The organism is Serratia sp. DFXYC6 (assembly GCF_057196085.1).
Window position 1 is genome coordinate 340235 of the sequence record NZ_JBXUNV010000003.1, and the last position, 57671, is coordinate 397905.

The following is a 57671-nucleotide window of genomic DNA, read 5'->3' on the forward strand; positions in this document are numbered from 1 at the left end:
GCATCCAGCGCTTTATTGAGAAACCGCCGGGCAAGCTGCGCATCTTCGAGATCTTCCCGCCGAAGCCGCTGGCCAGCAATGCGCTCGGCAGCCGACTGGGGGCGCTCAATCAGGATTATCACCTGGGGCGCCGCTGCGGCCGCTACTTCCTGGCCACCGTCGGCCAGTGGATGGCGCAGCAGGAACCGGACGGTATCAAGGTGCAAAAATCGTTGTCGCGCCGCCTTATCCAGCCGGAGAACGTCAGAATGCCTTCGCCGATCGTGACCGACATCGCCATGTCGCCCGATCTCACGGCGCAGCCGGAGGCTGCGGTGGCGGCGCCGAAAATCATCCTGCCGGGCGATCTGCCGCCGGGTGAAGGGGGCGCGCTGTGAGCTACGCCTTTACCGACACCCACTGCCATTTCGATTTCCCGCCCTTTACCGGACATGAGGCCGAGAGCCTGACGCGGGCGGCAAGCGCCGGCGTGCAGCGCATCATCGTCCCGACGGTCACCGCCGATCGCTTCGCGCGGGTGCTGCGGCTGGCGCAGGATCACGCGCCGCTGTTTGCCGCGCTGGGGCTGCACCCGCTGTATATCGCGCAGCATCATGAGCCGCAGCTGGAACAGCTGGCGGCGCTGTTGGCCGAACGGCCGCGCAAGCTGGTGGCGGTGGGGGAGATCGGGCTCGATCTGTATATGGACAACCCGCAGTTCGAGCGGCAGCAAAGCGTGCTGCTGGCCCAACTGAAGCTGGCGAAACAGCATGAGCTGCCGGTGATCCTGCATTCGCGCCGCACCCACGACCAGCTGGCCGCCGCGCTGCGGCGCATGCAGCTGCCGCGCCGCGGCGTGGTGCACGGCTTTGCCGGCAGCCTGTCGCAGGCGCAGGCGTTTATCCGCCTCGGCTATTACATCGGCGTGGGCGGCACCATCACCTATGAGCGGGCGCAGAAAACGCGCGGCGTGATGGCGCAGCTGCCGCTTGAAGCGCTGCTGCTGGAGACGGATGCGCCGGACATGCCGCTGGCCGGCTATCAGGGGCAGCCGAATCGCCCCGAGCGTGCCGCCGAGGTGTTTCACACGCTGTGCGAGCTGCGGCCGGAACCGGCCGACGAGATCGCCGCCCATCTGCAACGCAATACCCAGTCACTGTTTGCCATGCCGGATTGACGAGCTTATAACGTGACTTGCGTCACGTTATAAGATTTTCATTTGCGTCTCGTTGTATACATTTGTGACATAAATCGGTGCGAGGGTGACCTCGCTCAGTATAATCCCCCCGAAACTCTCCAATAGCAGACCTCTCTTCATGAGCAGGGATGTATTTTATTTTTTGCAACAGGGAAACTTTGCATGCAACTCATCATGAGTCTGGTCGGTATGGCGGTGCTGATCGCCATTGCGGTGCTGCTCTCCAGCAACCGTCGGGCCATCAAATTGCGCACCGTGGTGTGGGCGTTCATCATTCAGGTCGGCATCGGCGCGCTGGTGCTGTACGTGCCGCTGGGCCGCAGCATCCTCGGCAGTATGTCTAACGGCGTGGCAAACGTTATCGCCTACGGCAATCAGGGCATTTCGTTCATCTTCGGCGGGCTGGTGTCCGACAAGATGTTCGAGGTGTTCGGCGGCGGCGGCTTCGTGTTCGCGCTGCGCGTCCTGCCGGTGATCGTGTTCTTCTCCTCGCTGATTGCGGTGCTGTACTACCTCGGCATCATGCAGTTGGTGATCCGCGTGTTGGGCGGCGGCCTGCACAAGTTGCTGGGCACCTCGCGCACCGAATCGCTGTCGGCGACCGCCAACATTTTCGTCGGCCAGACCGAAGCGCCGCTGGTGGTACGCCCCTATATCGCCACCATGAGCCAGTCAGAACTGTTCGCCGTGATGTGCGGCGGCCTGGCCTCGGTAGCCGGTTCGGTGTTGGCGGGGTACGCGCAGATGGGCGTGCCGCTGGAATATCTGATCGCCGCGTCCTTCATGGCCGCGCCGGGCGGGCTGCTGTTCGCCAAGCTGATGGTGCCGGAAACTGAGCAGACCCACGATAAAGACGATGCGATGAAGCTGATCGCTGAAGAAGATCGTCCGGCCAACGTGATCGACGCGGCGGCTTCCGGCGCGGCTTCCGGCATGCAGCTGGCGCTGAACGTCGGTGCGATGCTGCTGGCGTTTATCGCGCTGATCGCCTTGCTTAACGGCATTCTCGGCGGTATCGGCGGCTGGTTCGATTACCCGCAGCTGTCGCTCGAGCTGATCCTCGGCTGGGTGTTCTCGCCGATCGCCTTCCTGATCGGCGTGCCGTGGAGTGAAGCGATGACCGCCGGTTCGTTTATCGGCCAGAAGATCATCGTCAACGAATTCGTCGCCTATATGAACTTCGGCGCCTATCTGCGCCCGGACGACGTGGTGGCGGCGGAAGGCCTGCAGGTGCTGTCGGCTCACACCAAGGCGATCATCTCCTTTGCGCTGTGCGGCTTCGCCAACCTCTCCTCGGTGGCGATCTTGCTGGGTGGTCTGGGCAGCATGGCGCCCAACCGTCGCCACGACATCGCGCGCTTCGGTCTGAAGGCCGTGGCGGCGGGCACGCTGTCCAACCTGATGAGTGCCACCATCGCCGGCTTCTTCCTGGCGCTGTAAGCCATCACGGAGCCCGCGACGGCGCGACCGATCGCGGGACTCCGCCTATACTCTAAGCAACGCGGGTGCTTGCCGCATCCGCGATCTTCAGCCGCTTCTTTAGCGAATTTGTGAACGATATCGCGTTATTTTGTGATGCTCTTCACATATAATTCCGGTCTGTTACAGTGCTATTTCATATAGTGTGACGATGAACGCGAATCGCCTCCGGCATTCGTGTTCAAATAGCTATTACTGGCCGGCCGCAAGGCGGGTGGCCATGTGCGGTGAGAAGGATCTCAGTTGCCGCCGCGGGAACGCCGTTCCCCAGCGCTATCTTCATGGAACCAAGTCCGCTCGCCAACACCCAGGTACTCAGTTGGAGAGTTTTATGACCGAATTAACCGCAGCAGCGCAACGTGCGCTGAACTTGATGGATTTAACCACGCTGAATGATGATGACACCGACGAGAAAGTGATCGCGCTCTGTCGTCAGGCCAACAGCCCGGCCGGCCACACGGCGGCCATCTGCATTTACCCGCGTTTTATCCCGGTGGCGCGTAAGGCGCTGCGCGAGCAAGGCACGCCGGACATCCGCATCGCCACCGTGACCAACTTCCCGCATGGCAATGACGATATCGACATCGCGCTGGCGGAAACCCGCGCGGCGATCGCCTATGGCGCGGATGAAGTGGACGTGGTGTTCCCATACCGTGCGCTGATCGCCGGCAACGAACAGGTCGGCTTCGAGCTGGTGAAACAGTGCAAGCAGGCTTGCCAGGCGGCCAACGTGCTGTTGAAAGTGATCATCGAAACCGGTGAGCTGAAACAGGCCGATTTGATCCGCAAGGCGTCCGAGATCGCCATCAAGGCCGGGGCTGACTTTATCAAGACCTCCACCGGCAAGGTGCCGGTCAACGCCACCCTGGAGAGCGCCGAGCTGATGATGTCGGTGATCCGCGATCTGGGCGTGGCGAAGACGGTGGGCTTCAAGCCGGCCGGCGGCGTGCGCACCGCGGAAGACGCGCTGCATTATCTGCAACTTGCCGATCGTATTCTGGGCGAGGGGTGGGCCGATGCGCGGCATTTCCGCTTTGGCGCTTCCAGCCTGCTGGCCAGCTTGCTGACCACGCTGGGCCACCAGACCCAGACCGCCGGCGGCGGCTACTGATCGATTTCGTTGGCGGGCGCCAGGCGCGCCCGTCTGCACCGACTCTCAGCGACACAGGGGGATGCCTTGTTCCTGGCTCAAGAAATTATTCGTAAGAAACGCGACGGCCAGCCGTTAAGCGAAGCGGAAATCCGCTTTTTCATCAACGGTATTCGCGACAATGTGGTGTCGGAAGGGCAGATCGCCGCGCTGGCGATGACCATTTATTTCCATGACATGAGCATGCCGGAGCGCGTGGCGCTCACCATGGCGATGCGCGATTCCGGCACCGTGCTGGACTGGAAGAGTTTGGCGCTGAACGGCCCGATCGTCGACAAGCATTCGACCGGCGGCGTGGGCGACGTGACCTCGCTGATGCTCGGCCCGATGGTGGCGGCCTGCGGCGGCTATGTGCCGATGATCTCCGGCCGCGGCCTGGGTCATACCGGCGGCACGCTGGACAAACTGGAAGCCATTCCGGGCTTCAATATTTTCCCGGACGATAACGCCTTCCGTAAAATCATTCAGGACGTCGGCGTGGCGATCATCGGCCAGACCAGCTCGCTGGCGCCGGCGGACAAACGTTTTTACGCCACCCGCGACATCACCGCCACCGTGGATTCTATCCCGCTGATCACTGCCTCCATTCTGGCCAAGAAACTGGCGGAAGGGCTGGATGCGCTGGTGATGGACGTGAAGGTCGGTTCCGGCGCCTTTATGCCGACCTATGCCCTGTCGCAAGATTTGGCGCAGGCGATCGTCGGCGTGGCCAACGGCGCGGGCTGCAAGACCACTGCGCTGCTGACCGACATGAACCAGGTGCTGGCCTCCAGCGCCGGCAATGCGGTGGAAGTGCGCGAAGCGGTGCGTTTCCTGACTGGTGAATACCGCAACCCGCGCCTGCTGGAAGTGACGCTGGCGCTGTGCGTGGAGATGCTACTGTCCGGCGGCCTGGCGAATGACGAAGCCGATGCGCGTGCCAAACTGCAGGCGGTACTGGACAACGGCAAGGCGGCGGAAGTGTTTGGCCGCATGGTGGCGGCGCAGCAAGGGCCGATAGACTTCGTCGAACGTTATGATAGCTATCTGCCGGCGGCAACGCTGAGCAAGCCGGTGTATGCTGAAAATCCGGGCATCATCAGCGCCATGGATACCCGCGCGCTGGGCATGGCGGTGGTTTCGCTGGGCGGCGGCCGCCGCCGGGCGAGCGACGCCATCGATTACAGCGTCGGTCTGACCGAGGTGGCGCGCCTGGGTGATAAGGTGGATGCCCAGCAGCCGCTGGCGATGATCCACGCCAACGATGAAGAGAGCTGGCAGCAGGCGGCCGATGCGGTGCGTAGCGCAATGACGCTGAGTGACAAGGCGCCGGAAGCGACGCCGGTAGTGTATAAGCGCGTCACGGAATAACCCAAGAATCAGGAACGGCCGCGGCTTTTTCGCGGCCGTCCAAAGCGTGAGAACACGCAGGAGAGCACAGATGAAACGCACATTTATTATGGTATTGGACTCCTTCGGCATCGGCGCCAGCGAAGACGCCGAACGTTTTGGCGACCGGGGTTCCGACACCCTGGGCCACATCGCCGAGGTTTGCGCGCGCGGCGAGGCCAACGTGGGCCGTCAGGGTCCGCTGACGCTGCCTAACCTGAGCCGTCTGGGCCTCGGCAAAGCGGCGGAAGAGTCCACCGGCAACTTCCCGCAGGGGCTGGATCGCAACGCCGACATCATCGGCGCTTACGCATACGCCAGCGAGCTCTCTTCCGGTAAAGACACGCCGTCGGGCCACTGGGAAATCGCCGGCGTGCCGGTACTGTTCGACTGGGGCTACTTCAAGGACGAGCACAACAGCTTCCCGCAGGCGCTGCTGGATAAGCTGGTGGAGCGCGCCAACCTGCCGGGCTACCTGGGCAACTGTCACTCATCCGGCACCGTGATCCTCGATCAGCTGGGTGAAGAGCACATGAAAACCGGCAAGCCGATTTTCTACACCTCCGCCGACTCGGTGTTCCAGATCGCCTGCCATGAAGAAACCTTCGGCCTGGATCGCCTGTACGAGCTGTGCGAAATCGCGCGTGAAGAGCTAACCGAAGGCGGTTACAACATCGGCCGCGTGATCGCGCGTCCGTTCGTCGGCGACAAGCCGGGCCACTTCCAGCGCACCGGCAACCGCCACGATCTGGCGGTAGAGCCGCCGGCGCCGACCGTGCTGAAAAAGCTGGTGGACGAGAAGGGCGGTGAAGTGGTGTCGATCGGTAAAATCGCCGACATCTATGCCAACGTCGGCATCACCAAGAAGGTGAAAGCGACCGGCATCGACGCGCTGTTCGACGCGACCCTGATTGAAATGGAAAAGGCCGGCGACAACACCATCGTGTTCACCAACTTCGTGGACTTCGACTCCTCTTACGGCCACCGCCGCGACGTGGCGGGCTACGCCGCCGCGCTGGAGCTGTTCGACCGCCGCCTGCCGGAGCTGCTGAAGCTGGTGAAAGACGAAGACATCATCATCTTCACCGCCGACCACGGCTGCGACCCGACCTGGCCGGGCACCGACCACACCCGTGAGCACATCCCGGTGCTGGTCTACGGCCCGAAAGTGAAACCGGGCTCGCTGGGCCACCGTGAGACCTTCGCCGACATCGGCCAGACCGTCGCCAATTATTTTGGCCTGTCGCCGATGGATTACGGTAAAACCCTGTTTTAATTCGTGAGTTTAAGGCGGTGGCGCAGTTGGCCGCCGCCTGACATACCACGGCTTATACGTTTAACGCTATTTAATACGATTTAAAGGAAGAGAATTATGGCTACGCCGCACATTAATGCTGAGATGGGTGATTTCGCTGACGTAGTACTGATGCCGGGCGATCCGCTGCGCGCAAAATACATCGCCGAAACCTTCCTGGAAGGCGCGGTGGAAGTGAACAACGTGCGCGGCATGTTGGGCTTCACCGGCACCTACAAAGGCCGCCGCATCTCCGTAATGGGCCACGGCATGGGCATCCCGTCCTGCTCCATCTATGCGCGCGAGCTGATCGCCGAATTCGGCGTGAAGAAGATCATTCGCGTGGGTTCCTGCGGCGCGGTGCGTGACGATATCAAACTGCGCGACGTGGTGATCGGCATGGGCGCGTGCACCGACTCCAAGGTTAACCGTCTGCGCTTCAAGGACAACGACTACGCGGCGATCGCCGACTTCGACATGGTGCGCAACGCGGTCGATGCGGCGGCGGCGCAGGGCATCCCGGCGCGCGTGGGCAACATCTTCTCCGCCGATCTGTTCTACACCCCGGATCCGGACATGTTCCAGGTGATGAAGAAGTACGGCATCCTGGGCGTGGAAATGGAAGCGGCCGGCATCTACGGCGTGGCGGCGGAGCTGTACGAAGAGTTCGGCTGCAAGGCGCTGACCATCTGCACCGTGTCCGACCACATCCTGCGTCACGAAGCGACCACGGCGGCGGAACGCCAGACCACCTTTAACGAAATGATCGTTATCGCGCTGGAATCCGTGCTGCTGGGCGACAAAGCGTAATACCGCGGCGGGCGTCGCCATGGCGCCCGCCCGTCAATCTATTCACTCCGCATGGCCGTTTTTGGCTAACGCTCTACCTTTCAATTGGATGTGGATCCCGTTGTTACGGACAATCTATTCACCGAAAGGACAAGAAAACGGCACGGACGCATTCAACGCCTGGCCTGAGTTACTCCTTCTTCGGCGCTTCCTGCTTTGTCTCCGGCGCATCCTCTTCGTCGTCTTCCACCGTATTGCCTTCTTCCAGTGGCGTGTTGGCGGTCAACAGGTAGGGCGACTGCTGCCAGCGGCTGCGGCGGTGCTGCAGCAGGGTGCGCGCCAGAATGATGCCGATCGCCAGCGCCAGCAGGATCATCAGGCGCAGCAGGTTGGTGGTGTTGTCCACCTGTTTGGATTCGGTCGCCAGCACGTGGGTGTCGAGGGTGATGCGGATAAAGCCGATCGGGCCGTCTTTGCCCTGAATGGATTCGACCAACTGGTGGTTGAAGTAGCTGCCGGCGCGTTTGCCGTCGAGCGACAGGCGATCGCGTATACTTATCTGCTCCCCGGCGTGGGAGACCAGCGTGCCGTCCAACTGATACACGCTGACGTCGAGAATGCGGCTGTGATCGGTGAGCTGCTTGAGGATGGCGTCGATGCGCGGGTTGTTGCCGTCGTCGTCCAGCAGCGGCGCCAGGCTGTAGGCGACCTGTTTGGTCAGCGTCTGCGCCAGCTCTTCCACCTGCTCGGATCGCGCCATTTGGTGACTCAGGCTAAAATAAGAGGCGCCCTGCATCAGCAGCACCAGCAAAGCCAGGCAAATCAGGATAATAGCGGTGCGGTGCAGGCGAAATTTCAGTTTAGCGCGAGCCATGCAGGTTCCTTGGGCATCGGGGACACTTTATGTTGCCAGAACCGCTGGCGATAGGATAGCTTGATGCGTCGTTTTATCATGCAGCGTTTTTGTCCATTCAGGAGTCAATGATGTCAAACAGTCTGACCTATTGCGATCTTCCGGCGGAGATCTCTCAATGGCCGGGTCTTCCCCTTTCGCTCAGCGGCGACGAAGTGATGCCGCTGGACTACCGGGCGGGCAATACCGGGTGGCTGTTATACGGCAGGAAGCTGGACAAGGCGCGCATTACCCAATTCCAACGCAAGCTGGGCGCGGCGATGGTGATCGTCACCGCCTGGGGCGTGGACGACTATCAGGTGGTGCGCCTGGCGGGCACCTTGACGCCGCGCGCCAAGCTGTTGGCGGCGGAGAGCGGGCTGGACGTGGCGCCGCTCGGCAAGATCCCGCACCTGCGCACGCCGGGGCTGCTGGTGATGGACATGGATTCGACGGCGATCGAGATCGAATGCATCGACGAGATCGCCAAATTGGCGGGCGTCGGCGAGCAGGTGGCGGAAGTCACCGAACGCGCGATGCGCGGCGAGCTGGACTTTACCGCCAGCCTGCGCCAGCGCGTCGGCACGCTGAAAGGGGCCGATGCCAACATCCTCAAGCAGGTGCGCGACGAGCTGCCGTTGATGCCGGGGCTGACCAGCCTGGTGGGCAAGCTGCAGGCGATGGGCTGGCATGTGGCGATCGCCTCCGGCGGCTTCACCTACTACGCCGAATACCTGCGCAACCGGCTGCGGCTGGTGGCGGCGGCGGCCAATGAGCTGGAGATCCGCGACGGCAAGCTGACCGGCGAAGTGCTGGGGCCGGTGGTGGACGCGCAGTTCAAAGCCGACACGCTGCTGCGGCTGGCGGAGAAGCTGGAGATCCCGCTGGCGCAAACCGTGGCCATCGGCGACGGCGCCAACGATTTGAAAATGATGCAGGCGGCGGGGCTGGGCATCGCCTACCACGCCAAGCCGAAAGTGTATGAAAAAGCGCAGGTATCGATCCGGCATGCGGATCTGATGGGCGTGCTGTGTATTCTCACCGGCAGCCTGAAACACGAAGTGCGATAACGAAAGATTGAGGTAAGACGTGGCAAAAGCGGCAAAACGGGCATTTGTGTGCAATGAGTGCGGGGCGGACTATCCGCGTTGGCAGGGGCAGTGCAGCGCCTGTCATGCCTGGAACACCATCACGGAAGTGCGTTTGGCCGCGTCGTCCGCAGCGGCGCGCAACGATCGCCTCAGCGGCTATGCCGGCGACGCCGGCGTCAGCAAGGTGCAGAAGCTGTCGGAAATCAGCCTGGAGGCGCTGCCGCGCTTCACCACCGGCTTTCTCGAGTTCGACCGCGTGCTGGGCGGCGGCGTGGTGCCCGGCAGTGCGATTCTGATCGGCGGCAACCCCGGCGCCGGCAAGAGCACCCTGTTGCTGCAGGTGCTGTGCAAGCTGTCTGAACAGATGAAAACCCTGTACGTCACCGGTGAGGAGTCGCTGCAGCAGGTGGCGATGCGCGCTCACCGTCTGGGGCTGCCGACCGGCGGCCTGAACATGCTGTCGGAAACCAGCATCGAGCAGATCTGCCTGATCGCTGAGCAGGAACAGCCGAAGCTGATGGTGATCGACTCGATTCAGGTGATGCACATGGCGGACATTCAGTCTTCGCCGGGCAGCGTGGCGCAGGTGCGGGAAACCGCCGCCTACCTGACGCGCTTCGCCAAGACGCGCGGCGTGGCGATCGTGATGGTCGGCCACGTCACCAAAGACGGCTCGCTGGCCGGGCCAAAAGTGCTGGAACACTGTATCGACTGTTCGGTGCTGCTGGACGGCGACGCCGATTCCCGCTTCCGCACCCTGCGCAGCCACAAGAACCGCTTCGGCGCGGTCAACGAGCTGGGGGTGTTCGCCATGACCGAACAGGGGCTGCGCGAAGTCAGCAACCCTTCGGCGATCTTCCTCAGCCGCGGCGATGAAGTCACCTCCGGCAGCTCGGTGATGGTGGTGTGGGAAGGCACCCGGCCGCTGCTGGTGGAGATCCAGGCGCTGGTGGATCACTCGATGATGTCCAACCCGCGCCGCGTGGCGGTGGGCCTGGAGCAGAACCGGTTGGCGATCCTGCTGGCGGTGCTGCACCGGCACGGCGGGCTGCAGATGTCGGATCAGGACGTGTTCGTCAACGTGGTCGGCGGGGTGAAAGTCAGTGAGACCAGCGCCGATCTGGCGTTGCTGATGTCGCTGGTCTCGAGCCTGCGCGATCGGCCTCTGCCGAACGATCTGGTGGTGTTCGGCGAAGTGGGGCTGGCGGGGGAAATTCGCCCGGTGCCGAGCGGCCAGGAGCGGATCGCCGAAGCGGCCAAGCACGGCTTCAAGCGCGCCATCGTGCCGCACGGCAATATGCCGAAGAAGCCGCCGGCCAACATGCAGGTGTTCGGGGTCAAGAAGCTGGCGGACGCGCTGGACGTGCTGGAAGAGTTTTATTAATGTCGCCGACGGCGAGCAAGATATGCTATTTTGTTTAGCATACTAAACGGAGGTGGCCATGCCGCAATTTGATTACCTGAAGACGTCCATCAAGCAAAAAGGCTGCACGTTGCAGCAGGTGGCGGATGCCAGCGGCATGACCAAGGGCTATCTGAGCCAGCTGTTGAACGACAAGATCAAAAGCCCGAGCGCGCAAAAGCTGGAAGCGCTGCACCGTTTTCTCGGGCTGGAGTTCCCGCGTAAAGAGGTTAAAGTCGGCGTGGTGTTTGGTAAATTTTACCCGCTGCACACCGGCCATATCTACCTGATCCAGCGCGCCTGCAGCCAGGTGGATGAGCTGCACGTCATTTTGTGCCACGACGAGCCGCGCGACCGCGAACTGTTCGAGAACAGTTCGATGTCGCAACAGCCGACGGTCAGCGATCGCCTGCGCTGGCTGCTGCAGACCTTCAAGTACCAGAAAAACATCCATATCCACTCGTTCGACGAGCAGGGCATCGAGCCCTACCCGCACGGCTGGAACGTGTGGAGCGACGGCATGAAGGCCTTTATGGAACAGAAAGGCATCGTGCCGAGCTTTATCTATTCCAGCGAAGCGCAGGATGCGCCGCGTTACCGCGAGCATCTGGGCATCGAAACCATTCTGGTCGACCCCGAGCGTTCGTTCATGAACATCAGCGGCAATCAGATCCGCCAGGATCCGTTCCGCTACTGGGATTACATCCCGACCGAGGTGAAGCCGTTCTTCGTGCGCACCGTGGCGATCCTCGGCGGCGAGTCGAGCGGCAAATCGACGCTGGTCAACAAGCTGGCCAACATCTTCAACACCACCAGCGCCTGGGAATATGGCCGCGATTACGTGTTCTCGCACCTGGGCGGCGACGAGATGGCGCTGCAGTACTCCGACTACGACAAAATTGCCCTCGGGCAGGCGCAATACGTGGATTTCGCGGTCAAGTACGCCAACAAGGTGGCATTTATCGATACCGATTTCGTCACCACCCAGGCGTTTTGCAAAAAGTACGAGGGGCGTGAACACCCCTTCGTGCAGGCGCTGATCGACGAATACCGTTTCGATCTGGTGATCCTGCTGGAAAACAACACGCCGTGGGTGGCGGACGGCCTGCGCAGCCTCGGCAGTACCGCCGATCGGCTGGCGTTCCAGCGCCTGCTGGAGGAGATGCTGCGCGCCAACAACATCGAGTATGTGCACGTTGAGTCCAGCGATTACGAAGAGCGCTTCCTGCGCTGCGTCGAGCTGGTGCAACAGCTGCTGGCGGCGGACGCCGGCCGGTTGGTGAACGCGCCCGCCCAGCATCACGCCGCAGGCTGAGCAAAATTAGCGTAATGTGCGATCGCGCGGCAGAAACGGCCGCCCGGGCGCACATTTAACGGCTTGTTTAAACATGGTTCATTCGACAGCGACTACGTTAAGCTTTTCTTTACAATAACGCTTAGAAGAAGACATGTCTTATCGCTTGCTCGCTCTTTGGTTGGTCTGCTATGCCGCAGCCTGGACGCTGCTGACTGTTCATCTCGATCCTACCCTGCCTTACGACGCCGTCGAGGCGCTCAACTGGGGCCTCAACGGCGAATGGGGCTCACCGAAAAACCCGTGGCTGGTCGGGGCGGCGATGCAGCCGGCGATCGGGTTCTCGTGGCTGCCGCTGAACCTGTACTGGTATGGCGGGCACTTCATCGCCATCGCCATCGGCATGTTGGGCGTCTGGCTGTTGGCGCGCCGGCTGAGCGGCAGCACCTCGCTGGCCTGGATGGCGCTGTTGACGCTCAACCTGTCCGGCATCATCAATTTCGACATCATTCCCTACAACGACAATTACCTGTTGGTGATGCTGTGGCCGTGGATGGCGCTGTTTTTCCACCTGGCTATATCGCGTTCGGCCAACTGGTGGCCGGCCTTCGCGCTGACGGCCGGTTTGGCGATGATGGCGAAGTACTCGACCTTCGCCTTCGTCTATTTCGCCGCGCTGTCGACGCTGTTCGTACCGCAGATCCGCCGCTGTTATCGCCAGCCGCAGTTCTATCTGGCGGTGGCGATCTGGTTGGCGCTGGTGTTGCCGAACGTGTTCTGGTTGTGGAACCACGATTTCGCCGCCTTCAAGTGGGTGGATTCGCAGATCAAGATGCAGCTCAATCTCGACATGCTGCAGTCGCTGCTGCTGGTGTTCTATCCGTCGCTGGTGCTGTGGGGGATCCTGCGGCGCAGCGGGGCGGTGCTGGCCTGGCCATCGGCGTTGCCGATGCGGGTGTTGCTGTGGGTCTACCTGTTGCCGCTCGGCATCATTACCTTCTGGTTCTCTTTCAACGTCGGCGGCCGGCTGACCGAATGGCTGCAGCCGTTCTTCATGCTGGCACCTGCGCTGTTGGTCGGTTGCGTGCGCCAGCCGCCGGTGCGTTCGCTGCGCGCGGCGACCATTGGTCTGATGTGCGCGGCGCTGGCGGTCTACCTGGGGTATGCCGCGGTGATGCTGGGCAACGTGCGCAACGCCGGTCAGAAAATGGTGGGTATCAAGGCGTTCAGCGCCGAGGTGGAGCGGCAGTGGCAGGAGCGGTATGGCGTTGAACTGCGCTACGTCGGCGGCGAATACCTGTCGCAGTGGATGACGGTGTACGCCGGTTCCCGGCCGCGAACCATTACGCGTTGGTCCAATCATACGCGGCCGAATATCTACAACGTCAACATCAGCTATCCGCAGATTGCGCAGCACGGCGTTGCCCTGTTCGGGCGGTTGGGTGAGGACTGCGCGCGCAGCGACTTCGGCGGCGAGTTGGCCCACTGGCCGAAGATGCGCCTCGATTGGCAGCAGACGCTGACGTTCCGCGCCGATCCGCATAGCGACGAGCAGACGCTGTGCGTCGGTTTCGTTCGTCCGCAGTAACGGCGGCGCGCTGCGCCGCCGCGATTCAGGCTCAGTAAGCGATAACCAGCTTGCCTTGCATATGGCCGCCGAGCAGCTGTTGATGCGCGGCGGTCAGCGTGTCTACCGACAGCCCGTGCAGGGTTTCGCTCAGTGTGGTGCTCAGCTTGCCCTCGTCCAGCAGCTGCGCCACCTGCTGCAGGATCTTGCCCTGCTGCGCGATGTCCGGGGTGGTGAACATGCTGCGGGTGAACATGAATTCCCAGTGCAGCGCGGCGCTTTTCAACTTCAGCGCGTTTTGATCCAACGGCTGCGCGTTCTCGACGATGGTGCAGATATGGCCGAGCGGCGCGATCAGTTCGGCCATCGCCGGCCAGTGGCCGTCGGTATCGTTCAGACACAGGATGTAATCCACCTGCTCGATGCCCTGCTGCGCCAGGTTGCCCTTCAGATCGCGGTAGTCCACCACCAGATCGGCGCCGCGCTCAAGGCACCAGGCGGCGGATTCCGGTCTTGATGCGGTGGCGATCACTTTCACCTTGCTGCGCAGCGCGGCCAGCGGAATGGCCAGCGAACCGACCCCGCCGGCGCCGCCGATGATCAGCAGCGTCTTGTGCTCCGGCGCGTCCTGAATGTTCAGGTGTTCGAACAGCGCCTCCCAGGCGGTGAGGGCGGTGAGCGGCATGGCGGCGGACTCGGCCCAGTTCAGGCTGCGCGGCTTGTGCGCGGCGATGCGTGAGTCGATCAGTTGGTGACTGCTGTTGCTGCCGGGGCGGGTGATGTCGCCGGCGTACCACACTTCATCGCCGGGCTTGAAGCCGCTGACGCCGTTGCCCACGTCCACCACGACGCCGCTGGCGTCCCAGCCGAGAATGCGCGGCTGCTGCAGGCCGTTTTTCTGCAGACCGGCGTGCACTTTGGTGTCCACCGGGTTGACCGACGCCGCTTTCACTTCCACCAGCAGATCGTACTGGCCGGGCACCGGCATCTCCGGTGAGATTTCGATGAAATCGGCGGGGTTCTGCGGGTCTACGGCAATGGCTTTTATCGACATGATTGTACTCCTTTCAAATGATGCCCCCAGTGTAGACCCGCGACAGTGGGGTGATAAGATGGACAATATCTAACGGAGTGTTCGTTTAAGGTGAACAATGGAATTCAAACAACTGCAGGACATGGCGTTGTTCGCGCTGGTGGCGGAGTGCGGCAGTTTTACCGCCGCCGCGCAGCGCGTTGGGTTGCCGAAATCCAGCGTCAGCCAGCGCATCAGCCAGCTCGAGCAGACGCTGGGGCTACGGCTGCTCAATCGCACCACGCGCCAGCTGAACCTGACCTTCGCCGGTGAGCGTTATCTGGAACATTGTCAGGTCATGATGTCTGCTGCCGAACGTGCCGATCTGGCATTGCAGCGGCTGCGCGATAACCCGAGCGGCCGCCTGCGCATCTCGACGCCCGCCGGGCTGGGGGCGACCCTGGTGGCGCGGCTGGCAGCGGATTTTCAGCGCCAGTACCCGGACGTTTCGCTGGAGGTGTCGGTGTCCGACGCGATGGTGGATCTGGTGCAGGAAGGTTTCGACGCCGCGCTGCGCACCGGCAAGCCGCAGGATTCTTCGCTGATCGGCCGCCGTCTCGGGTATGCGCCGCGCTATCTGTTGGCCGCACCGTCCTATTTGGCGCAGCACCCGCCGATCGAACATCCGCAGCAGCTGCAGCAGCATCGCTGTATCGCCCACCGCGCCTGGACGGCCTGGAACCTGCGCTGCGGCGATGACTACTACCGTTGGCAGCTGCCGCTGGCGCACACCACCGACAACCTGCTGTATGCGCGCGAATGCGCCATCGCCGGCGCGGGGATCACGCTGCTGCCGGCGTTTCTCAGCCGCGAGGTGGTGGCGCAGAAACTGCTGGTGGAGGTGCTGCCGGCGTGGCGCGCAGAAGGGAATGAGCTATATCTGGTCTACCCGAGCCGCAAGCTGAATTCCGCGGCGTTGGCCTGCTTCATCGATGTGGTGCTGCAGCATCCGGCGTTCGACGACTACGCGCGCGAGCTGGCGCGGGAGTAAAAAAAGGCGCCGCATGCGGCGCCTTTCGTATTACTTGGCGATCTTCTTGTACTTGATGCGGTGCGGCTCGAGCGCATCGGCGCCCAGCGTACGCTTCTTGTACTCTTCGTACTCGGTGAAGTTGCCTTCGAAGAATTCCACCTTGCCCTCGTCCTGGTAGTCCAGGATGTGGGTGGCGATACGGTCGAGGAACCAACGGTCGTGCGAGATCACCATGGCGCAGCCAGGGAATTCCAGCAGGGCGTTTTCCAGCGCGCGCAGGGTTTCGATATCCAGGTCGTTGGTCGGTTCATCGAGCAGCAGTACGTTGCCGCCAACCTGCAGCAGCTTGGCCAGATGCAGACGGCCACGCTCACCGCCGGACAGCTCGCCCACGCGTTTGCCCTGATCGACGCCCTTGAAGTTGAAGCGGCCGACATAGGCGCGGCTTGGCATCTCGGTGTTGCCGATGCGCATGATGTCCTGCCCGCCGGAGACTTCTTCCCACACGGTTTTCGAACCGTCCATGCTGTCGCGGAACTGATCGACGGACGCCAGCTTGACGGTATCGCCCAGCACGATGCTGCCGGAATCAGGCTGCTCCTGACCGGACATCATGCGGAACAGCGTGGATTTACCCGCGCCGTTCGGGCCGATGATGCCGACGATCGCGCCTTTCGGCACCGAGAACGACAGGTCGTCGATCAGCAGGCGGTCGCCATAGGACTTACGCAGGTTGCTGACTTCGACCACTTTATCGCCCAGGCGCGCGCCAGGTGGAATGAACAGCTCGTTGGTTTCGTTACGTTTTTGGTATTCGGTGTTGTTCAGCTCTTCAAAGCGGGCCAGACGGGCCTTGCCTTTGGACTGGCGGCCTTTGGTACCCTGGCGCACCCACTCCAGCTCTTTCTCGATCGACTTGCGACGAGCGGCTTCGGCGGACGCTTCCTGCGCCAGACGCGCGTCTTTCTGCTCCAGCCAGGAGGAGTAGTTGCCTTCCCATGGAATGCCTTCACCGCGGTCAAGTTCGAGGATCCAGCCGGCCACGTTATCCAGGAAGTAACGGTCGTGGGTGATCGCTACCACGGTGCCTTCGAAGTCGTGCAGGAAGCGTTCCAGCCAGGCCACGGACTCGGCGTCCAGGTGGTTGGTCGGTTCGTCCAGCAGCAGCATGTCCGGCTTTTCCAGCAGCAGGCGGCACAGCGCCACGCGGCGGCGTTCACCGCCGGACAGGTGGGCGATTTTGGCGTCCCAGTCCGGCAGGCGCAGCGCATCGGCGGCGCGTTCCAGCTGGGCGTTGAGGTTGTGACCGTCGTGCGCCTGAATGATCTCTTCCAGGCGGCCCTGTTCGGCGGCCAGCTTGTCGAAGTCTGCGCCTTCTTCCGCGTACAGCGCGTACACTTCGTCCAGGCGCTTCAGCGCGCCGACCACTTCCGCCAGCGCTTCTTCCACCGACTCACGCACGGTGTGTTCGAGGTTAAGCTGCGGCTCCTGCGGCAGGTAACCGATCTTGATGCCCGGCTGCGGGCGCGCTTCCCCTTCGATATCGGTATCGATGCCGGCCATGATGCGCAGCAGGGTGGACTTACCGGCGCCGTTCAGGCCCAGCACGCCGATTTTAGCCCCAGGGAAGAAGCTCAGGGAGATGTTTTTCAAAATATGACGCTTCGGCGGTACCACCTTGCCGACGCGGTGCATGGTATAGACGTATTGAGCCACGTTGCTCTAAGCCTCTCTATATCAGTATTTATAGGATGTCTGGCGGCATGAGTGTAGCCCGTTTCGATCTCGGATCCCAGACATCGCTCAGCGATCGCTAAGTATAACCGTTTATGCGCCGATAAAGGCGCATATTGGTGGCTTATGGCGTGACGACGATCGCGACGCGGCGGTTTTCCGCACGGCCGCTGGAGGTGCGGTTATCGGCAACGGGATCGCGCTTGCCCATGCCGCGGGTTTCGATATTGGCGCGTGGAATGCCGACGCTGGCCAGCAGATCGGCCACCGCATCGGCGCGGCGCAGGGAGAGCTGATCGTTATAGCTGTCTTCACCGTAGTTGTCGGTATGGCCGTCCAGGCGGAACTTGGTGATGCCGACGCTCAGCAGCGCACGGCCCATCTTCTGTACCGTCTCGGTGCTTTCCGGGTTCAGTTTGCCGATGTTGTTGCCGAACAGCACCTTGTCCGACAGGCCGAACTCCCAGCCATTATCGGTCAGTTTGAAGCCCTGCGATTGCAACAGCGCGACCTGCTCGGGTGTCAGGCCCTGCGGTTTGCTCTGGCAGCCGGCGAGCGCCAGCAGAGCGACGAACATCATCGTCAGCAGTGAAAAACGGCCTTTAAAAAGTTGCTGTATCATAGTCAAAATCCCTAGTTCAAGTGTTATAGCCGGGGCTCTTATTTATGTATAGCCAGCCGCCAGCCTCCGTTATAACGATGCTTTGCCTGATACATCGCATCGTCAGCTTCGTGCAAAAGACCCTGAGGCGTCGATGCGTGATCAGGGTACAGCGCAATACCGATACTCAGAGAGGTGATGACCGTCTCGTCGTTCGGCAGAATGACCGGTTGCGTCATGCAGTCGATGATGTTGTCAGCGATCTGCAAGACATCTTCCGTGCTGTGTACCGGCGCCAGCAGCACGGCGAATTCGTCCCCTCCCAGGCGGGCGACCAGATCGGTCTCGCGCAGCTGCGCGCGAATGCGCCCGGCAATGGTGGTCAGCACCGCATCGCCTGCGGCGTGGCCGTAACTGTCGTTCACCTCCTTGAAGCGATCGCCGTCGATAAACAGCACCGCCAATTTCGCCGGCGGTTCGATATCGCCCAGCGCGCGGCTTAGCCGCCCTTCGAAGAAGGCGCGGTTCGGCAAGCCGGTCAGGCTGTCGTGCGTCGCCCGGTGAGCCAGCGAGTCGTTCTCTTGCTTCAGATGGGCCTGCCAGGCCTCCAGCTCGTCGAGCAAGCCGTTGAAATCGTTGCTGAGCTCATGCAGCTCGGCGATAGGCGCCGACGGCACCCGCAGGCCGAAGGTGCGATCGCGGCGAACCGCATGCGCCACGTTGGCGATGTCGTCCAGCGAACTGACGATGCCGACCAGCATGCGGCGCGACAGCACCAGGGCGCACAGGGTGCTGAGCACCAGGCAGGCGATCATGCCGACCATGCCGCGTAACAGGAAACGCAGCAGGCTGCCGCCGTTGCCGCTCAGCCAGACCTGGCCGACCTGCTTGCCCTCGTGGGTGATAGGCAGAATGACCGGTTCGGGCAGCGCCCAGTGCGCGACGATCTGCTCCAGGCCGTGCAGCGGCCCATCGGTAGGATGGCGCCAGTTGGCCAGCATCTTGCCGTTGTTGTCGAGGATCCGCGCGTCCGATACCTCTTCGTTGGAGGATATCAGCATCAGCGCCTCGCGCGCGGCGGTGCGGTCTTCAAACACCACGGCGGCCTCGACGGTATAGCTGATGGAGCGCGCGATCAGGTGCAGGTTGTGATTGGCATAGGCGCGCAGCGCAAACAGCGCCACCAGCGTCAAAAAGATGCCGGCGGTGCCGACGGCGATCAGCGCCAGCCCAAGATGCACCCGCTGCAGCACTCGGCCCAGCGTCGGGCGCGCATTGCCGGAGCGGTTTTTACGCAACAGCCTCATAGCGGCGGCGCCTGTTTGCGTGCCAGCTGCAACACGTTGGGGTGAACGCGCACGCCGCTGCGCGCCAGAGCGTCCAGGTTGACTTTGAAACTGGCCTGGTCCCCATCAATCTGCAGGCAAAATGCGCTGCCGGCGGAGCATTCGCTATCGTTCTCGCTGATGCTGAGAATGGAGTTGCCGGAAATGCGCTGCATGAAATTTTGTCTCTGCGCGGCGGTGATGTTCCCTAAGTAGATGACATCACAGCCGGTACTCAGCGTTGGGCTATCGAACGGCACGCGCTCGGCTTTAATCGGACGCGGCGCGCTCAGCAGGATCGGATCGAACAGCCCTTCGGCATACTGGGTGGGTGCGGTCACGCACAAGCGGATCGGATTAGGTTCACGCGACCAGCGTGCGTAGCTGATGATGCCTACCACTACGGTCGTCACGGCGTGCGTGCGCTTTTGATAGGGATCAGCGGCGGCGTGCGCAGGCTCGGACAACGTCAGCAGCACCAACAAAACGATCAGCAGCAGGCGGCCGATATTCAGGCGTGCGTCAAGGAAGCCCGGTTCGGGGCTTTTTGCGCAACGCATCGCTATCGCGGTCTTATTCACCATCTTCACCCGCCATTCCGGCCTGATCCACTGCCCGCAGGCCGTGGCCTGACAAGGAAAAATCCGGCCCGCTTGAAGGGACAATCGTTTTGCTGAAAGCTGTCAGTCGCACTGCCTAATGAACACTATCTAACCCATAATTGGCGCGGATTGTATTATAAGATGTCTTCGTTGGGCGCTTTATGTGCTGTTTTCTCGGAATTATCTTACTTATTTTTGATAGTATAAAAATGCCCACCCGGGTTTGCCACCGCTTTTCTGCAAAGTTGGCGCGTTTAGCCCGCTGTCAGGCGATTTGCGCAACGGTGGCGCCATATAACAAATCAAATAATGTGATGACTAATAATTAAAAAGTATTTTACTTCTCCAATAAGCGCCGGGACAGCTAATAAAAATCCGGTGGCTGGAAATATCCCGCCGGCCTGATTTGTCAGCCAAAGTAAACGTTTTTACCTGGCCCGCGTCATGGCGATACACTTCTTCTTCTACAGTATTGAATGGATAAGCGATTGCGCTGTCTATGGTAGATATCTGCGTCCGGGCCGTGCGCCCGGCTTTATTTTGTCCCGCGGCGCCGTGGTGCGGCGGTCACCGGGGAGCTGGGCGGCTCCTGCGGTATAACCAGTGAGGAAAGAGCGAGGATGGTCAAGGTGGACAAGCGACGGCTGTTGGCAATGGGCCTGTGTCTGACGGCGTTTTCAGGCGCGGCGCTGGCGGATTCTCTGGATGCGCAACGTCAGCGTTACCAGCAGATCAAACAGGCGTGGGATGGCAATCAGATGGACGTGGTGGCGCAGCTGATGCCGACGCTGCGCGATTACCCGCTTTATCCTTACCTGGAATACCGCGAGCTGACACAGGATCTGAGCCAGGCGGGGTTCTCCGAGGTGAACGACTTTATCAAACGCCACCCGACGCTGCCGCCGGCGAAATCACTGGTGCCGCGCTTCGTCAATGAACTGGCGCGGCGCGAAGACTGGCGCACCCTGTTGGCCTTCAGCGCGCAGCCGCCCAAACCGGTGGCGGCGCGCTGCAACTATTACTACGCCAAATGGGCCACCGGCGACCAGCAGGCGGCCTGGAGCGGCGCCGACGAGCTGTGGCTGAACGGCAAAACGCTGCCGGGCGCCTGCGATCGTCTGTTCAGCGTCTGGCGTGGCGCGGGCAAGCAAACGCCGCTGGATATTCTGGCGCGCATGAAGCTGGCGCTGAAAGAAGGCAACAGCTCGCTGGTCAGCAACCTCTATAGCCAGCTGCCGGCCGACTACCAGACCATGGGCAACGCCCTGGTGCGCTTGCAAAACGATCCGACCACCGTGGAAGCCTTCGCCCGCAGCGTGGGGCCAACTGACTTTACCCGCGCCGCTACCGGCATCGCCTTTGAACGCCTGGCGCGGCAGGATGTGGAAAACGCGCGGGCGATGATCCCGACGCTCGCGCGGCTGCAGAAAATGAGCGACGACGAACGGCTGGGGTTGGAAGAGGCGGTGGCCTGGCGCCTGATGGGCAGCGACGCTACCTACGAGCAGGCGCAGTGGCGCGATCAGGTGATTCTGCGCAGCCGTTCGCCTTCGCTGTTGGAGCGCCGAGTACGCATGGCGTTGGGCTATGGCGATCGGCAGGGCGTCGCGACCTGGCTGGCCCGCCTGCCGGAAGCGTCGCGCAACAAGGATGAGTGGCGCTACTGGCGCGCCAGTCAACTGATGGACGAAGGCAAACGCGCCGAAGGCGAGGAGATGTTGCGTAACCTGATGACCGAACGCGGCTTCTATCCGATGGTCGCGGCGCAGAAGCTGAACGCCACTTATCCGGTGATGGTGGCGGTGGCGGCCAAGCCGCGCACGTCGCTGGTCGACGGGCCGGAGGTCGCCCGGGTGCGCGAGCTGATGTACTGGAATATGGATAACCTGGCCCGCAGCGAGTGGGGCTCTTACGTCGCCAGCCGCAGCCGGCCGGAACAAGAAGCGCTGGCGCGCTACGCCTTTGAGCAAAAATGGGCCGATCTGAGCGTGCAGGCGACCATCGTCGGCAAGCTGTGGGATCATCTGGAGGAGCGCTTCCCGGTCGCCTGGCCGCAGGAGTTCCGCCGCGCGACCGATGACAAGGGGATCACCACCAGCTACGCGATGGCTATCGCGCGTCAGGAGAGCGCCTGGAATCCGAAAGCGCAGTCGCCGGTTGGCGCTACCGGCCTGATGCAGGTGATGCCGCGCACCGCGCAGCATACGGTGCAGATGTTCAATATTCCCGGTTACGTCGGCCCGAGCCAGCTGTTCGATCCACAGACTAACATCACCATCGGCACCAGCTATCTGGAGTCGGTCTATCAGCAGTTCGGCCGCAACCGCATCCTGTCGAGCGCCGCCTATAACGCCGGCCCGTCGCGGGTGAACACCTGGCTGGGCAACAGCGCGGGGCGGATCGATCCGGTGGCGTTCATCGAAAGCATTCCGTTCTCGGAAACCCGCGGCTACGTCAAGAATGTGTTGGCCTATGATGCGTTTTACCGCTATCTGACGCACCGGCCGGCCAAGGTGCTGACCGACGCCGAGTGGCAGAGACGTTATTGATTTTGACGGCCCTATGGTATGCTGCTGTACTAGTTAAATAGTATGGTGGCTGCCATGACGCAATTATCGTTAAACGACCCCGCTCTTTCAGAACAAGGCAATGAGGATTGGCTGCGCTTCGTCGCGCTGCTGCAGAATTCGTTTGCGCAAGAACTGCATCAACCGCTGCTGCAGCTGATGCTGACGCCGGACGAGCGCACCGCGCTGGGCACCCGGGTGCGAATCATCCAGGAACTGATGCGCGGCGAGATGAGCCAGCGCGAGCTGAAAAATGAACTGGGCGCGGGGATCGCCACCATCACCCGTGGATCGAACAGCCTGAAAGCGGCTTCACCCGAGCTGAAACAGTGGCTTGAGCAGCAGCTGTTGCACGACGCGCCCTAGCGGGCGCGGTGCTATTGCTGGTAGATGGCGTTGTGAAACGGCACCAGCGCCAGCAGCAGCGCCTGGTGGTAAACGCTGGTGCGGCTCAGCCGGCCGTCGGTGAAGACGCCGATGGCGCCGCCCTGGCGCTTCACCTCGGCATTGCCGGTGATCGCCGCCATTTCGCTGCCCAATTCGCGACCGGCGCGAATACCTTGTAAGATGACCTCCGGCAGCATCAGGCTCGCCGAGCGAGATTCGCCGCGGATGTGCGGGTTCTCGATGGTCATCCAGGCGAAGGTCATATTCTCTTCAATCCCGGCTTCCACGCCGACCCAAAAATCGGCCTCGGGCCTGACCTGGCGCGCTTCCATGACGCGTTGACGCGAGCCGGTGCGGGTTTCGTGATTGCCTATCGGCTGCAGCGAGACACCGCTGGCGACGTCAACGGATTCAATGCGGTATTGGCCTGCGCCAAAGACGTCATCGAAGGCCAGTTGAATAGCCTTGATCTTTGCCGGGTTGGTAGTTGCAGCGACAACATGGTACATAACGGGTTTGATATCCTTCTGGCCGATACGCCGGGCAGCGGCAAAAGCGCCACCGGGCCGGGGATAAATGCAAATTTCACGCAGTATAACGGAAAACAAAAATGTTACAGGTATACCTCGTTCGCCATGGCGAAACGGAATGGAACGCGGCTCGCCGCATCCAGGGTCAGTCCGACAGCCCGTTAACCGCCATGGGTGAACACCAGGCCCGTCTGGTCGCCAGGCGCGTCAGCAAAGAAGGCATTACGCACATCATTACCAGCGATCTGGGGCGCACGCGCCGCACCGCACAGATCATCGCCGACGCCTGTGGCTGCGAAGTGATTAGCGATCCGCGTTTGCGTGAGCTGCACATGGGGGTTCTGGAAGAACGCCTGATCGACAGTTTGACGCCGCAGGAAGAGCAGTGGCGCAAACAGATGGTCGATGGTACTCCTGACGGCCGAATCCCTCAAGGCGAATCCATGGAGGAGCTGGGCGAGCGCATGCGCGCCGCGCTGGAGAGTTGCCTGATGCTGCCTGAAGGCAGCAAGCCGCTGCTCGTCAGTCATGGTATCGCGTTGGGGTGTTTGATCAGTACGGTGCTGGGGCTGCCGGCCTATGCGGAACGCCGCCTGCGCTTGCGCAATTGCTCACTGTCGCGCGTCGATCACCAGCAGAGCCCGTGGTTGGCTTCCGGCTGGATCGTGGAAACGGCGGGCGATGTCACGCATTTGGACATGCCCGCGTTGGACGAACTGCAGCGTTAACGCCGAATCGGGATCAGGTAATCGCACTTGATCTCGATAGGTGCCTGATGCGGACGGCGCTCGCCTTTCGGATAGAAGCGCTCGATGTCGTGCCCTTTGCGGCGCGTCAGCTGGAGCGCCGGCAGGCAGGTGCCGTAGACCGTCAGAATAAAGTCTTGCAGTCCCTCGGTGAGCCCTTCGTAGCTGAACATCGCAAACTCACCGCCCGGCAACACCAGCGGCTGGCCTTCCTGTACCTTGTCAGGCACCTGATCCGGCTCCAGCGCCGTGGTGTACAGCACTTCCTGTTCGTCGTCCTTCTCCTGGCTCGGTCGCGAGTGGTGCAGCCCGTACAGCACCGGCGGCAGGGTTTCGACGTCACCGAGGAACTGACGCCAGAACTGTGAGCGCAGTTCGGTGCGCACGGTGGTGATCTGTTCCAGCGTACAGGAGTAGCTTTGAGTCAGGCCGACCAGCTGCTTGTCCGGCAGCGAGACGAATTCCGGCTGCGGCAAGGTGAAGGCTCCCAGACGGATCGGCGGACAGATGCCGAATGCATTCCAGTCTTCGGCGCGGCGGTACAGCGCCGGCGTTTGCGCAAACTGTTTTTTGAAGGCGCGGGTGAAGGTCTGCTGCGAGTCGAAGCGATATTGCAGGGCGATATCCAAAATCGGCCGGCTGGTCAAACGCAGCGCGACGGCGGCTTTGGACAGCCTCCTTGCCCGGATGTAAGCACCGATGGCGTTACCGGTAATATCTTTGAACATCCGTTGCAGATGCCATTTGGAGTAGCCTGCCTTGGCCGCCACGTTATCCAGCGACAAGGGTTGGTCCAAATGGCTTTCCAGCCAGCTAAGCAGATCACGAATGATACCGGCTTGATCCATAGATCTTCCTCGTAAAGCTTGGGGGTAGGAACCCGAACTGTTGATTCGTCACGCTGGTGCTGCGCTATCAGACCGATCCATGAGCCATTATGCGTTGCACTCTTTGCCTCTGCTGCGCATGCCGCGCCAGAGTTGGATTGGGGTACACCGTAGTGGGCGCAAAGAAATAACGACGCCGCATCATAGCAATTTTTTTACTCCGCGACTCTCAAAGATTTTTGTCACGCTCTGTGCTAAAACGGACGGTGCGGACCCGTAAAAAACCGATTCCGTGAGCTTAGACATAAATAATGGCGACCGCCGAACCTATTTTTGCGGCAAGGTTATACCGGAGTTAAGTAAATGAAAAAAAGCTGGATATTTTTATTCGGTTTGGTTTGCGCAACCGTTGGCAGCGCGCAGGCGGAGCAGGTGGGCTCCGTTGATACGGTGTTTAAATTGTTGGGGCCAGACCACAAAATCGTAGTGGAAGCGTTCGACGATCCGGATGTTAAAAATGTAACTTGTTATATCAGCCGCGCCAAAACCGGCGGCATCAAAGGCGGCTTGGGGCTGGCGGAAGACACCGCCGACGCGGCCATTTCCTGCCAGCAGGTGGGGCCTATCGAGCTGAGCGACAAGATCAAAAACGGCAAGGCGGAAGGCGATGTGGTGTTCCAGAAACGCACCTCGCTGGTGTTCAAGAAGTTGCAGGTGGTGCGCTTCTATGACGCCAAGCGCAATTCGTTGATTTACCTGAGCTACTCCGACAAGGTGATCGACGGTTCGCCGAAGAACGCGTTGAGCGCGGTGCCGATCATGCCATGGGCTGAGACGAAATAAAAAAACGGGGTTCAGCATGCTGAACCCCGTTTTCATGACGGCAGGCCGGAATTACTCTTCCAGATCGCCGCAGAAGCGGTAGCCTTCGCCGTGAATGGTGGCGATGATTTCCGGCGTATCCGGCGTCGATTCGAAGTGTTTGCGAATGCGACGGATAGTGACGTCCACGGTGCGGTCATGCGGCTTCAGCTCGCGGCCGGTCATTTTCTTCAGCAGTTCGCCGCGCGACTGGATCTTGCCCGGGTTTTCGCAGAAGTGCAGCATGGCGCGGAATTCGCTGCGCGGCAGCTTGTACTGTTCGCCGGCCGGGCTGATCAAAGAGCGGCTGTTGATGTCCAGCTCCCACCCGTTGAACTTGTAGCTCTCGACCAGACGGCGCTCTTCGCCGAGGCTGCCCAGGTTCATGGTGCGCGACAGCAGGTTGCGCGCGCGGATGGTCAGCTCACGCGGGTTGAACGGCTTGGTGATGTAATCGTCGGCGCCGATTTCCAGGCCGAGGATTTTGTCCACTTCGTTATCGCGACCGGTCAGGAACATCAAGGCTACGCTGGCCTGTTCACGCAGTTCGCGCGCCAACAGCAGGCCGTTTTTGCCTGGCAGGTTGATGTCCATGATGACCAGATTGATATCATTTTCAGACAGGATATTGTGCATCTCTGCACCATCATTGGCTTCATGAACAATGTAGCCTTCCGCCTCGAAAATGCTCTTCAGGGTGTTACGAGTGACTAACTCGTCTTCGACAATCAGAATGTGCGGGGTCTGCATATTTGCTACCTAAAATTGCCAACAAAATAGAAAATCGGAAGTACAGAAGTCTTTGTTTTCTTAGAGGAGGGCAGAGATAGCGCCACGTTCCCTCTCAGCAAATGACTAAAGTACGTAAACTCGTTCTTGATGCACTTTCCATCTCATGTCAACAAGATCGCTAGCCTGGTGGGGATGCTGTTCCCTACAACCCCTTGGGTGCCGAAACGGCGCATATCCTAACCCCATTAACAGCAATATAACAGCGCGTGCCGAATTCATCACCCAACAAAACTACGCTTTGTTGACATATATCAAATTCAATTGTAGCACGTTAACAGATTTGTGAAAAACACTTACAGAAATGCCAGTTTAAGTCACAGAACCTCAAATTCTGTGAACGATTCAGCATTATCCGGCCCGATAGGATACAATTATTCGCTTATTGATCATCGCGTTGTTTTAACTTATTGATAAATAAACGCAGTAAAACATAAGCGCGAATAATGACTATTACGACGGGTTTATTCGTTCAACGAGCCGTTTAATCTTGTTTGTTGCTATTAACGCGTTTATTGTTGCGTAATTGTAAATATAAGCGGGCGCTGCGCCATCGTCAAAAACGCAGGCCCGCCTTCGGTGGAAGAGTCATGCAGCTTCATATTGTTTTAGTGGCTCCGGCGCGGCCGGAAAATGTCGGCGCGGCGGCGCGCGCGATGAAAACCATGGGCTTCACGTCGTTGCGCATCGTCGACAGCGAAGCGCACCTGCAGCCGGCGGCGCGCTGGGTGGCGCACGGTGCCGGCGAGATCCTCGACGGCGTGCAAACGTTCGCCACGCTGGAACAGGCGCTGGCGGGCGTGGATTTTACCGTCGCCACCACCGCCCGCAGCCGCGCGCGCTTTCACTACTACTGTACGCCGCCCGAACTGCTGGAACAGCTGAGCGAGCGTAAGCAGTGGGTCGGCCAGGCCGCGCTGGTGTTCGGCCGCGAAGATTCCGGCCTGACCAACGAAGAGCTGGCGCTGGCGGACTTGCTGACCGGCGTGCCGATGCAGGCGGACTATCCGTCGCTTAACTTGGGCCAGGCGGTGATGGTTTACTGCTACCAGCTGGCGAGCCTGATGGGGGTCAGTACACCGCAGGAAACGGCGGCGTCGGAAGGGCAGCTCAAGGCGCTGCGCCGCCGCGCCGATGCCTTGTTGAACGCGTTGGAGGTCGGCGATGACCAAAAATTGCGCGACTGGCTGCACCAGCGCCTCGGCGCGCTGCAACAGCGAGATACGGCGATGCTGCATACGCTGCTGCACGATATCGAAAAAAAACTCGCCAAGTGATAGCGGCTCCATCAGACGGTTACCCAGCGTGATCCACTAGTAAATCGGCTTTAAGTTGTTTTTTTGTTCTGTCATTTTGCTTTTCACCTGTTGCATCGCGCATTACCGCCGCTGAACGGAAAATAAGCAAAAAAAAGAAATAGTTTGACTTGGGATAGCGATTGCTTTAACCAATAGAGGGGACAGAGTATTTCATGAGACAGACAGACAACATGCGCAACATCAGCCTGAAAACCACAATTATTACCACCACCGATACCACAGGTAACGGGGCGGGCTGACGCGCACAGGAAACACAGAAAAAAGCCCGCACCTAATCAGTGCGGGCTTTTTTTTCGGCTTAAATTCGGAGAGATCACACATGCGAGTGCTGAAATTTGGCGGAACCTCGGTGGCGAATGCAGAACGTTTTCTGCGCGTCGCCGACATCATGGAGAGTAATGCGCGTCAGGGACAGGTAGCCACGGTCTTGTCCGCCCCCGCAAAGATCACCAACCATCTGGTGGCAATGATCGACAAAACGGTGGCGGGCCAGGACATTCTGCCGAATATCAGCGACGCCGAGCGGATCTTTGCCGACCTGCTGAGCGGGCTGGCGCAGGCGCTGCCGGGCTTTGAATACGATCGTTTGAAAGGCGTGGTCGATCAGGAGTTCGCGCAGCTCAAACAGGTGTTGCACGGGGTCTCGCTGTTGGGTCAGTGCCCGGACAGCGTCAACGCGGCGATCATCTGCCGCGGCGAAAAGCTCTCCATCGCCATCATGGAAGGGGTGTTCCGCGCCAAGGGCTACCCGGTCACGGTGATCAATCCGGTGGAGAAACTGCTGGCGCAGGGCCACTACCTGGAGTCTACCGTGGATATCGCCGAGTCCACGCTGCGCATCGCCGCCGCGGCGATCCCGGCCGACCACATCGTGCTGATGGCCGGCTTCACCGCCGGTAACGACAAGGGCGAGCTGGTGGTGCTGGGCCGCAACGGCTCCGACTATTCCGCCGCGGTGCTGGCCGCCTGCCTGCGCGCCGACTGTTGCGAAATCTGGACCGACGTCGACGGCGTGTATACCTGCGATCCGCGCACCGTACCGGACGCCAGGCTGCTGAAATCGATGTCGTACCAGGAGGCGATGGAGCTTTCCTATTTCGGCGCCAAAGTGCTGCACCCTCGCACCATCACGCCGATTGCCCAATTCCAAATCCCTTGCCTGATAAAAAACACCTCCAACCCGCAGGCGCCCGGCACGCTGATCGGCAAAGACAGCACCGATGCCGATATGCCGGTGAAAGGCATCACCAACCTGAATAATATGGCGATGATCAACGTCTCCGGCCCGGGCATGAAAGGCATGGTCGGCATGGCCGCACGGGTGTTCGCCGTGATGTCGCGCGCCGGCATTTCGGTGGTGCTGATCACCCAATCCTCTTCCGAATACAGCATCAGCTTCTGCGTGCCGCAGGGTGAACTGCAGCGCGCCCGCCGCGCACTGGAAGAGGAGTTCTATCTGGAGCTGAAAGACGGCGTGCTGGATCCGCTGGACGTCATGGAGCGCCTGGCGATCATCTCGGTGGTCGGCGACGGCATGCGCACCCTGCGCGGCATTTCCGCTCGCTTCTTCTCCGCGCTGGCGCGCGCCAACATCAATATCGTCGCCATCGCCCAGGGCTCTTCCGAGCGTTCAATCTCGGTGGTGGTCAGCAATGATTCCGCCACCACCGGCGTGCGCGTCAGCCACCAGATGCTGTTCAACACCGATCAGGTGATCGAAGTGTTCGTCATCGGCGTCGGCGGCGTCGGCGGGGCGCTGATCGAGCAGATCTACCGCCAGCAGCCGTGGCTGAAGCAAAAACATATCGACCTGCGGGTGTGCGGCATCGCCAACTCGCGCGTGATGCTGACCAACGTGCACGGCATCGCGCTGGACAGCTGGCGGGACGAGCTGGCCGGCGCGCAGGAGCCGTTCAATCTCGGCCGCCTGATCCGGCTGGTGAAGGAGTATCACCTGCTGAACCCGGTGATCGTCGACTGTACCTCCAGCCAGGCGGTGGCCGATCAGTATGTGGACTTCCTGGCGGACGGCTTCCATGTGGTAACGCCGAACAAAAAGGCCAACACCTCGTCGATGAACTATTATCAGCAACTGCGCGCCGCCGCCGCCGGTTCGCACCGCAAGTTCCTCTACGACACCAACGTCGGCGCCGGTCTGCCGGTGATCGAGAACCTGCAAAACCTGCTGAACGCCGGCGATGAGCTGGTGCGTTTCTCCGGCATCCTGTCCGGTTCGCTGTCCTTTATTTTTGGCAAGCTGGATGAAGGGCTGTCGCTGTCGGCGGCGACTCTGCAGGCCAGAGCCAATGGCTACACCGAGCCGGATCCGCGCGACGATCTGTCCGGTATGGACGTGGCGCGCAAGCTGCTGATCCTGGCGCGCGAAGCCGGTTACAAGCTGGAGCTGAGCGATATCGAGGTCGAGCCGGTGCTGCCGCCGTCCTTCGACGCGTCGGGCGACGTGGAGCATTTCCTGGCGCGGCTGCCGGAACTGGATAAAGAGTTCGCGCGCAACGTGGCCAATGCCGCCGAGCAAGGCAAGGTGCTGCGCTATGTCGGCCTGATCGACGAAGGGCGCTGTAAGGTGCGCATCGAGGCGGTGGACGGCAACGATCCGTTGTATAAAGTGAAGAACGGCGAGAACGCGCTGGCCTTCTACAGCCGTTATTATCAGCCGCTGCCGCTGGTGCTGCGCGGCTACGGCGCCGGTAACGATGTGACCGCAGCGGGCGTGTTCGCCGATCTGCTGCGCACACTGTCATGGAAGTTGGGAGTTTAATATGGTTAAGGTGTATGCACCGGCCTCGATCGGTAACGTCAGCGTCGGTTTTGATGTGCTGGGCGCGGCGGTTTCGCCGATCGACGGCACGCTGCTGGGCGACTGCGTCAGCGTGGAAGCCGCCGAGACGTTCAGTCTGCAAAACGCCGGGCGCTTCGTCAGCAAGCTGCCGGCCGAGCCGAAAGAGAACATCGTTTATCAATGCTGGGAGCGTTTCTGCCAGGAGATCGGCCGCGAAGTGCCGGTGGCGATGCGGCTGGAAAAGAACATGCCGATCGGATCGGGGCTGGGCTCCAGCGCTTGTTCGGTGGTGGCCGGGCTGATGGCGATGAACGAATTTTGCGATCGCCCGCTGGATAAGACGACGCTGCTCGGTCTGATGGGCGAGCTGGAAGGCCGCATTTCCGGCAGCGTGCATTACGACAACGTGGCGCCCTGCTATCTGGGCGGCCTGCAGCTGATGCTGGAAGAAGAAGGCATTATCAGCCAGGAAGTGCCGTGCTTTGACGATTGGCTGTGGGTGATGGCCTATCCGGGCATCAAGGTCTCCACCGCCGAAGCGCGCGCCATTTTACCCGCGCAGTACCGCCGTCAGGATTGCATCAGCCACGGACGTTATCTGGCCGGCTTTATTCACGCCTGCCACACCCGGCAGCCGCAGCTGGCCGCCAAATTGATGCAGGACGTGATCGCCGAGCCGTACCGCACCCGGCTGCTGCCGGGCTTCGCCGAAGCGCGCAAGGCGGCGCAGGAGATCGGCGCGCTGGCCTGCGGCATCTCCGGCTCCGGCCCGACGCTGTTCGCCGTCTGCAACGACGGCGCCACCGCGCAACGCATGGCCGCCTGGCTGCAACAACACTATCTGCAAAACGACGAAGGTTTTGTTCATATTTGCCGTCTGGATACCGCAGGCGCTCGACTATTGGGATAACGCATGAAACTGTACAACCTTAAGGATCACAACGAGCAGGTCAGCTTCGCGCAGGCGATCAAACAAGGCCTGGGCAAGCAGCAGGGGCTGTTCTTCCCGCTGGAGCTGCCGGAGTTCGAACTGACCGAGATCGACCAGCTGCTGGAGCAGGACTTTGTCACCCGCAGCAGCCGCATTCTGTCGGCCTTTATCGGCGAAGAAGTGCCGGAAGCGGCGCTGAAGAAACGCGTACAGGCCGCCTTTGAGTTTCCGGCGCCGGTAGCGAAAGTGACGGAAGACGTCTCCTGCCTGGAGCTGTTCCACGGCCCGACGCTGGCGTTCAAAGACTTCGGCGGCCGCTTTATGGCGCAGATGCTGGCGGAAGTGGCCGGCGATCAGCCAGTGACCATTTTGACCGCCACCTCCGGCGACACCGGCGCCGCCGTGGCGCACGCCTTCTATGGCCTGAAGAACGTTCGGGTGGTGATCCTTTACCCGCAGGGCAAAATCAGCCCGCTGCAGGAAAAGCTGTTCTGCACCCTGGGCGGCAATATTCACACCGTGGCGATCGACGGCGACTTCGACGCCTGTCAGGCGCTGGTGAAACAGGCGTTCGACGATCAGGAATTGAAAGACGCGCTGCACCTGAACTCGGCCAACTCGATCAACATCAGTCGCTTGCTGGCGCAGATTTGCTACTACTTCGAAGCGGTGGCGCAGCTGCCGCAGGAAGCGCGCAATCAGCTGGTGATTTCGGTGCCGAGCGGCAACTTCGGCGACCTGACCGCCGGGCTGCTGGCCAAATCGCTGGGCCTGCCGGTGAAGCGCTTCATCGCCGCCACCAACGCCAACGACACCGTGCCGCGCTTCCTGACCAGCGGCCAGTGGCAGCCGCACGCTACGGTCGCGACGCTGTCCAACGCCATGGATGTCAGCCAGCCGAACAACTGGCCGCGCGTGGAAGAGCTGTTCCGTCGCAAGGTCTGGCAGTTGAAAGAGCTGGGTCACGCGGCGGTCAGCGACGAGACCACCAAAGACACGATGCGTGAGCTGGCCGAGCTGGGCTATATCTCCGAACCGCACGCGGCCATCGCTTACCGCGCGCTGCGCGATCAGCTGCAGGAAGGGGAGTTCGGGCTGTTCCTCGGCACGGCGCATCCGGCCAAGTTTAAAGAGAGCGTGGAAGCGATCCTCGGCCAGGAGCTGCCGTTGCCGAAAGCGCTGGCGCTGCGGGCCGATCTGCCGCTGCTGTCGCACACGCTGCCGGCCAGTTTCGGCGAGCTGCGCAAATTCCTGATGGCGCTGCCGGCCTGAAGTTCGGCAGGCTAGAAGGCGAAAAGCCGTCTTGCGACGGCTTTTTTTATGCCTGCTCCGGGCGTTTGAACACCAGTTCATTGCCTTGCGAAGCGGCTTCGTCGAAGGCGTAGCCTTCCAGGTTGAAGTCCGCCAGCTGCTCGCTGCGCGTCAGGCGGTTTTTGATGATAAAGCGGCTCATCAACCCGCGCGCTTTCTTGGCGTAGAAGCTGATGACCTTGAACTTGCCGTTCTTCTCGTCGAGGAACACCGGTTTGATCAGCGAGCCGTGCAGCTTGGCCGGCTTCACTGCTTTGAAATACTCGTCTGACGCCAGGTTGACCACCACGTCGTCGCCCTGTTGCTCCAGCGCTTCGTTGAGCTTTTGGGTGATCTGATCGCCCCAGAAGCTGTACAGATCTTTGCCCTTCGGGTTTTCCAGCTTGATGCCCATCTCCAGCCGGTACGGCATCATCAGATCGAGCGGCCGCAGCACGCCATACAGGCCGGACAGCATGCGCAAATGCTGCTGGGCGAAGTCGAAATCGGCTTCGTTGAAATCCTGCGCCTGCAGGCCGGTGTAAACGTCGCCCTTGAACGCCAGCAGCGCCTGGCGGGCGTTGTCCGGGGTAAATTTCGGCTGCCATTCGCTAAAGCGCGCGGCGTTGAGCCCGGCCAGCTTGTCGCTGATGCTCATCAGGCTGGCGATTTGCGCCGGCGTCAGCGCGCGGCAAATTTTGATAAGCCGCTGAGACTTGTCCAGCAGTTCGGGCTGCGTGAAGCGTTCTGTCGCCAGCGGGCTGTCGTAATCGAGCGTTTTTGCAGGGGAAATAATAACGAGCATGGCCAGATCCTGTTTATCCAAGTGCGCATACTGTAGCAAAAAGCGCGGAAAAAAGGGGCAATCGGTCCAATAGGCGGGGCGTGCATCGCACACGCCCCGGAATACTCAGCGCGGCGGCTGCTTGTCGTCCCACACGCCCGGCTCCAGCTGCGATTTCAGCTCCGGATAACGGTTGGCGTCGAAGGTCGGCAGCTTGCCCAGGCGGCGCTGGCGATGGTAGTCGTCGGCCAGCTTCAGCGCCACCCGCGACAGCAGCAGGATCGCCGTCAGGTTGGTGATCGCCATCAGCGCCATGGAGGTATCCGCCATTTTCCACACCAGCGGCAGCTCCGCCAGCGCGCCGAACATCACCATGCCCAGCGCCACGCAGCGGAAAATCAGCAGGCCGCCCGGATGATTGTGTTCGAGGAACACCAGGTTGCTCTCGGCATAGGCGTAGTTGGCGATGATCGAGGTAAAGGCGAAGAAGAAGATGGCGATAGCGACGAACGGCGTACCCCAACTGCCGACGGCGGTCGACAGCGCGCGCTGTGTCAGATCGATGCCGCTGATGCTGTCGGTCGGCTGATCGAGAATGCCGGAGGAGAGGATGATCGCCGCGGTGGCGCTGCAGATGACGATGGTATCGATAAACACCCCGAGCATTTGCACGTAGCCCTGCGAAGCGGGATGCGGCGGATAAGGCGAGGCGGACGCCGCCGCGTTGGGCGCCGATCCCATGCCGGCTTCGTTGGAGAACAGGCCGCGCTGTACGCCCTGGGTCATCGCCTGGGAGATGCCGTAACCGACGGCGCCGGCCGCGGCTTCCTGCAGGCCGAAGGCGCTTTTGAAGATCAGCGCCAGGATCGCCGGCATGTGTTCGATGTTATGGCCAATCACCCAGAGGGCCAGCAACAGGTAGGCACCGGCCATCAGCGGCACCACCAGTTCGGCCACTTTGGCGATGGAACGGATGCCGCCGAAGATCACCACGCCGCTCAGCAGCACCAGACCGATGCCGACGTGCAGCGGCTGTAAGTGGAAGGCGACGGCGGAAGCTTGCGCGATGGAGTTGGCCTGCACGGCGTTGAACACCAGACCGAATGCGATGATCAGGAAGATCGAAAACAGCACGCCCATCCAGCGCATGCCAAGGCCTTTTTCCATGTAATAGGCCGGGCCGCCACGGTAGTTGCCGTTATCGTCTTTGGTTTTATAGAGCTGAGCCAGCGAGCTTTCCACAAATGAGGTGGCCATGCCGATAAACGCCACCACCCACATCCAGAAGATGGCGCCGGGGCCGCCGGCGGTCAGGGCGATGGCGACACCGGTCAGGTTGCCGGTGCCGACGCGCGCTGCCAGCGTGGTGCACAGCGCCTGGAAAGAGGAGATGCCGGCGCTGTCGCTTTTATTGCTGTTTTTCAACACCGAGAACATGTGGCTGAAGTGGCGGAGCTGGATAAAGCGGGTGCGCAGCGTGAAGTAAATGCCGGTGCCGAGCAGCAGATAAATCAGCACCGACCCCCACAAAATGTTGTTTATAAAATTCATCAGGTCCGTCAATGGATCCCTCCTCTTATCGAAATTTAATGCGCACCTTGCAGCATCCACCGCAGGTGAAAAACATTGGCCTATTTTTTACAAGAGCTTAGCTGGAATCTGTCCGGCGTCAGTCGATTAAGATTTTTCGCAGATTAGCGGACGAATTGCATCAATTTTTTCGAATTTAACATAATTTATTCGGACAATAGCACGTTATTGCCTTTCCATCCGCTCGGTAATGGCGAAAGATATCGGCGTAAACGGTTGCTCGCCCAAGGATAAAACAGATGCTTGCGCGCCGCGGTTTTCCAGCCTTGCACCGGGCTTGGCGCATGTTATTATCAGGGTAGGGCATGGTTGAACAATGCCAAAAGTTCATGCACAAACGATGAGATAATGCCAACATGACCGACAAATTAACTTCCCTGCGCCAGCTGACCACGGTGGTTGCAGATACGGGTGATATCGCGGCAATGAAGCTGTATCAACCGCAGGACGCCACAACCAACCCTTCGCTGATCCTCAATGCAGCCCAAATTCCTGAATACCGCAAACTGATTGACGAAGCCATCGCCTGGGCGCGCGGCCAGAGCAGCGATCGCGAGCAGCAAATCGCCGATGCCGCCGACAAGCTGGCGGTCAACATCGGTCTGGAGATCCTCAAACTGGTTCCGGGCCGCATCTCCACCGAAGTGGATGCACGCCTGTCTTACGACACCGTTGCCAGCGTGGCCAAGGCCAAGCGCCTGATCAAGCTGTACAACGAAGCCGGCATCAGCAACGATCGCATTCTGATCAAACTGGCCTCGACCTGGCAGGGCATCCGCGCGGCGGAGCAGCTGGAGAAAGAAGGCATCAACTGTAACCTGACGCTGCTGTTCTCCTTCGCTCAGGCTCGCGCCTGTGCCGAAGCCGGCGTTTACCTGATCTCGCCGTTCGTCGGCCGTATCCTCGACTGGTACAAAGCCAACGGCGACAAGAAAGAGTTCGCCCCGCACGAAGATCCGGGCGTGATCTCCGTGACCGAAATTTACCAGTATTACAAACAGCACGGCTACAACACCGTGGTGATGGGCGCCAGCTTCCGCAACGTCGGCGAAATCATCGAACTGGCCGGCTGCGACCGCCTGACCATCGCCCCTGCGCTGCTGAAAGAGCTGGCGGAGAGCGAAGGCGCGCTGGAGCGCAAACTGTCTTATACCGGTGAAGTGAAGGCGCGTCCTGCCGCACTGACCGAACCTGAGTTCTACTGGCAGCACAACCAGGATCCGATGGCGGTCGAGAAACTGACCGACGGCATCCGCAAGTTCGCCGTAGACCAGGGCAAACTGGAAAAAATGATCGCCGACCTGCTGTAATTCCCGCAGATCGCGCAGTAAAAAGGTGGCTCAGGCCACCTTTTTTTATGCCCGACGCCCCTGCCGGCGGGGGAAGCCCTTATACTCTCGGCAATGACAACAGAACGGGGGACGAGCCCGTTCGGACCCCATCAGGCTGTAGAGGTTACGCATGGATATTTTACGTATTGGTTTGGTTTCCGTTTCCGACCGCGCTTCCGGCGGCGTTTACCAGGATAAAGGCATTCCGGCGCTGGAGGAGTGGCTGGCCGGCGCGCTGGCGACGCCGTTCAAGCTGGAAACCCGGCTGATCCCCGATGAGCAGACGCAAATAGAACAGACGCTGTGCGAGCTGGTGGACGAAATGGGCTGCCATCTGGTGCTGACCACTGGCGGCACCGGGCCGGCGCGCCGCGACGTCACCCCCGACGCCACGCTGGCGATCGCCGATCGCGTGATGCCCGGCTTCGGCGAGCAAATGCGTCAGATCAGCCTACACTATGTGCCAACGGCAATTCTTTCTCGCCAGGTGGGGGCGATCCGCAAACAGGCGCTGATCATCAACCTGCCCGGCCAACCGAAGTCGATCAAGGAAACGCTGGAAGGGGTAAAGGATGAGCAGGGCAATGCGGTGGTGCACGGCATCTTCGCCAGCGTGCCTTACTGCATTCAGCTGCTCGACGGGCCTTACGTCGAAACGCATGCCGCAGTGGTAGCAGCATTTCGGCCAAAGAGCGCGCGTCGCGAGATAAACCTCTAAATTTCAGCAATCTGCGAGATCGGCTTCAACCCGTCTGGTGTGAAAATAATTTGCCGCTATAGTAAGGATTCTTTTACAGAAAGCCTGCGGCTTTTATTTTTACAGCCTTTACCGACGGTGCCCTATGCCTCACGACACTAATCGCCGGCTGAACCGGCAAGACTACAAAACGCTGACGTTGGCCGCGTTGGGCGGCGCGTTGGAGTTTTACGACTTCATCATCTTCGTGTTCTTCGCCGCCGTGGTCGGCGATCTGTTCTTCCCGGCGGACATGCCGGAATGGCTGCGGCTGGTGCAAACCTTCGGTATCTTCGCCGCCGGCTATCTGGCCCGCCCGCTGGGCGGCATCGTGATGGCGCACTTCGGCGATCTGGTCGGCCGCAAAAAGATGTTTACCCTGAGCATTCTGCTGATGGCGTTGCCGACGCTGGCGATGGGCCTGCTGCCGACCTACGCCAGCATCGGCATCGCCGCGCCGCTGTTGCTGCTGCTGATGCGCGTGCTGCAGGGGGCGGCGATCGGCGGTGAGGTGCCGGGTGCCTGGGTCTTCGTCGCCGAACACGTGCCGCGCCGGCGCATCGGCTTCGCCTGCGGCACGCTGACCGCCGGGCTGACGGTGGGCATCCTGCTGGGCTCGGTGGTGGCGACGGTGATCAACACCACGCTCAGCCCGCAGAGCATTGCCGGCGGCGGCTGGCGTATTCCATTCCTGCTTGGCGGCATGTTCGGCCTGGTGGCGATGTACCTGCGCCGCTGGCTGCAGGAAACGCCGATCTTTATCGAGATGCAGGCGCGTAAAGCGCTGGCCGAGGAGCTGCCGCTGAAATCGGTGGTGCTCAACCACAAACGGGAAGTGGCGGTGTCGATGCTGCTGACCTGGCTGCTCTCCGCCGGCATCGTGGTGGTGATCCTGATGACCCCGACCTATCTGCAAAAGCAGTTCGGCATCGCGCCGGCCTTAACGCTGCAGGCCAACAGCATCGCCACCATCATGTTGATCGCCGGCTGCATCGTCGCCGGTTTGTCGGCCGATCGCTTCGGCGCCAGCAAAACGCTGGTGGCCGGCAGTGTACTGCTGGCCGGCTGCAGCTGGCTGTTCTATCAGACGGTGGGCGTGCGCCCGGAAATGCTGTTCGCCTGTTATGCTCTGGTGGGGTTCAGCGTAGGCGTGGTGGGGGCCGTACCGTACGTGATGGTGCGGGCATTCCCGGCGGAAGTGCGGTTTACCGGTATCTCGTTCTCATATAACGTCTCGTACGCTATTTTTGGCGGTTTAACCCCTATTTTTGTGACGCTGATCATGAAATTAACCCCGTTAGCGCCCGCTTACTATGTGTTGGCGCTGTCGCTCATCGGGCTGCTGCTCGGCTTCTACCTGCATCGTGACCTGAACAGCGAAGCCGGGGAGCGGCGAGCCGACTCCTACAGCTAAAAAAAAAAGCCCTGCAGTGCAGGGCTTTTTCATCAGGGGCGGGCGATTACGCCGTGACCGGTGAGGCCGCGACGCGCGCCGGAGCCGGTTCGCCAATCGGCAGCACGGTGCGGCCGTATTGCTCGTTGAGTACTTCGGCCATCGCCAGGTAAATGGCGCTGGCGCCGCAGATAATCCCTTCATAGCCGGCGAAGGTCAGCAGCGTGTGGTTGCCGGTGATGTTGCCGACGGCCAGCAGGGCGAACAGCAGCGTCAGGCTGGCGAACACGAACTGCAGTACGCGGTTGGCGCCCAGGGTGCCGAAGAACATGAACAGGGTGAAGACGCCCCACAGCGCCAGGTAGATGCCCAGCACGTGGGCCTCGGTGGCCTCTGCCAGGCCCAGACGCGGCAGCAGCAGCAGGCCGACCAGGCTCAGCCAGAAGCTGCCGTAGGCGGTGAAGGCGGTCATGCCGAAGGTGTTGCCCTTCTTGTACTCCAGCAGTCCGGCCAGGATCTGTGCCAGGCCACCGAAGAAAATCCCCATGCTGATGATGGCGGAGTTCAGTGGGAAAAAGCCCGCGTTGTGCAGGTTCAGCAAGACGGTGGTCATCCCGAAGCCCATCAGGCCGAGAGGGCCGGGATTCGCCAACTTGTTGGTGTGCATAAGTCCTCTGCGATAACAGAAAATTAACGGAAACAGCGAATTAAAATCATAAATGGTCTGAATGGCCAAAAAATCGAAGTTTTCCACCAGAGCGCGCGCATCATAATGATCCCCGCAACCGGAAACAATGATCTGAATGACGATAAAAAAAGAAATTTTTTTCGCCTTGCCCCTTGATGCCGGGTTGGATGGCCCCATCTTATTTGCAACCGCAGCTGCTAACCGCGGGTCGCACTGAGATATCGGGCAGTTGAAAAGCAAAAAATCGCCCGCATATAGGTTAGCAACCTGACTGATTATGAATTTTTTAGTGGAGACGTTTAGATGGGCAAAATTATTGGTATCGACCTGGGTACGACCAACTCTTGCGTAGCAATTATGGATGGTGCCAAGGCACGCGTGCTGGAAAACGCCGAGGGCGACCGCACCACTCCTTCTATTATCGCATATACCCAGGACGGTGAAACTCTGGTTGGCCAGCCGGCTAAGCGTCAGGCAGTCACCAACCCTGAAAACACCCTGTTCGCCATCAAGCGCCTGATCGGTCGCCGCTTCCAGGATGAAGAAGCGCAGCGCGACAAAGCGATCATGCCGTACAAAATCGTCGAAGCCGACAACGGCGACGCCTGGCTGGAAGTGAAAGGCCAGAAAATGGCTCCGCCGCAGATCTCTGCGGAAGTGCTGAAAAAAATGAAGAAAACGGCGGAAGATTACCTGGGCGAACCGGTAACTGAAGCGGTTATCACCGTACCGGCTTACTTCAACGACGCCCAGCGTCAGGCGACCAAAGACGCCGGCCGCATCGCGGGTCTGGAAGTCAAGCGCATCATCAACGAACCGACCGCGGCGGCCCTGGCCTATGGCCTGGACAAAGAAGTCGGCAACCGCACCATCGCGGTTTATGACCTGGGCGGCGGTACTTTCGATATCTCCATCATCGAAATCGACGACGTTGACGGCGAAAAAACCTTCGAAGTGCTGGCGACCAACGGTGACACCCACCTGGGTGGCGAAGACTTCGACAGCCGTCTGATCAACTACCTGGTGGAAGAGTTCAAGAAAGATCAGGGCATCGATCTGCGCAACGATCCGCTGGCGATGCAGCGTCTGAAAGAAGCCGCTGAGAAAGCGAAGATCGAACTGTCTTCCGCTCAGCAGACCGACGTTAACCTGCCGTACATCACTGCAGACGCGACCGGTCCAAAACACATGAACATCAAAGTGACTCGCGCCAAACTCGAGTCGCTGGTTGAAGATTTGGTGGCGCGCTCCATCGAGCCGCTGAAAGTGGCGCTGAAAGACGCAGGCCTGTCGGTTTCCGACATCCAGGACGTGATCCTGGTGGGCGGCCAGACCCGTATGCCAATGGTGCAGAAGAAAGTCGCAGACTTCTTCGGCAAAGAGCCGCGTAAAGACGTGAACCCGGACGAAGCGGTTGCCGTGGGCGCTGCGGTACAGGGCGGCGTGTTGGCCGGTGATGTGAAAGACGTTCTGCTGCTGGACGTGACCCCGCTGTCGCTGGGTATCGAAACCATGGGCAGCGTGATGACGCCGCTGATCACCAAAAACACCACGATCCCGACCAAGCACAGCCAGGTGTTCTCTACTGCGGAAGACAACCAGTCTGCGGTAACCATCCACGTGCTGCAGGGCGAGCGTAAGCGCGCCAGCGATAACAAATCTCTGGGCCAGTTCAACCTGGACGGCATCCAGGCGGCACCGCGCGGCATGGCGCAGATCGAAGTGACCTTCGATATCGATGCCGACGGCATCCTGCACGTGTCTGCCAAAGACAAGAACACCGGCCGTGAGCAGAAGATCACCATCAAGGCATCTTCTGGCCTGAACGAAGACGAAATCCAGAAAATGGTGCGCGATGCCGAGCTGAACGCTGAAGCTGACCGCAAGTTCGAAGAGCTGGTACAGACGCGTAACCAGGCGGATCACCTGATCCACGGTACTCGCAAGCAACTGGAAGAAGCGGGCGACAAACTGCCGGCGGAAGACAAAACGGCGATCGAAGCGGCGCTGAAAGATCTGGAAGCGGCGGTGAAAGGCGAAGACAAAGCCGAGATCGAAGCGAAGACCCAGGCGTTGGTGCAGGTTTCCGGCAAGCTGCTGGAAATGGCTCAGGCGCAGCAGGCTCAGCAGGGTGCTGACGCCGGCGCGGACAACGCGGCGCAGAAAGACGACGACGTGGTTGACGCCGAGTTCGAAGAAGTTAAAGACAAAAAATAATCGCCCTTAAGCGGGCACGGGGCGGCCGAGGTGCCGCTCCCGGAAACCAGCACGGGCGTCGAGGTAACTCTGCGCCCGTGCACGCATGTTAAGGGTAAGCGAAAGAATGGCAAAGAAAGACTATTACGAGATTCTCGGCGTCAGCAAGACGGCGGATGAACGTGAGATCAAAAAGGCGTACAAACGCCTGGCGATGAAATACCATCCTGACCGCAACCAGGAACAAGACGCCGAAACCAAGTTTAAAGAAGTTAAAGAAGCTTACGAAGTTCTGACCGACGACCAGAAACGCGCGGCCTACGACCAGTATGGGCACGCGGCCTTTGAACAGGGCGGCATGGGCGGCGGCGGCTTTGGCGGCGGCGCCGACTTCAGCGATATCTTTGGCGACGTGTTTGGCGACATCTTCGGCGGAGGCCGCCGTCAGCGCGCCAGCCGCGGTTCCGATCTGCGCTATAACATGGAGCTGACCCTCGAGGAAGCGGTACGTGGCGTCACCAAAGAGATCCGCATCCCGACGCTGGAAGAGTGCGACGTCTGCCACGGCAGCGGCGCCAAACCGGGCAGCTCACCGGTCACCTGCCCAACCTGTCACGGCCAGGGCCAGGTGCAGATGCGTCAGGGCTTCTTCACCGTGCAGCAGGCGTGTCCGCACTGCCATGGCCGCGGTCAGATCATCAAAGATCCGTGCAACAAGTGCCACGGCCACGGCCGGGTAGAAAAATCCAAAACGCTGTCGGTGAAAATTCCGGCCGGCGTGGATACCGGCGATCGTATCCGCCTGGCGGGTGAAGGCGAAGCTGGCGAGCACGGCGCACCGGCGGGCGATCTGTACGTTCAGGTGCAGGTGAAGGCGCACCCGATCTTCGAGCGTGAAGGCAACAACCTGTACTGTGAAGTGCCGATCAACTTCGCCATGGCGGCGCTGGGCGGCGAGATTGAAGTACCGACGCTGGACGGCCGGGTGAAACTGAAGGTGCCTTCGGAGACCCAAACCGGCAAGCTGTTCCGCATGCGCGGCAAGGGCGTGAAATCGGTGCGTGGCGGCAGCCAGGGCGACCTGCTGTGCCGCGTGGTGGTGGAAACCCCGGTCAATCTGAACGACAAGCAAAAGCAGCTGCTGCGTGAGCTGGAAGAGAGCCTGGGTGGCCCGTCCGGCGACAAGAACAGCCCGCGCTCGAAGAGCTTCTTCGACGGGGTGAAAAAGTTCTTTGACGATCTGACTCGCTAACCTGCTGTTTCTGTTGGTTTATGTGCGAACCCCGGGCATCTGTCCCGGGGTTTTTATTTGCGCGCTAAACCGCTAATTCCACAACGTAAATGTGACTTATTCGTGCTTTTTATCGGTTTTATCGAGCTATTTAGCATTTATAAACTTATTTTTTCGAACTAAAACGCCCTCTATACTCACTTCATGACTGTGGTTCGCAGGGCGCTATGTCCTGCACAGATTTGGAGAGACGTACTGTGACCAACATCATTCGTCAATTTTTACGTCAGGAAGCCGCGGGCGGTATCATTCTGATCGCGGCGGCGATCGTCGCCCTGATCATGGCCAACACCCCGGCGCAGGGGATCTATCAGGCATTCCTTAACCTGCCGGTGATGGTGAAGGTAGCTTCGCTGGAGATCGCTAAACCGCTGCTGCTGTGGATAAACGACGGCCTGATGGCCATCTTCTTCCTGGTGGTGGGGCTCGAGGTCAAGCGCGAGCTGATGCAAGGCTCGCTGTCCGGGCGTGACAAGGCGGTGTTTCCGGCGATCGCCGCGCTGGGCGGCATGTTGGCGCCGGCGCTGATTTACCTGCTGTTCAACGGCGCGGATGAAGTTACCCGCCAGGGTTGGGCGATCCCGGCCGCGACCGACATCGCCTTTGCGCTGGGCGTCATGGCGCTGCTGGGCAACCGCGTGCCAACCAGCCTGAAAGTGTTCCTGTTGGCGCTGGCGATCATCGATGACCTGGGCGTGATCATCATCATCGCGCTGTTCTACACCCACGAAGTGTCGATGGTGGCGCTGGGCGTGGCGGCGGCGGCGACGGCGCTGCTGGCGGTGATGAACTGGCGCGGCGTGGGCAAGACCTCGCTGTACATGATGGTCGGCCTGGTGCTGTGGGTGGCGATCCTCAAGTCCGGGGTGCATGCGACGCTGGCCGGGGTGATTGTCGGCTTTATGATCCCGTTGAACGTCAAAAAGGGGCCATCGCCGTCGGAAACGCTGGAGCATGAGCTGCACCCGTGGGTGGCGTTCATGATCCTGCCGCTGTTCGCTTTCGCCAACGCCGGGGTCTCTTTGCAGGGCGTATCGCTGGAGGGATTGACGTCGCTGCTGCCGGTTGGGATTGCGGCTGGCCTGTTTATCGGCAAGCCGCTGGGGATTTTCCTCTTCAGCCTGCTGGCGGTGAAAATGGGCATCGCCCGTTTGCCTGAAGGTATCGGCTTCAAACAGGTGTTTGCCGTTTCGGTGCTTTGCGGCATTGGTTTTACCATGTCGATTTTTATCGCCTCGCTGGCGTTCGGCGATGCGGATGCGGCGCTCAGCACCTATTCCCGCCTGGGGATCCTGTTGGGCTCCACCACTGCGGCGGTGGTAGGGTATGGATTACTGCGTCTGGCGTTGCCGCGCGTGCGTTAATCCTGAATGTGCCCGGTAAGGGCACATAATAAAATGGCTGGTCGGAGCTGTACGGTATAAAATATGTGCAGCTTCGGCCGTTCTTCGTTGGGACTAATGGGGCTATACGTTGTCTGAAGCAGGGAAAGGAAGTTTGTCGCTCGTCACGGCACACCGTTTGCCGCTGCGAAACGTTGTTAAGGAGAGCCGCTCGTGAGGATGTCGCATATCAACTTTAATCACCTTTACTATTTCTGGCAGGTCTGCAAGGCCGGTTCCGTGGTCGGTGCCGCCGAAGCGTTGTTTCTGACGCCGCAGACCATCACCGGCCAGATCAAAGCGCTGGAAGAGCGGTTGGACGGCAAGCTGTTCAAACGCCAGGGGCGCGGGTTGGTGCCTTCGGAGCTGGGGCAGCTGGTGTTCCGCTATGCCGACAAGATGTTCATGCTCAGCCAGGAAATGCTGGATATCGTCAACTACCGCAAAGAGTCCAACCTGTTGTTCGACGTCGGCGTGGCGGACGCGCTGTCGAAGCGGCTGGTCAGCCAGGTATTGGAAACGGCGGTGGTGGTGGACAACGAGCAGATCCACCTGCGTTGCTTTGAATCGACGCACGAGATGCTGCTGGAGCAGCTCAGCCAGCACAAGCTGGATATGATCCTGTCGGATTGCCCGGTGGACTCTAGCCAGCAGGAAGGGCTGTTCTCGCTGAAGCTGGGCGAGTGCGGCATCAGCTTTTTCTGTCGCCAGCCGGCGCCGGAGCTGCCGTTTCCGGCCTGTCTGGAGCAGCGCAAGCTGCTGATCCCCGGCCGTCGTTCGATGTTGGGGCGCAAGCTGCTCAACTGGTTCAATACGCAGGGTATTCAGGTGGAAATTCTGGGCGAGTTCGACGATGCGGCGCTGATGAAGGCCTTCGGCATGTACCACAATGCGATCTTCGTGGCGCCGACGCTGTATGCGCAGGATACCTACAACGATGACAACGTGGTGGAGATTGGGCGCATCGACAGCGTGCAGGAGGAGTATTACATCATCTTCGCCGAGCGCATGATCCAGCATCCGGCGGTGCAGCGCGTCTGCAACAAAGACTTCTCGGCGCTGTTTTCCTGCTAGCGGTTCACTGAACGCAGGACGTAAAAAAACCGGCCTGAGCCGGTTTTTTTATCAAGCAGATAACGAAATGCTTATTGCATTGCGTTGATGCGTGCAGTCAGGTTTGACTTATGACGCGCTGCTTTGTTTTTGTGGATCAGGCCTTTAGCTGCCTGACGGTCCACCAGTGGCTGCATTACCAGGAATGCATTTTGTGCTGCTTCTTTGTCGCCAGCTGCGATAGCTGCGTCTACCTTCTTGATGAAGGTACGCACCATTGAGCGACGGCTTGCGTTATGCTTGCGGCGTTTCTCAGACTGTACGGCGCGTTTCTTAGCTGATTTGATATTAGCCAAGGTCCAACTCCCAAATATATTCTATTGAGGACAATTCAAAGGCCGAGGAATATGCCCTTTTAGCCTTCGTTTGTCAATGGATTTGTGCAAATAAGCGCCGTTTGTACAGGCGGCACTCGCTACGTTGTGATGGCGCAGGATTTTACCAGCTTCGCTCTTGGGAATACAGTGTTTCGCGAGAAAATTCGCCAATGATTTGCCGCGGCGGGCGCAAGCCGTTGGCCGCGGTCGAGAATCGCCCCGGCAGCGCCGGATAAACTGTGGCGAAGCCGTTTCACGCACAGATTATCTCCGGTATGGTATGTCTATTACATAAAGGCACCAATCGCGGGTTAACCTTACCGGCTGTACAAGGTATAATCCGCCGATTTCCACTGTTTTGAGCCAGCTATGGAGCTAATTCGCGGCATTCACAATATCCGGGCGCGCCACCATGGTTGCGTGCTCACCATCGGCAACTTTGACGGCGTGCATCGCGGCCATCAGGCGTTGCTGGAACAGTTGAAGCAACAGGGGAAACGCCTCGGGCTGCCGGTGATGGTCATGATCTTTGAGCCGCAGCCGCTGGAGATGTTCGCCGCAGACAAAGCGCCGGCCCGCTTGACGCGCCTGCGCGACAAGGCCAACTATCTGGCGCAGGCGGGCGTCGATTACCTGCTGTGCGTCAAGTTCGATCCGCGTTTCGCCGCCAACACCGCGCAGGCGTTCGTCGCCGAGCTGCTGGTGGAAAAATTGGGCGTCAAATTCCTGATGGTGGGGGATGATTTTCGCTTTGGCGCCGGGCGTCAGGGCGATTTTCCGCTATTGCAGCAGGCCGGAAAAGAGTACGGCTTCGACGTGGTCAGTACCCCGACCTTCCGCGAAGGCGAGCGGCGCATCAGCAGCACCGCGATCCGCACCGCGCTGAGCGAGGACGATCTGCCGCTGGCGGAGACCCTGCTGGGCCACCCGTACAGCATTTCCGGGCGCGTGGTGCACGGCGACGAGCTGGGGCGCACCATCGGCTTCCCGACTGCCAATTTGCCGCTCAAGCGTCTGGTGGCACCGGTGAAAGGAGTGTATGCGGTGGAAGTGTACGGCCTGGGGCCGAAGCCGCTGCCGGGCGTGGCCAATATCGGCACGCGCCCGACCGTCGCCGGCGTGCGCCAGCAGCTGGAAGTGCATCTGCTGGATGTCACAATGGATCTTTACGGGCGCCATATTGAGGTGGTGCTCCGCGCAAAATTGCGCAATGAACAGCGGTTTGCTTCGCTCGATGCCCTTAAGCAGCAAATCGCCAATGATGTGGTGACGGCCCGGAAGTTCTTCGGGTTAAAAACACTGGTTTAATCGTTTACCCTAAACAATTCGAGTTGCATCGCGGCGGCAACCGCGCGAACCCCGATGAGCTTGCATAGGCAAGTGATTCGGGTGAGAAAGGGCGGCCGACAAAGATGCAGCTTGAAGTGTGACGGGTAAATAGCCGAAAACGGAAACGAGAATCTCATGAGTGACTACAAGAATACCCTGAACTTGCCGGAAACAGGGTTCCCGATGCGCGGCGATCTCGCCAAGCGCGAACCTGGCATGCTGCAACGTTGGTATGAACAGGATCTGTACGGGATTATTCGTACTGCCAAAAAGGGCAAAAAAACCTTCATTTTGCATGACGGCCCTCCGTATGCGAACGGCAGCATTCACATTGGTCACTCGGTTAACAAGATTCTCAAAGACATTATCATCAAGTCGAAAGGGATGGCCGGCTTCGACTCGCCTTATGTACCGGGTTGGGACTGCCACGGCCTGCCGATCGAACTGAAGGTTGAGCAACTGTACGGCAAGCCGGGCGAGAAGCTGACGGCGGCCGAGTTCCGCCAGAAGTGCCGCGAGTACGCGGCCGAGCAGGTTGAAGGCCAGAAGAAGGACTTCATCCGTCTGGGCGTGTTGGGCGACTGGGATCGTCCGTACCTGACGATGGACTTCAAAACCGAAGCCAACATCATCCGCGCGCTGGGCAAGATCATCAGCAACGGCCACCTGCTGAAAGGCGCCAAGCCGGTTCACTGGTGCACCGACTGCGGCTCGTCGCTGGCGGAAGCGGAAGTGGAGTACTACGACAAGACTTCGCCGTCGATCGACGTGAGCTTCCATGCGGCCGACGCGGCTGCCGTGGCGGCCAAGTTCGGCGTGAGCCACTTCAACGGCGCCATCTCGCTGGTTATCTGGACCACCACGCCGTGGACCTTGCCGGCCAACCGCGCGATCTCGCTGCACCCGGACTTCACCTATCAGCTGGTGCAGGTTGACGGCCAGTGCCTGATCCTGGCGGCCGAACTGGTGGAAAGCGTGATGAAACGCGCCGGCATCACCGAGTGGACGGTGCTGGGCAGCTGCAAAGGCGCCGATCTGGAGCTGCTGCGCTTCAAACACCCGTTCATGGACTTCGACGTGCCGGCAATCCTCGGCGAGCACGTGACGCTGGACGCCGGTACCGGTGCGGTGCATACCGCGCCGGGCCACGGCCCGGACGACTTCGTGATCGGCCAGAAATACGGCCTGGAAGTGGCCAACCCGGTAGGGCCGAACGGCTGCTACCTGACCGGCACCTACCCGCTGCTGGACGGCAAGTTCGTCTTCAAGGCCAACGATCTGATCGTCGATCTGCTGCGTGACAAAGGCGCGCTGCTGCACGTCGAGAAGTTCCTGCACAGCTATCCGTGCTGCTGGCGCCACAAGACGCCAATCATCTTCCGCGCCACGCCGCAATGGTTCATCAGCATGGATCAGAAAGGCCTGCGTCAGCAGTCGCTGGAAGAGATCAAGGGCGTGCAGTGGATCCCGGATTGGGGCCAGGCGCGCATCGAAATGATGGTCGCCAACCGCCCGGACTGGTGTATCTCGCGTCAGCGCACCTGGGGCGTGCCGATGTCGCTGTTCGTGCATAAAGAGACCGAGCAGCTGCACCCGCGCAGCGTTGAGCTGATGGAAGAAGTGGCCAAGCGCGTTGAGCAGGACGGCATTCAGGCCTGGTGGGATCTGGACGCGGCCGACATCCTCGGCGCGGAAGCCGCCGACTACGTGAAAGTGCCGGATACGCTGGACGTGTGGTTCGACTCCGGCTCCACTCACGCTTCGGTGGTTGACGTGCGCCCTGAGTTTAACGGTCACGGCGCCGACATGTATCTGGAAGGCTCCGACCAGCATCGCGGCTGGTTCATGTCCTCGCTGATGATTTCCACCGCGATGAAGGGCAAGGCGCCGTACAAGGAAGTGCTGACCCACGGCTTCACCGTCGACGGCCAGGGCCGCAAGATGTCCAAGTCGATCGGCAACACCGTCAGCCCGCAGGACGTGATGAACAAGCTGGGCGGCGACATTCTGCGTCTGTGGGTGGCGTCGACCGATTACACCGGCGAGATCGCGGTGTCCGACGAGATCCTCAAGCGTTCTGCCGACTCTTATCGCCGCATCCGCAACACCGCGCGCTTCCTGCTGGCCAACCTGAACGGGTTCGAGCCGAGCACCGATTGCGTGGCGCCTGAAGACATGGTAGTGCTGGATCGCTGGGCGGTCGGCCGCGCGCTGGCGGCGCAGCAGGATATCGAGCAGGCTTACGCCAACTACGATTTCCACGAAGTGGTGCAGCGCCTGATGCAGTTCTGCTCGGTCGAGATGGGCTCCTTCTACCTGGATATCATCAAGGATCGTCAGTACACCGCCAAGAGCGACAGCGTCGCTCGCCGCAGCTGCCAGACCGCGCTGTATCACATCGTCGAAGCGCTGGTGCGCTGGATGGCGCCGATCATGTCGTTCACCGCAGACGAGATCTGGGGCTTCATGCCGGGCAAACGCGCGCAGTACGTGTTCACTGAAGAGTGGTACGACGGCCTGTTCGGGCTGGCGGAAGGCGAGCCGATGAACGACGCTTTCTGGGCTGAGCTGCTGAAAGTGCGCGGTGAAGTGAACAAGGTGCTGGAGCAGGCGCGTGCCGACAAACGCCTCGGCGGTTCGCTGGAAGCGGCGGTGACGCTGTATGCCGACAGCGAGTTGGTGGCGCGTCTGAACAGCCTGCAGGATGAGCTGCGCTTTGTGTTGTTGACCTCTGCGGCAAGCGTTGCGCCATTGGCGGATGCGCCGGCCGATGCGCAGGCCTCCGAGCTGCTGAAAGGGCTGAAGATCGCCTTCAGCACAGCGCCAGGTGAGAAGTGCCCGCGCTGCTGGCATTACACCACCGATATCGGCCTGGTGGCGGAGCATGCAGACATCTGCGGCCGCTGTGTGAGCAACGTCGCCGGTGACGGCGAGAAGCGTAACTTTGCCTGAGAACTTGCGCCTGATGAGTAAACCAATTTGTTCGACCGGCCTGCGTTGGCTGTGGGTTGTAGTGGCGGTGCTGGCGCTGGATTTCGGCAGCAAACAGTGGATCCTCGCTAACTTTACGCTGGGCCAGTCCCAGCCGTTGATCCCGTCGTTCAACCTGTTTTACGCGCGCAACTACGGCGCCGCGTTCAGCTTCCTGGCCGACCATGGCGGCTGGCAGCGCTGGTTCTTTGCCGGCATCGCCATCGCCATCGTCGCAGTGCTGCTGGTGATGATGTACCGCAGCACCGCGCAGCAGAAGCTGAACAACATCGCCTACGCCTTTATTATCGGCGGGGCGTTGGGCAACCTGTTCGATCGCCTGTGGCACGGTTTCGTGGTCGACTTCATCGACTTCTACGTCGGTGATTGGCACTACCCGACCTTTAATCTGGCGGACAGCTTTATCTGCGTGGGTGCGGCGATGATCGTGCTGGAAGGTTTCCTGTCGCCGGCGAGCAAAGGCGCAAAGAGCAAAGGTGAGTAATATGACGGCTCAGGTTATCAGTGACAGCGCGGTGCTGGTTCACTTCACGCTGAAACTGGAAGACGGTTCGACCGCCGAATCCACCCGCAGCAGCGGCAAACCGGCGCTGTTCCGCCTGGGTGACGGCAGCCTGTCGGCGCCGCTGGAAGAGCAACTGCTCGGCCTGCGCGCGGGCGACAAGTGCGCCTTTACCCTGCAGCCGGAAGCGGCGTTCGGCGCGGAGAACCCGGATCTGGTCCAGTTCTTCTCGCGCCGCGACTTCGCGGAAACCGGCGTGCCGGACGTGGGCACCATCATGCTGTTTACCGCCATCGACGGCAGTGAAATGCCGGGCGTGGTGCGCGCAGTGGCGGAAGATTCGATCACCGTCGATTTCAACCATCCGCTGGCGGGTCATCCGGTGACCTTCGACATCGAAGTGCTGGAGATCGATCCGCAGCAGGAGGAGACGCATGCAAATATTGCTGGCTAACCCGCGCGGCTTCTGCGCCGGGGTCGATCGTGCGATCAGCATCGTGGAACGCGCGCTGGAGCTGTATGGCGCGCCGATCTACGTGCGACATGAAGTGGTGCACAACCGCTACGTGGTCGACAGCCTGCGTGAGCGCGGCGCGGTGTTTATCGAAGAGATCGCCGAAGTGCCGGACGGCTCTATCCTGATCTTTTCGGCGCACGGCGTTTCTCAGGCGGTGCGCGCCGAAGCCAAGGCGCGCGATCTGACCATGCTGTTCGACGCCACCTGTCCGCTGGTGACCAAGGTGCATATGGAAGTGGCGCGCGCCAGCCGCCGCGGCACCGAAGCGATTTTGATCGGTCACGCCGGGCACCCGGAGGTGGAAGGCACCATGGGCCAGTACAGCAATCCGCAGGGCGGCATGTACCTGGTCGAGTCGCCGGATGACGTGTGGAAGCTGCAGGTGAAAGACGAAAACAACCTGTGCTTCATGACGCAGACCACGCTGTCGGTGGATGATACCTCGGACGTAATAGACGCGCTGCGTCAACGCTTCCCGAGCATTATCGGTCCGCGCAAGGATGACATTTGCTACGCCACCACCAACCGTCAGGAAGCGGTGCGCAACCTGGCCGGCGATGCGGACGTGGTGCTGGTGGTGGGGTCGAAGAACTCCTCCAACTCTAACCGTCTGGCGGAACTGGCGCAGCGCGTCGGCAAACCGGCTTATCTGATCGATTCGGCGGCGGATATTCAGGAAAGCTGGCTGAGCGAAGCGCGCAATATCGGCGTTACCGCCGGCGCCTCGGCACCGGATGTACTGGTGCAGGAGGTGATCTCCCGCCTGAAAGCGCTGGGCGGCCTGGACGTGCATGAAATCAGCGGGCGTGAAGAGAACATCGTGTTCGAAGTGCCGAAAGAGCTGCGCGTGGACGTCCGTCAGATTGACTGAGGTGCGTGAGTGAATGACAACGGGGAGCTTAGGCTTCCCTTTTTTTTTGGAATGCCAACGGCATTAAAAATAAAATGCTGAGTATATTCAAATTTTCTGCTAACTAAAGTCAAATTTATTCTGAGTATTTGAAATAGCGGTGGCGTCATTAATTATATAGGCTGAATGAAGTCATTAAATAGAATATCATTAGGCTGCAATCTAAATAGGGCCTGGTGTCGTCAACGTGATTACAATAATTACAATAGTAGTCTTGCAGATGTTTCTTATTTTATTCTTGTCGAATCTGTTCTAGGTCGTTTAATCCTTTCTCCTTTAAATAGAGCTTCATATGCTCCAGCAATCGCCGGACTTTTAATGGCTGGATCTCCCGTCGCGGCATAATGGCATAGCAATTAATTTCCGGTAATCGCCAGTCGGGCAATATTTCAATCAGCTCGCCGCTGCGCAACTCTCGCTCGACGTTGGCGAAGAAATTGCGAATGATGCCTTTGCCGGTCAGCGCCAGCTCCTTCATCGCCATGCCGCTGTTGGTGAACAGTCGCCCGGTCATGCGCATGCGGTGCTCGCCGCCGTCGCGATGGATCAGGCGAACAAACTGCGGATTGCCGAGCGGCGTAAAGGTGACCCAATGATGATGGGTCAGCGCCTGAGGCGAATCCGGCACCCCGTGGTGTGCCAGGTAGGCCGGGGACGCGCACAGCACTTCGCGGCAGCGCGCCAGCCGCGTTGAGACGTAGCTGGAGTCAGCCAGCGCGCCGCCGCGTATCGCCAGATCGATGCGTTGCGCGATGAGGTCTATTCTCTCATCGTGGATTTCCAACCGCAGCGTGATGCGCGGGTGCTCGTCGAGGAAGCTCTGCAGCGCCGGCACCAGATAATGGGTGGCGAATTCGGTCGAGGTGGCGACGCGCAGTTCACCGACCAGCTCGCCGCGCAGCGCGGCGATCCGCTGTTGCCCGCGCTCGGCGGCGTGGATCATCAGCAGACAATCTTCATAAAAGCACAATCCGGCTTCGGTCAGGCTCAATGAGCGCGTCGATCGCAACAGTAATTGAATGCCCAGATGTTCCTCCAGTTGGCGAATATGCTGGCTGACGGCCGATGTCGTCATGCCCAATTCTTTTGCCGCCATGCTGAATGCGCCACAATCGACCACTTTTGAGAAAATGGCCATGCGTTTTAAAATATTGCTCATAGTTTGTTAAGCACAACTTAACCTAGATTGTGATTTATACGGGCTAATAATATAGCACCATCTTTCCTATATTGCCTGAAGCATATAAACGACGGGCTGATTATTATTTTGCATGCGCTTTATCTCTTTTTGATAAATCTTATTGCGCTTGCCAATAATACACCCGCGCCACATCGCAACAGGAGCTCATTGTGGATAGCGCACAGAAAAAAGAAGAAATAGCATTAAAAATCCTACGTGAATTATTGCAATATCGACGTCGCCTCATCGCCGACGATGCCTCTCTGGCTGAAGAAGAGCGGCAGGTCACTCAGGTGCAATTGCCGCGCATTCGGGCATTCATTGAAAACGACCAGCGCATCGAATGCGTGCTGCCAGCTTTTCCGACCAAGTCACCCAACGCCAATAAGGTGATAGGCGCGGCGCCGGACATGGCGGAGCGGCTGTCGCTGATCTTCCTGAACTCGCTGTGCCAGCGCATTCAACTCTATTACCCGCCGGGCGCGCATATCGTTATCTGTTCCGACGGCCACGTGTTCGGCGATCTGATCCGCGTCAGCGACGAAGCGATCAACCATTATCAACGTGAGATTGAAAGCCTGCTGCATGAAGTGGGCGCGACGCATCTCAGCGTATTCAACCTCGGCGACGTCAAAGGCCTGGCGGAGCATACCGATGACTACGATCTGCTGCGCCGGCTGTTGGTGGACGGCTATGCCGAATCGGAAGAGGCGATCAAGCGCCAGCTGATGCAGGACGAGCAGGGATTAATGCTGTATCGCGCCATCACGCGCTTCTTGTATGAAGACAGCCAGCTGCCGGGCTACAGCGGTTCCAACGCCGCGCTGCAAAAAGACGCCAAACGGCGCGCCTGCGGCGTTATCCAGCGCAGCTGGGCCTGGGGCAACCTGCTGGCCCAGCATTTCCCGGCGGCGATCCGCCTGTCGATTCACCCGCAGCCGGCCGACAGCCTGAAGATAGGCATCCACATGATGCCGACCAAAGACGACTGGCTGACGCCGTGGCATGGCGTGGCAGCCAACGTGAACGGCCAGTTCGTGCTGATGAAGCGTAAAGATGCGCAGAGCCTGGACGGCGAATTGGTGGAGATCCGCGGCACGCCGAGCCATTACCTGATCGAACAACCGCAGATGGCCTGAGGCCGCTGCAGGCTTTTGCGCCCGAAATCCTGGCGGACGCGTTTTTGACGGCACGTTGCCGTGTGAGCAGCACATTCGATGCAAGGAGAATCACCGATGAATAACCAACCGCTTAATTGCCATATTCAACCGAATACCCCGTTCGGCGCGATCCTGACGCCGCAGCATCCGGGGCAAAAGATCGGCGAACTGCCGGTGGCAGCGCTGCGGGCGCTGGCGCAGGAGCATCACTTGCTGGTGCTGCGCGGATTCGACTCCGGTTTTAGCGATGGGGAGGTTTTGACGCGCTACGCCGAGCAGTGGGGCGAGATCATGATGTGGCCGTTTGGCGCGGTGCTGGACGTGAAGGAACATCCGGACGCCAAGGATCATATTTTCGACAGCAGCTACGTCCCGCTGCATTGGGATGGCATGTATAAGCCGACTATTCCCGAGTTCCAGCTGTTCCACTGCGTGGCGGCGCCGTCGCCGGACGAAGGCGGGTGCACTACCTTCGTCGACACCACGCGCTTGCTGGCCAATGCGGACGAAGCGTTGCTGGATCAGTGGCTGTCGGTCTCGATCACCTACCGCATCAAGCAGGTGGTGCACTACGGCGGTGAAGTCTGTTCGCCGCTGGTGGTGCAGCACCCGAACGGCAGGGGCTTGATCATGCGCTACAATGAACCGCCGACGGAGGGGAAAAAATTCCTCAATCAACATGCGCTGGAATATCACGGCGTGCCGGAACAACAGCAGGAACAGTTCCACCACACTCTGCAGCAGCATCTGTACGATCCGCGTCACTATTATGCCCACCAATGGCAACAGGGTGACGTGGTGGTGGCGGACAACTTCTCGCTGTTGCACGGCCGCGAGGGCTTTACCGCCCGTTCCGCGCGTCATTTGCAGCGCGTGCATATTCAAAGCAATCCGGTGTGCGCCAATCTGGCGCTGAAGCCGGCTAACACAGAAGCGTAAAGGAGCATTATGGCAAGGATATTGATGGCGGCAGTCGCCACTCCGGGGCACGTTTACCCGATGTTGGCCATCGCTCGACACCTGATTGCCCAAGGGCATCAGGTGCGGATGATGACCGGCGCGCTGTTTCGCGAACGCGCCGAGGCGGCGGGCGCGAGCTTCGTGCCGTTCGACGCGCAGGTGGATTTCGATTACCGCCACCTGGAGCAGCACTTCCCCGAGCGCGCCGCCCTGCCGCCGGGCAATGCACAGATGGCGCTGGCGCTGAAAGATTTCTTCGCCGCGCCGATCCCGCTGCTGGATCGGCAACTGCGTGCGACTATCGCTGCCGAAGACACCGATCTGCTGATGGTGGAGAACTGCTTCTACGGCGTGCTGCCGCTGCTGCAGTCTGCCGAACGGCCGCCGGTCTTCGGTATCGGCGTTACGCCGCTGTCGTATTCTTCGCGCGATGCTATTTTTTATGGCCCGCGCATCCCGCCGGCGCTGCTGCCGCAGGCGTTGACCCGTGAGCAGCTGGTGGATGAAGAAACGCGCGTGCTGCTCGATGAAGTACAGCAGAGCTTCGATGCGGCGCTGGTGCAGGCGGGCGGGCGGGCGCTGGATCGCCCGTTCACCGACGCGCTGATCGGCGGCTGCGAGCGTTTCCTGCAGCTGGCTACCACGGCGCTGGAATATGAGCGCGACGATCTGCCGAGCGGCGTGCGCTTCGTCGGCCCGCTGCGCAGCGGCGGCCAGCCGGCGTCGGAAGAGACGCTGTGGGAGGCGGACGACCGCCGGCCGCTGGTGATCGTGTCTCAGGGCACGTTGGCCAATGTCGATTTGCATCAGCTGATCGTGCCGACGCTGCAGGCGCTGGCGCATCTGCCGGTGCGGGTGTTGGCCACCACCGGCGGGCGGGCGACGGAAGGACTGATGGACGCGTTGCCGGACAACGCCCGAGTGCGGGCGTTCATCTCCTTCGAACGCTGGTTGCCGCAGGCGGCGCTGCTGATCACCAACGGCGGTTACGGCTCGATCAACTATGCGCTGGACAGCGGCGTGCCGCTGATCGTCGCCGGCACCGGCGAGGACAAGCTGGAGGCGGCCGCGCGCGTGGTGGCCGCCGGCTGCGGCATCAGCCTGCATACCAGCACGCCAAGCCCTGAACAGATCCTGGCGGCGGCGACGCGCATTCTGCAGCAGCCGATCTATCGCCGGCGCGCGGCGCTGGTGCGTGAGGACTATGCCCGCCACGATGCGCTGACGGCGATCGCCAACGAAGTGGCCGCCATTACCGCCTGACATCGCCGCACTCCGTTCCTCAGGCGCCGTTTTCGGCGCCTTTTTTCTGCATTTTTTTGCCATGGAAACTGCATGATTATGTACAATCGTCGCAGGCCGCCAAATCGGTTGAATGTTAATCTCACGACAGCGCCGCTGATGAAAGCGGGGGAATATCATAATTTTCTAATTATGAAATGAATCCTCTGGCGGCGCTGCAGCGGGGCAGTTACCCTGAATCGATAGCCTAATGGGATAGGCGTCAAATCAAGAAGAGAGCGAGCATGAGTGATTCACAAATCCGCATTGCGATTGCGGGCGCCGGCGGCCGGATGGGCCGTCAGTTGATCCAGGCGGTGCAGCAGGCGGAAGGCGTGGTGTTGGGCGCGGCGCTGTCGCGCCCGGGTTCAAGCCTGATCGGCGTCGATGCCGGCGAGTTGGCGGGCATTGGCGTGCTGGGCGTCAAGGTAAGCGACAGCCTGGAGAAAGTGGCGAGCGAGTTCGACATTTTGATCGACTTCACCCGCCCGGAAAGCACGCGGAACTACCTGGATTTTTGCGTGGCGCACCACAAGGCGATGGTGATTGGCACCACCGGCTTCGATGACGCGGGCAAGCAGGCGATCCGCGCTGCGGCGCAGCATATCGGCATCGTGTTCGCCGCCAACTTCAGCGTCGGCGTCAACCTGGTGCTGAAACTGCTGGAGAAGGCCGCGCAGGTGATGGGCGACTATACCGATATCGAAATCGTCGAGGCGCACCACCGCCACAAAGTGGATGCGCCGTCGGGCACGGCGTTGGCGATGGGCGAAGCGATCGCCGGCGCGCTGGGGCGCGATCTGAAAAGCTGTGCGGTCTATGCGCGCGAAGGCCATACCGGCGAGCGCGATCCGAAGAGCATCGGCTTTGCCACCATTCGCGCCGGCGACATCGTCGGCGAGCACACCGCGATGTTCGCCGACATCGGTGAACGGGTGGAAATTACCCATAAGGCTTCCAGCCGCATGACTTTTGCCAGCGGTGCGGTGCGCGCGGCTGCCTGGCTGCATAACCGGGATAAAGGTTTATTTGATATGCGCGACGTGTTGAATTTGGACCAGTTATAATTGATTTGCATACCATCGTGATGTGGTTGTATTGATCATAATGCTATGATAATCGGGCAATAATTTTATTGTCCTTTTTTTTAACATGATAAATAT

At 60.3% G+C, this 57671-nt stretch carries 51 protein-coding genes and 1 other annotated feature (1 of these 52 cut by a window edge); of the genes, 37 read left to right on the forward strand and 14 right to left on the reverse strand.

Features of this window, described 5'->3' with window-relative positions:
- From AC2CGQ_RS17945 to deoD, 7 genes are all read left to right on the forward strand, one after another.
- Positions 1-377 carry the 3' portion of a patatin-like phospholipase family protein gene (locus AC2CGQ_RS17945; RefSeq protein ID WP_031300414.1) on the forward strand. Its footprint begins 742 nt before the window's first position, so the window shows 377 of its 1119 coding nt (coding positions 743-1119); its start codon lies off the left edge, out of view; it ends in the stop codon at positions 375-377.
- Positions 374-1156 (forward strand): TatD family hydrolase, encoded by a 783-nt coding sequence (locus AC2CGQ_RS17950; protein ID WP_076740925.1) that lies wholly within the window; start codon positions 374-376, stop codon positions 1154-1156. Before AC2CGQ_RS17945 ends, AC2CGQ_RS17950 begins: the two co-directional genes overlap by 4 nt.
- A 183-nt stretch (positions 1157-1339) precedes the next feature.
- Entirely contained in the window at positions 1340-2617 is a 1278-nt protein-coding gene (locus AC2CGQ_RS17955; RefSeq protein WP_019454990.1) for a NupC/NupG family nucleoside CNT transporter, read from the forward strand.
- 370 nt (positions 2618-2987) lie between these two features.
- Positions 2988-3767 (forward strand): deoxyribose-phosphate aldolase, encoded by a 780-nt coding sequence (deoC, locus tag AC2CGQ_RS17960; protein WP_021505383.1) that lies wholly within the window; start codon positions 2988-2990, stop codon positions 3765-3767.
- 66 nt (positions 3768-3833) lie between these two features.
- Positions 3834-5156, forward strand: coding sequence for a thymidine phosphorylase (deoA, locus tag AC2CGQ_RS17965; RefSeq protein WP_004933068.1), 1323 nt, complete (start codon positions 3834-3836; stop codon positions 5154-5156).
- Between the two features lie 70 nt (positions 5157-5226).
- Complete coding sequence (deoB, locus tag AC2CGQ_RS17970; protein WP_099982143.1) at positions 5227-6450, forward strand: phosphopentomutase; 1224 nt, start codon at positions 5227-5229, stop codon at positions 6448-6450.
- Between the two features lie 96 nt (positions 6451-6546).
- Complete coding sequence (gene deoD, locus AC2CGQ_RS17975) at positions 6547-7278, forward strand: purine-nucleoside phosphorylase (RefSeq protein WP_004933059.1); 732 nt, start codon at positions 6547-6549, stop codon at positions 7276-7278.
- A 169-nt stretch (positions 7279-7447) separates the two neighbouring features.
- Here the strand turns inward: deoD and AC2CGQ_RS17980 are convergent, their stop codons facing one another.
- The gene (locus tag AC2CGQ_RS17980) at positions 7448-8131 is read right to left on the reverse strand and encodes a YtjB family periplasmic protein (protein ID WP_004933054.1); all 684 of its coding nucleotides are present in this window, start codon (positions 8129-8131) and stop codon (positions 7448-7450) included.
- A gap of 110 nt (positions 8132-8241) precedes the next feature.
- Here AC2CGQ_RS17980 and serB point away from each other — a divergent pair, with 110 nt between their 5' ends.
- From serB to AC2CGQ_RS18000, 4 genes are all read left to right on the forward strand, one after another.
- A complete protein-coding gene (gene serB, locus AC2CGQ_RS17985) occupies positions 8242-9219 on the forward strand; it encodes a phosphoserine phosphatase (protein WP_004933052.1) in 978 nt (325 codons plus the stop codon).
- Positions 9220-9238: 19 nt separating this feature from the next.
- The gene (gene radA, locus AC2CGQ_RS17990; protein WP_484593804.1) at positions 9239-10624 is read left to right on the forward strand and encodes a DNA repair protein RadA; all 1386 of its coding nucleotides are present in this window, start codon (positions 9239-9241) and stop codon (positions 10622-10624) included.
- A gap of 58 nt (positions 10625-10682) precedes the next feature.
- Positions 10683-11957: a multifunctional transcriptional regulator/nicotinamide-nucleotide adenylyltransferase/ribosylnicotinamide kinase NadR gene (gene nadR / locus AC2CGQ_RS17995; RefSeq protein ID WP_021505379.1), complete on the forward strand. Its 1275-nt coding sequence runs from the start codon at positions 10683-10685 to the stop codon at positions 11955-11957.
- A 133-nt stretch (positions 11958-12090) separates the two neighbouring features.
- Positions 12091-13524 carry a glycosyltransferase family 39 protein gene (locus AC2CGQ_RS18000; protein WP_015376597.1) on the forward strand — a complete coding sequence of 478 codons (1434 nt, stop codon included), beginning with the start codon at positions 12091-12093 and terminating at the stop codon, positions 13522-13524.
- A 31-nt stretch (positions 13525-13555) separates the two neighbouring features.
- Here the strand turns inward: AC2CGQ_RS18000 and AC2CGQ_RS18005 are convergent, their stop codons facing one another.
- Positions 13556-14557, reverse strand: a complete 1002-nt coding sequence (locus AC2CGQ_RS18005) for a zinc-binding alcohol dehydrogenase family protein (protein ID WP_082997238.1) — start codon at positions 14555-14557, stop codon at positions 13556-13558.
- Between the two features lie 97 nt (positions 14558-14654).
- Between AC2CGQ_RS18005 and AC2CGQ_RS18010 the strand changes: the two genes are divergently transcribed.
- Positions 14655-15566 carry a LysR family transcriptional regulator gene (locus AC2CGQ_RS18010; RefSeq protein WP_015376599.1) on the forward strand — a complete coding sequence of 304 codons (912 nt, stop codon included), beginning with the start codon at positions 14655-14657 and terminating at the stop codon, positions 15564-15566.
- A gap of 30 nt (positions 15567-15596) precedes the next feature.
- On the opposite strand, the gene ettA is transcribed toward AC2CGQ_RS18010, so the two are convergent.
- The 4 genes from ettA to yfiR form a co-directional block, all read right to left on the reverse strand.
- Positions 15597-17264 (reverse strand): energy-dependent translational throttle protein EttA, encoded by a 1668-nt coding sequence (ettA, locus tag AC2CGQ_RS18015; RefSeq protein WP_033649135.1) that lies wholly within the window; start codon positions 17262-17264, stop codon positions 15597-15599.
- Between the two features lie 142 nt (positions 17265-17406).
- Positions 17407-17904: an outer membrane lipoprotein YfiB gene (gene yfiB, locus AC2CGQ_RS18020; RefSeq protein WP_015376601.1), complete on the reverse strand. Its 498-nt coding sequence runs from the start codon at positions 17902-17904 to the stop codon at positions 17407-17409.
- A gap of 38 nt (positions 17905-17942) precedes the next feature.
- Complete coding sequence (dgcN, locus tag AC2CGQ_RS18025) at positions 17943-19190, reverse strand: diguanylate cyclase DgcN/YfiN (protein ID WP_015376602.1); 1248 nt, start codon at positions 19188-19190, stop codon at positions 17943-17945.
- Positions 19187-19792, reverse strand: a complete 606-nt coding sequence (gene yfiR, locus AC2CGQ_RS18030; RefSeq protein WP_015376603.1) for a regulatory sequestration protein YfiR — start codon at positions 19790-19792, stop codon at positions 19187-19189. Before yfiR ends, dgcN begins: the two co-directional genes overlap by 4 nt.
- 638 nt (positions 19793-20430) lie before the next feature.
- Here yfiR and sltY point away from each other — a divergent pair.
- Together sltY and trpR are read left to right on the forward strand one after the other, a co-directional pair.
- Positions 20431-22359, forward strand: coding sequence for a murein transglycosylase (gene sltY / locus AC2CGQ_RS18035; RefSeq protein WP_076740928.1), 1929 nt, complete (start codon positions 20431-20433; stop codon positions 22357-22359).
- 54 nt (positions 22360-22413) lie between these two features.
- Complete coding sequence (gene trpR / locus AC2CGQ_RS18040; protein WP_004933017.1) at positions 22414-22743, forward strand: trp operon repressor; 330 nt, start codon at positions 22414-22416, stop codon at positions 22741-22743.
- 11 nt (positions 22744-22754) lie between these two features.
- On the opposite strand, the gene yjjX is transcribed toward trpR, so the two are convergent.
- Positions 22755-23273: an inosine/xanthosine triphosphatase gene (gene yjjX / locus AC2CGQ_RS18045; protein ID WP_004933015.1), complete on the reverse strand. Its 519-nt coding sequence runs from the start codon at positions 23271-23273 to the stop codon at positions 22755-22757.
- Positions 23274-23374: 101 nt separating this feature from the next.
- Here yjjX and gpmB point away from each other — a divergent pair, with 101 nt between their 5' ends.
- Positions 23375-24022 (forward strand): 2,3-diphosphoglycerate-dependent phosphoglycerate mutase GpmB, encoded by a 648-nt coding sequence (gene gpmB, locus AC2CGQ_RS18050; protein WP_004933012.1) that lies wholly within the window; start codon positions 23375-23377, stop codon positions 24020-24022.
- On the opposite strand, the gene robA is transcribed toward gpmB, so the two are convergent.
- A complete protein-coding gene (gene robA, locus AC2CGQ_RS18055; protein WP_484593805.1) occupies positions 24019-24888 on the reverse strand; it encodes an MDR efflux pump AcrAB transcriptional activator RobA in 870 nt (289 codons plus the stop codon). The two genes, gpmB and robA, sit on opposite strands and share 4 nt — an antisense overlap.
- A 342-nt stretch (positions 24889-25230) precedes the next feature.
- On the opposite strand from robA, the gene creA reads away from it, so the two are divergent.
- Entirely contained in the window at positions 25231-25710 is a 480-nt protein-coding gene (gene creA, locus AC2CGQ_RS18060) for a protein CreA (protein WP_004933005.1), read from the forward strand.
- Between the two features lie 51 nt (positions 25711-25761).
- Here creA and arcA read toward each other — a convergent pair whose 3' ends face one another.
- Positions 25762-26478, reverse strand: a complete 717-nt coding sequence (gene arcA / locus AC2CGQ_RS18065) for a two-component system response regulator ArcA (protein ID WP_004933003.1) — start codon at positions 26476-26478, stop codon at positions 25762-25764.
- Between the two features lie 629 nt (positions 26479-27107).
- On the opposite strand from arcA, the gene AC2CGQ_RS18070 reads away from it, so the two are divergent.
- From AC2CGQ_RS18070 to thrC, 5 genes are all read left to right on the forward strand, one after another.
- Positions 27108-27794, forward strand: a complete 687-nt coding sequence (locus AC2CGQ_RS18070; protein ID WP_004933000.1) for a tRNA/rRNA methyltransferase — start codon at positions 27108-27110, stop codon at positions 27792-27794.
- Positions 27795-28006: 212 nt separating this feature from the next.
- The gene (gene thrL, locus AC2CGQ_RS18075; protein WP_086581142.1) at positions 28007-28075 is read left to right on the forward strand and encodes a thr operon leader peptide; all 69 of its coding nucleotides are present in this window, start codon (positions 28007-28009) and stop codon (positions 28073-28075) included.
- Positions 28014-28131 (forward strand) — a sequence feature (Thr leader region). (Overlaps the previous gene by 62 nt.)
- 24 nt (positions 28132-28155) lie before the next feature.
- Positions 28156-30615 carry a bifunctional aspartate kinase/homoserine dehydrogenase I gene (gene thrA / locus AC2CGQ_RS18080; RefSeq protein WP_004932996.1) on the forward strand — a complete coding sequence of 820 codons (2460 nt, stop codon included), beginning with the start codon at positions 28156-28158 and terminating at the stop codon, positions 30613-30615.
- Between the two features lies 1 nt (position 30616).
- Positions 30617-31546, forward strand: coding sequence for a homoserine kinase (thrB, locus tag AC2CGQ_RS18085; RefSeq protein WP_004932993.1), 930 nt, complete (start codon positions 30617-30619; stop codon positions 31544-31546).
- Positions 31547-31549: 3 nt separating this feature from the next.
- Complete coding sequence (gene thrC, locus AC2CGQ_RS18090) at positions 31550-32839, forward strand: threonine synthase (protein WP_021505372.1); 1290 nt, start codon at positions 31550-31552, stop codon at positions 32837-32839.
- A gap of 46 nt (positions 32840-32885) precedes the next feature.
- Here thrC and yaaA read toward each other — a convergent pair whose 3' ends face one another.
- Positions 32886-33662: a peroxide stress protein YaaA gene (gene yaaA, locus AC2CGQ_RS18095; RefSeq protein ID WP_004932988.1), complete on the reverse strand. Its 777-nt coding sequence runs from the start codon at positions 33660-33662 to the stop codon at positions 32886-32888.
- A 105-nt stretch (positions 33663-33767) separates the two neighbouring features.
- Positions 33768-35204 (reverse strand): alanine/glycine:cation symporter family protein, encoded by a 1437-nt coding sequence (locus AC2CGQ_RS18100; RefSeq protein ID WP_082997241.1) that lies wholly within the window; start codon positions 35202-35204, stop codon positions 33768-33770.
- Positions 35205-35587: 383 nt separating this feature from the next.
- Here AC2CGQ_RS18100 and tal point away from each other — a divergent pair, with 383 nt between their 5' ends.
- The 3 genes from tal (at position 35588) to AC2CGQ_RS18115 (ending at position 38712) form a co-directional block, all read left to right on the forward strand.
- Positions 35588-36541, forward strand: a complete 954-nt coding sequence (tal, locus tag AC2CGQ_RS18105) for a transaldolase (RefSeq protein WP_004932982.1) — start codon at positions 35588-35590, stop codon at positions 36539-36541.
- A gap of 151 nt (positions 36542-36692) precedes the next feature.
- Positions 36693-37280, forward strand: a complete 588-nt coding sequence (gene mog, locus AC2CGQ_RS18110; RefSeq protein WP_015376607.1) for a molybdopterin adenylyltransferase — start codon at positions 36693-36695, stop codon at positions 37278-37280.
- 124 nt (positions 37281-37404) lie between these two features.
- Complete coding sequence (locus tag AC2CGQ_RS18115) at positions 37405-38712, forward strand: MFS transporter (protein WP_075684806.1); 1308 nt, start codon at positions 37405-37407, stop codon at positions 38710-38712.
- 46 nt (positions 38713-38758) lie between these two features.
- Here AC2CGQ_RS18115 and satP read toward each other — a convergent pair whose 3' ends face one another.
- The gene (satP, locus tag AC2CGQ_RS18120) at positions 38759-39358 is read right to left on the reverse strand and encodes an acetate uptake transporter (protein WP_015376609.1); all 600 of its coding nucleotides are present in this window, start codon (positions 39356-39358) and stop codon (positions 38759-38761) included.
- A gap of 324 nt (positions 39359-39682) precedes the next feature.
- Between satP and dnaK the strand changes: the two genes are divergently transcribed.
- The 4 genes from dnaK (at position 39683) to nhaR (ending at position 45322) form a co-directional block, all read left to right on the forward strand.
- Positions 39683-41596, forward strand: coding sequence for a molecular chaperone DnaK (gene dnaK / locus AC2CGQ_RS18125; RefSeq protein ID WP_004932972.1), 1914 nt, complete (start codon positions 39683-39685; stop codon positions 41594-41596).
- Between the two features lie 106 nt (positions 41597-41702).
- Complete coding sequence (dnaJ, locus tag AC2CGQ_RS18130; RefSeq protein WP_004932969.1) at positions 41703-42827, forward strand: molecular chaperone DnaJ; 1125 nt, start codon at positions 41703-41705, stop codon at positions 42825-42827.
- Positions 42828-43063: 236 nt separating this feature from the next.
- A complete protein-coding gene (gene nhaA / locus AC2CGQ_RS18135; protein ID WP_021505367.1) occupies positions 43064-44230 on the forward strand; it encodes a Na+/H+ antiporter NhaA in 1167 nt (388 codons plus the stop codon).
- 192 nt (positions 44231-44422) lie between these two features.
- Positions 44423-45322 (forward strand): transcriptional activator NhaR, encoded by a 900-nt coding sequence (nhaR, locus tag AC2CGQ_RS18140; protein ID WP_004932962.1) that lies wholly within the window; start codon positions 44423-44425, stop codon positions 45320-45322.
- Positions 45323-45393: 71 nt separating this feature from the next.
- On the opposite strand, the gene rpsT is transcribed toward nhaR, so the two are convergent.
- Complete coding sequence (gene rpsT / locus AC2CGQ_RS18145) at positions 45394-45657, reverse strand: 30S ribosomal protein S20 (protein WP_004932960.1); 264 nt, start codon at positions 45655-45657, stop codon at positions 45394-45396.
- A 390-nt stretch (positions 45658-46047) separates the two neighbouring features.
- Here rpsT and ribF point away from each other — a divergent pair, with 390 nt between their 5' ends.
- The 5 genes from ribF to ispH all read left to right on the forward strand — a co-directional run bounded on the left by ribF (position 46048) and on the right by ispH (position 51888).
- The gene (gene ribF, locus AC2CGQ_RS18150) at positions 46048-46986 is read left to right on the forward strand and encodes a bifunctional riboflavin kinase/FAD synthetase (protein ID WP_015376612.1); all 939 of its coding nucleotides are present in this window, start codon (positions 46048-46050) and stop codon (positions 46984-46986) included.
- Positions 46987-47142: 156 nt separating this feature from the next.
- Positions 47143-49959: an isoleucine--tRNA ligase gene (gene ileS, locus AC2CGQ_RS18155; RefSeq protein ID WP_103085935.1), complete on the forward strand. Its 2817-nt coding sequence runs from the start codon at positions 47143-47145 to the stop codon at positions 49957-49959.
- A gap of 13 nt (positions 49960-49972) precedes the next feature.
- Positions 49973-50482, forward strand: a complete 510-nt coding sequence (gene lspA / locus AC2CGQ_RS18160) for a signal peptidase II (protein ID WP_004932951.1) — start codon at positions 49973-49975, stop codon at positions 50480-50482.
- A gap of 1 nt (position 50483) precedes the next feature.
- Positions 50484-50954, forward strand: a complete 471-nt coding sequence (fkpB, locus tag AC2CGQ_RS18165; RefSeq protein WP_004932949.1) for an FKBP-type peptidyl-prolyl cis-trans isomerase — start codon at positions 50484-50486, stop codon at positions 50952-50954.
- Positions 50935-51888 carry a 4-hydroxy-3-methylbut-2-enyl diphosphate reductase gene (gene ispH, locus AC2CGQ_RS18170; RefSeq protein ID WP_004932946.1) on the forward strand — a complete coding sequence of 318 codons (954 nt, stop codon included), beginning with the start codon at positions 50935-50937 and terminating at the stop codon, positions 51886-51888. The genes fkpB and ispH overlap by 20 nt, the downstream gene beginning before the upstream one ends.
- Before the next feature lie 271 nt (positions 51889-52159).
- On the opposite strand, the gene AC2CGQ_RS18175 is transcribed toward ispH, so the two are convergent.
- On the reverse strand, positions 52160-53086 hold the full coding sequence (locus AC2CGQ_RS18175; RefSeq protein WP_004932941.1) for a LysR family transcriptional regulator: 927 nt from the start codon (positions 53084-53086) through the stop codon (positions 52160-52162).
- A 191-nt stretch (positions 53087-53277) separates the two neighbouring features.
- On the opposite strand from AC2CGQ_RS18175, the gene pvcA reads away from it, so the two are divergent.
- The 4 genes from pvcA (at position 53278) to dapB (ending at position 57575) form a co-directional block, all read left to right on the forward strand.
- A complete protein-coding gene (gene pvcA, locus AC2CGQ_RS18180) occupies positions 53278-54246 on the forward strand; it encodes an L-tyrosine isonitrile synthase (protein ID WP_484593806.1) in 969 nt (322 codons plus the stop codon).
- 96 nt (positions 54247-54342) lie between these two features.
- The gene (locus AC2CGQ_RS18185) at positions 54343-55206 is read left to right on the forward strand and encodes a TauD/TfdA dioxygenase family protein (RefSeq protein WP_015376614.1); all 864 of its coding nucleotides are present in this window, start codon (positions 54343-54345) and stop codon (positions 55204-55206) included.
- Positions 55207-55230: 24 nt separating this feature from the next.
- Positions 55231-56490 (forward strand): glycosyltransferase, encoded by a 1260-nt coding sequence (locus tag AC2CGQ_RS18190; RefSeq protein ID WP_484593823.1) that lies wholly within the window; start codon positions 55231-55233, stop codon positions 56488-56490.
- A gap of 263 nt (positions 56491-56753) precedes the next feature.
- Positions 56754-57575, forward strand: a complete 822-nt coding sequence (dapB, locus tag AC2CGQ_RS18195; RefSeq protein ID WP_484593807.1) for a 4-hydroxy-tetrahydrodipicolinate reductase — start codon at positions 56754-56756, stop codon at positions 57573-57575.
- Positions 57576-57671 lie beyond the last annotated feature (96 nt).

Excerpts from the sequence above, each read along its gene's own strand:
- AC2CGQ_RS17955 (WP_019454990.1), top strand. The coding sequence starts at position 1,340 with ATGCAACTCATCATGAGTCTGGTCGGTATGGCGGTGCTGATCGCCATT.
- deoC (WP_021505383.1), top strand. The coding sequence starts at position 2,988 with ATGACCGAATTAACCGCAGCAGCGCAACGTGCGCTGAACTTGATGGAT.
- deoB (WP_099982143.1), top strand. The coding sequence starts at position 5,227 with ATGAAACGCACATTTATTATGGTATTGGACTCCTTCGGCATCGGCGCC.
- deoD (WP_004933059.1), top strand. The coding sequence starts at position 6,547 with ATGGCTACGCCGCACATTAATGCTGAGATGGGTGATTTCGCTGACGTA.
- AC2CGQ_RS17980 (WP_004933054.1), bottom strand. The coding sequence starts at position 8,131 with ATGGCTCGCGCTAAACTGAAATTTCGCCTGCACCGCACCGCTATTATC.
- serB (WP_004933052.1), top strand. The coding sequence starts at position 8,242 with ATGTCAAACAGTCTGACCTATTGCGATCTTCCGGCGGAGATCTCTCAA.
- nadR (WP_021505379.1), top strand. The coding sequence starts at position 10,683 with ATGCCGCAATTTGATTACCTGAAGACGTCCATCAAGCAAAAAGGCTGC.
- AC2CGQ_RS18000 (WP_015376597.1), top strand. The coding sequence starts at position 12,091 with ATGTCTTATCGCTTGCTCGCTCTTTGGTTGGTCTGCTATGCCGCAGCC.
- AC2CGQ_RS18005 (WP_082997238.1), bottom strand. The coding sequence starts at position 14,557 with ATGTCGATAAAAGCCATTGCCGTAGACCCGCAGAACCCCGCCGATTTC.
- AC2CGQ_RS18010 (WP_015376599.1), top strand. The coding sequence starts at position 14,655 with ATGGAATTCAAACAACTGCAGGACATGGCGTTGTTCGCGCTGGTGGCG.
- yfiB (WP_015376601.1), bottom strand. The coding sequence starts at position 17,904 with ATGATACAGCAACTTTTTAAAGGCCGTTTTTCACTGCTGACGATGATG.
- dgcN (WP_015376602.1), bottom strand. The coding sequence starts at position 19,190 with ATGAGGCTGTTGCGTAAAAACCGCTCCGGCAATGCGCGCCCGACGCTG.
- yfiR (WP_015376603.1), bottom strand. The coding sequence starts at position 19,792 with ATGGTGAATAAGACCGCGATAGCGATGCGTTGCGCAAAAAGCCCCGAA.
- sltY (WP_076740928.1), top strand. The coding sequence starts at position 20,431 with ATGGTCAAGGTGGACAAGCGACGGCTGTTGGCAATGGGCCTGTGTCTG.
- trpR (WP_004933017.1), top strand. The coding sequence starts at position 22,414 with ATGACGCAATTATCGTTAAACGACCCCGCTCTTTCAGAACAAGGCAAT.
- yjjX (WP_004933015.1), bottom strand. The coding sequence starts at position 23,273 with ATGTACCATGTTGTCGCTGCAACTACCAACCCGGCAAAGATCAAGGCT.
- gpmB (WP_004933012.1), top strand. The coding sequence starts at position 23,375 with ATGTTACAGGTATACCTCGTTCGCCATGGCGAAACGGAATGGAACGCG.
- robA (WP_484593805.1), bottom strand. The coding sequence starts at position 24,888 with ATGGATCAAGCCGGTATCATTCGTGATCTGCTTAGCTGGCTGGAAAGC.
- creA (WP_004933005.1), top strand. The coding sequence starts at position 25,231 with ATGAAAAAAAGCTGGATATTTTTATTCGGTTTGGTTTGCGCAACCGTT.
- arcA (WP_004933003.1), bottom strand. The coding sequence starts at position 26,478 with ATGCAGACCCCGCACATTCTGATTGTCGAAGACGAGTTAGTCACTCGT.
- AC2CGQ_RS18070 (WP_004933000.1), top strand. The coding sequence starts at position 27,108 with ATGCAGCTTCATATTGTTTTAGTGGCTCCGGCGCGGCCGGAAAATGTC.
- thrA (WP_004932996.1), top strand. The coding sequence starts at position 28,156 with ATGCGAGTGCTGAAATTTGGCGGAACCTCGGTGGCGAATGCAGAACGT.
- thrB (WP_004932993.1), top strand. The coding sequence starts at position 30,617 with ATGGTTAAGGTGTATGCACCGGCCTCGATCGGTAACGTCAGCGTCGGT.
- thrC (WP_021505372.1), top strand. The coding sequence starts at position 31,550 with ATGAAACTGTACAACCTTAAGGATCACAACGAGCAGGTCAGCTTCGCG.
- yaaA (WP_004932988.1), bottom strand. The coding sequence starts at position 33,662 with ATGCTCGTTATTATTTCCCCTGCAAAAACGCTCGATTACGACAGCCCG.
- tal (WP_004932982.1), top strand. The coding sequence starts at position 35,588 with ATGACCGACAAATTAACTTCCCTGCGCCAGCTGACCACGGTGGTTGCA.
- mog (WP_015376607.1), top strand. The coding sequence starts at position 36,693 with ATGGATATTTTACGTATTGGTTTGGTTTCCGTTTCCGACCGCGCTTCC.
- AC2CGQ_RS18115 (WP_075684806.1), top strand. The coding sequence starts at position 37,405 with ATGCCTCACGACACTAATCGCCGGCTGAACCGGCAAGACTACAAAACG.
- satP (WP_015376609.1), bottom strand. The coding sequence starts at position 39,358 with ATGCACACCAACAAGTTGGCGAATCCCGGCCCTCTCGGCCTGATGGGC.
- dnaK (WP_004932972.1), top strand. The coding sequence starts at position 39,683 with ATGGGCAAAATTATTGGTATCGACCTGGGTACGACCAACTCTTGCGTA.
- dnaJ (WP_004932969.1), top strand. The coding sequence starts at position 41,703 with ATGGCAAAGAAAGACTATTACGAGATTCTCGGCGTCAGCAAGACGGCG.
- ribF (WP_015376612.1), top strand. The coding sequence starts at position 46,048 with ATGGAGCTAATTCGCGGCATTCACAATATCCGGGCGCGCCACCATGGT.
- ileS (WP_103085935.1), top strand. The coding sequence starts at position 47,143 with ATGAGTGACTACAAGAATACCCTGAACTTGCCGGAAACAGGGTTCCCG.
- lspA (WP_004932951.1), top strand. The coding sequence starts at position 49,973 with ATGAGTAAACCAATTTGTTCGACCGGCCTGCGTTGGCTGTGGGTTGTA.
- fkpB (WP_004932949.1), top strand. The coding sequence starts at position 50,484 with ATGACGGCTCAGGTTATCAGTGACAGCGCGGTGCTGGTTCACTTCACG.
- ispH (WP_004932946.1), top strand. The coding sequence starts at position 50,935 with ATGCAAATATTGCTGGCTAACCCGCGCGGCTTCTGCGCCGGGGTCGAT.
- AC2CGQ_RS18175 (WP_004932941.1), bottom strand. The coding sequence starts at position 53,086 with ATGAGCAATATTTTAAAACGCATGGCCATTTTCTCAAAAGTGGTCGAT.
- AC2CGQ_RS18185 (WP_015376614.1), top strand. The coding sequence starts at position 54,343 with ATGAATAACCAACCGCTTAATTGCCATATTCAACCGAATACCCCGTTC.
- AC2CGQ_RS18190 (WP_484593823.1), top strand. The coding sequence starts at position 55,231 with ATGGCGGCAGTCGCCACTCCGGGGCACGTTTACCCGATGTTGGCCATC.
- dapB (WP_484593807.1), top strand. The coding sequence starts at position 56,754 with ATGAGTGATTCACAAATCCGCATTGCGATTGCGGGCGCCGGCGGCCGG.